We start from the raw sequence: 57671 nt of genomic DNA, 5'->3' as shown, positions 1-57671 counted from the left end.
CCCCGGTACCCGTCGGCGAGCAGCGCCGCGTACAGGGCGTCCACCCCCGCCGGACCGCCCTCGCAGTGGAAGGCGAGCCCCACCCGGCCCTCCGGCACGCCCCGCCAATCGGGCAGGAAGCTCCGGATGACCTCCTCGGTGTCGAGGGCGAACCGCAGGCCCCCGGGCAGTCCGGCCTCGGCGTGCGGGAGGCCCTCGGCGCCGTCCGGGAAGGCGAGGCCGAGCCGCCGGTAGAAGGCCACGGAGGCCGCCATGTCGGAGACGACCACGCTGACAAGATCGAATCGTGCGTTCATGGGGGGAGCGTAGGCGGGCGCGGCCCGCCCCGGCTTGAAGGAATCGGACGGCTCCCCGGCCCGTCCGCCCGGACGCCCCGTGACGGGACCCGGCCCGGACGACCGCGAGTGCCGCACCCCGGGCGGGTCCTCGTGCGCCGTACCCCGGGCGGGTCTTCGTGCGCCGCACCCCGGGCGGGTCCTCGTGCGGCGGGTGGTGCTCATGGGCCCGGCGGCGCTCACCGGACCGTCCCGGGCGGCCTCGGCGCCCCGGACCGTCCGCACGCGCTCCGTCCCGTCCCCGCGTACCCGGGGACGGGGCCCTGCGGTCCGGCCGGGACGGGGCCTCCGCCCGGACGGCCGCCGGACAGACAGCCGCCGGACAGACGGACGGCTGCCGGACGCATCCGGTCGCGGGCCCTCGGCGGCGTGCCCCGGGCGCGGTGCCCGTCCGCTGGTCCGTCCGGGTGGCCCGGACCGGGCTCCTGAGCCACCCTGGGAGGCGTCGCGGACGAGGCCGGGACGAGCGGCGGCGTGCACCAGACTGCCGAACGAGCGACGGTGTGGACGGAGCCGGGACGGAGAGGGGCGCGCATGACGTCGGGACCACGGGTGCGGACCGCGTACGGGGTGGTGCGCGGACGCCGTCAGGACGTGGACGGGCGGCGGATCGCCGTCTTCCGGGGCATCCCCTACGCGGCGCCCCCGCTGGGCGCCGACCGCTTCCGTCCACCCCGGCCCCCGGCCCGCTGGGACGGCGTCCGGGAGGCCGTCGCCTTCGGCCCCACCCCGCCCAGACCCCCCTACAGCGAGCCGTTCGCCCGGATCCTCTCCGACCCAGTCGTCCCCGGTGACGACTGGCTCACCGTCAACGTGTGGACCCCGGACCCGGATCCGGCCGCCCGGCTCCCGGTCGCGGTCTGGATCCACGGCGGTTCCCTGACCCGGGGCTCCTCCGCCGTCCCGGTGTACGACGGCGCCGCCTTCGCCCGCGACGGGGTGGTCCTGGTCTCGTTCAACTACCGGCTGGGCGTGGAGGGGTACGGCCTCTTCCCGGACGCCCCGCCCAACGCGGGACTGCGCGACCAGCTCGCCGCCCTGGAATGGGTCCGGGACAACGTCGGGGGCTTCGGCGGCGACCCCGGCCGGGTGACGGTCTTCGGGGAGTCGGCGGGTGCCATCAGCGCGGGGGTGCTGCTGGCCAGCCCCCGGGCCCGGGGACTGTTCCACCGGGCGGTGCTCCAGAGCGGTCCGCCGCAGACCGTGGAACGGGACAAGGCCCGCCGGATGGTCCGTCGGATGGCCGCCCGATTGAAGGTCCCCGCGACGGCCGGGGCGTTCGCGCGGGTGGCCCCCGCCGCCCTGCTGGACGCCCAGCAGGAGGCGGGCCGCTGGGCGAGCCCGCTGCTCGGCGGCCCCGCCTTCGGGGTGGTCGTGGACGGGGACCTGGTCCCCGAGGAGCCCATGGCCGCGCTGCTCCGGGGGGACGGCGCGCCGGAGGTCGCCCTGATGATGGGCTGGACCGCGCGGGAACACCTGCTGTGGCTCGCGCCGGGCGGTCTCACCGAGCGGATCGACCGGCTCGGCCCGCTCGCCCTGGCCTGGGCGCGGGCCCGCTGCCGCTGCGGCCCCGGGGTGGTGCGCGGCTACCGGGAACTGCTGCCCGGCGCCAGCACCACCGAGATCGTCGGCCAACTGGTCACCGACCATCTGCTGAGACGCCCCGTCCACCAGCTGAGTGAGGCGCGCAGGCTCTCCCCGCGCGGAGCGGCCCCCACCCACCTCTACGAGTTCGCCTGGCCGTCCGGCCTCCCCGGCCTCGGGGCCTGCCACGCGCTGGAACTGGGCTTCGTCTTCGACACGGCGGACACCCCGGAGGCGGCGATGCTGGCCGGACCCGGCGCCCCGCGCTGGCTCGCCCACGAGATGCACCGCGCCTGGGTGCGCTTCATCACCGACGGCGACCCCGGGTGGCCCGCCTGGGACGCCCGCCACCCGGTGCGCCGCTTCGGCCCCGGCCCGGGCGGCGCGGTGGAGCACGGCCCCCGGGACCGGGCCTTCGCCCTCTGGCCCGCCGGACCGGAGCCCGTCCGCCCCGCCGCACCCGCCCTGGCCCCCGTCCGCTGACCCCCGGCCCTGGGGACCCGCCGTCCCCGCGACGGGGACCGCTGCCGGGACGGCGGGGCACTGCGGGGGACGGCCCACGGTCCTACGGTCCTAGGTCCCCCGACCCCCCGGCCCCCGGTCGGAACGCCCCGGCCGGGGGCATACGGTGGAGGGCCGGACGCACACACCCTCCGCGGCCGGGGAACGAGGAGACAGACGATGGGCACCACGGACGGGACCGACACCCCGGACGGCGCGGTACGCCGTACCGAACTGGTCGAGGACCTGATGGAACGGTTCCCGCACGTACCGAGGGAAGCGGTCATCAAGGAGGACCTGCTGCGCGGCGGCATCGCCTTCGACGAGTCCGCCCTCAGCGACACCGCCAACGAGGCGTCCGGCGACGTCAAGCCCAAGTCGTACTTCATCTTCTCCTTCGACCACGGCACCCTGCCCGAGCTGGGCGCCGCCGCGCTGCGCCGTCCCCCGGAGGAGATCGTCCTCACCGGCGGCCCCTACGGGCTGCGCCGCACCGTGGTCTCCGTCCGGGTCAACCCCGCCTCCCCGTACCGGGTGGCCGCCGACGCGGACGGCATGCTGGCGCTCTTCCTCGATGGCGCCCGGATCGCGGACGTCGGTCTGCCGCCGATGCCGGACTACTACCGGCACAAGCTGGCCAACGGAAAGTCGGTGATGGAGGTCGCGCCGACGATCCAGTGGGGCTACCTCATCTATCTGACGGTCTTCCGGGTCTGCCAGTACTTCGGCGCCAAGGAGGAGTGCCAGTACTGCGACATCAACCACAACTGGCGCCAGCACAAGGCGGCGGGCCGCCCCTACACCGGCGTCAAGGACGTGGAGGAGGTGCTGGAGGCCCTGGAGATCATCGACAAGTACGACACCGCGCGCGCCTCCACCGCCTACACCCTCACCGGCGGTGCCGTCACCTCCAAGGTCGCGGGCCGCGACGAGGCCGACTTCTACGGCCACTACGCCAAGGCCATCGAGGAGCGCTTCCCGGGCCGCTGGATCGGCAAGGTCGTCGCCCAGGCGCTGCCCAAGGACGACGTCCAGCGCTTCAAGGACTACGGGGTGCGGATCTACCACCCCAACTACGAGGTGTGGGACCGTCGACTGTTCGAGCTGTACTGCCCCGGCAAGGAGCGCTACGTGGGCCGCGACGAGTGGCACCGCCGCATCCTCGACTCGGCGGACGTCTTCGGCGCGCGCAACGTCATCCCCAACTTCGTGGCGGGCGTCGAGATGGCGGAGCCCTTCGGCTTCACCACCGTGGACGAGGCCATCGCGTCCACCACCGAGGGCCTGCGGTTCTTCATGTCGCAGGGCATCACGCCCCGCTTCACCACCTGGTGCCCGGAGCCCACCACCCCGCTCGGCAAGGCCAATCCGCAGGGCGCGCCGCTGGAGTACCACATCCGGCTGCTGGAGTCCTACCGCGCGACGATGGACGAGTTCGGACTGACCTCGCCGCCCGGCTACGGACCCGCGGGCCCGGGACACGCGGTGTTCTCCGTCAGCTCCTTCATGGACAGCCTCGCCCCCCAGGACGCGGCCGACGAGGGCTGAGCCCCGCCCCCGTCCCGTTCGGCCCCGTCCCGTTCCGTTCCCCCGGCGTCCACGCGGGGGCAGGGGTGACGTCCCCGCTCCCGGTCCGACCACCCGGGAAAACCCTTTGACGCGGGTGCGGCCCCGGAGGCTACGGTGGGCGGGTCGCCGTGCCGGTGCTCCACCGGTGGCGGCCGGACCATGACCGTGAACCCAGGAGGTGTGACCGATGGCTGTCGTTTCGCAGGGCGCCGCCCTCTTCCCGAAGTCCGTGTCTCCCACTTCCGTGGTCCCCGGCTGACCCGCGCCGACCCAGATCCGGCGCTCCGCGCCGACGCGCGCCCGGGACCACCCGTGTGAAGGGTTCCCCCCGTTGTCCGCTTCCGCTCCTCTCTCCTCCTCCACCTCTTCTTCCTCCGCTTTCCCCCCGCCCGCCGACGGCACCCCGTCTCTGACGACCCCCGTCGGCCCGCTCGCCCCGCACCCCCTGGCCGCCTACGGCTGGGACGAGGGCTGGGCGGCCGCGTTCGCCCCGTACGCCGAGCGGGGACTGGTGCCCGGCCGGGTGGTCCGCGTCGACCGGGGCCAGTGCGACGTGGTGACGGCCGACGGACTCGTCCGCCCCGACACCGCGTACGTCACCCCGCACGATCCGCTCCGGGTGATCTGCACCGGGGACTGGGCGGCCGTCGACCCCGAGGGCGGTGACCCCCGCTACGTGCGGGCGTACCTGCCCCGCCGTCACTCGTTCGTCCGGTCCACCTCCTCCAAGCGGTCCGAGGGGCAGATCCTCGCCGCCAACGTCGACACCGTGCTGATCGCGGTGTCCCTCGCGGTCGAACTCGACCTCGGCCGGATCGAACGGTTCCTGGCCCTCGGCTGGGAGTCCGGCGCGCGGCCCGTCGTCGTCCTGACCAAGGCCGACCTCGTCCCCGACGCGACGGCGCTGTCGTACCTCGTCCAGGACGTGGAGACCAGCGCGCCCGGGGTGCCCGTGCTGCCGGTCAGCGCGACCACGGGGGAGGGGCTGGACGTCCTGGCCGCCGTGGTCGCCGGGGGCACCAGCGTGCTGCTCGGCCAGTCCGGCGCGGGCAAGTCCACCCTGGCGAACGCGTTGCTCGGTACCGAGGCCCAGACCGTCCAGGCGGCCCGGGACGTCGACGGCAAGGGCCGCCACACGACCACCACCCGCAATCTGCTGCCGCTGCCCGGCGGGGGCTCGCTCATCGACACGCCCGGACTGCGGGGCGTGGGGCTGTGGGACGCCGGGAACGGGGTCGGACGGGTCTTCTCCGAGATCGACGAACTGGCCCGGGAGTGCCGCTTCCACGACTGCGGTCACGACGCGGAACCCGGCTGCGCGGTCCGCGCCGCCGTCGCCGACGGAACGCTGCCCGAGCGCAGGCTGGACAGCTACCGCAAGCTGGAGCGCGAGAACCGCCGCATCGTCGCCAAGACCGACGCGAGGACCCGCGCCGAACTGCGGCGCGAGATCCGCCTCCGGGGCGTGACCGGCCGCGCCGCCCAACAGGCCAAGCGCAACGGCTGGCACTGACGGCCCCACCAGGGGCGAGCCGCCGCGCGGCTCGCCCCTTCCCGCCGCCCCACCCTGCCGCTCGGCTGGACGGGACGGCCCGGCGGCTTCATGACCTGGAGCCCACGCGCGCGGGGACCACCGCGTCAACTACCTCGGCGCCCCCGTCCAGCCGGGACCACCCCACGCGCGCGGGGACCACCCGGTGGCTTCGCCTTCCACGACGATCGCGTCGGGACCACCCCCGCACGCGCGGGGACCACGCCAAACCACCCACCCCAGCCACCGCCACCCAGGGACCACCCCCGCGTGCGCGGGGACCACCACTCCAGGGCTACGAGGTCGGCGGGGAGGTCGGGACCACCCCCGCGTGCGCGGGGACCACCGACTTCGGGGTGCCGCTCTCCCCGACGGCGAGGGACTACCCCCGCGTGCGCGGGGACCACCCGCGCACAGCAACCCGCCCGACCAGCGCGGCGGGGACTACCCCCGCGTGCGCGGGGACCACTCTTCCTGACCTGCGACGTTATCGGGCCGCAGCGCCGTTTTGGGCAAGAACTTGAAACTCCGGCATTTCCCTCATTCCGTCCAAGTGGCCTGTGGTTGCCCTCTTCGGAAGAGCCTCCACGGCCTTCGGGCCCAATGGGCCTGCGTCCGCCCCCGGCGGCCCCGCCAACGGGCAGCCTAAGCCGCGTGGCCCCTCCGGGGCGGGGTTTCCCGAGGCGCCCCCGGGGCGCCTCGGACCCGTACGCCCACCACCCCGCGCCCCTCAGGGGCGCGGGGAACTGCGCGAGCAACTCACCACGTACCGTGACCGGGCCGGGCGAGGGAGGTAGGGACTCACCGCCCCGGACGTCGCGTCCGATTCCCGCCAGTGGGGCGCCACCCACCGGGGGACAATCGAAGGGTGACCGACGAGGAGACCAGGTACGAGGCCGTGCGCGGCAGGGACGCCCGGTTCGACGGCGAATTCTTCTTCGCCGTCGAAACCACGGGCATCTACTGCCGCCCCAGCTGCCCCGCCCGCACCCCCCGACGGGAGAACGTCCGCTTCTACCCGAGCGCGGCGGCGGCCCAACTCGCCGGATACCGGGCCTGCCGCCGCTGCCGCCCCGACGCCGTCCCCGGCTCCGCCGCCTGGAACGTCCGGGCCGACGCCGTCGCCCGGGCGGTCCGCATGATCGGCGACGGGGTCGTGGACCGCGAGGGCGTCACCGGACTCGCCGCCCGCCTCGGCTACAGCACCCGCCAGGTACGGCGCCAACTCGTCGCCGAACTCGGCGCGGGCCCCGTCGCCCTGGCCCGCGCCCAGCGCACGCACACCGCCCGCACCCTCCTCCAGACCACCGCGCTGCCCGTGACGGAGATCGCCTTCGCGTCGGGCTTCGCCAGCGTCCGCCAGTTCAACGACACCCTGCGCGCCGGATACGGGATGACCCCCACCGAGGTGCGCGCCGCCGCGCCCCGCGCCGCCCGTCCCGCCGTCACCGGCCGCACCCGCACCCCGGACGTACCCCTGCGGCTGGCCCACCGGGGCCCCTATCCGGCCGGTCCCGTCTTCGACCTGCTCGCGGCGGCGGCCGTCCCCGGGATCGAGGAGGTCACCGGAGCGCCCGGCCGACGGACCTACCGGCGGACCCTGCGCCTGCCGTACGGCACCGCGCTGGTCACGGTGGCCGAACGCGTCGCCCCCGTGCGCCGCGCCCCCGGCGGCCAGCGGCCCGGCGGCTGGCTCGACGCGCGGCTGCGGCTCACCGACCCGCGCGACCTGACCACCGCCGTCCAGCGGCTGCGCGGGCTCTTCGACCTCGACGCCGACCCGTACGCCGTCGACGAGCGGCTCGGGGCCGACCCCCGGCTCGCCCCGCTGGTCACCGCCCGTCCCGGACTGCGCTCCCCGGGCAGTGCCGACCCGGCGGAGGCCGCGGTGCGCGCCCTGGTCGGCCCGGCGGGCGCGGAACGGCTGGTGGCGCGGTTCGGCACCCCGCTGGACACGCCCTGCGGCACCCTCACCCACCTCTTCCCCGAACCGGCCACGCTGGCCGCCGCCGTCCCCGACGGCCCGCTCGGCTCCCTGGCCCGCGCGCTCGCCGACGGCACCCTCCGCCTCGACGCGGGCGCCGACCGGGCCGCCGCGCACGAGGTGCTGCGGACCCTGCCGGGACTCGGCGCCCGTGCCGTCACCGAGATCCGTACGCGCGCCCTCGGCGACCCCGACGTCGCCCCGCCCGGCGTACGGCTGCCCGACAGCTGGCGGCCCTGGCGCTCCTACGCCCTGGCCCATCTGCGCGCGGCCCGCACCGGGGGCGACGACCCGCTCCCCGGCCTTCCGGCCGTTCCCGATCTCTCCGCCCCCTCTGATCTTCCCGTTCCCCTGGAAGCGAGTACCACCCCGTGAACACCATGAGCCCCGTACCGAACGCCGTTCTCCGGACGAGCCCCAACAGCGTCACCGGCCCCGCCGACCCGCTCGCCCCGGCGCCCGTCCGGGCGGGCGACCCGCTGTGGACGACGGTCGCCAGCCCCCTCGGCGAACTGCTGCTGACCGCCGACGAGGACGGCGCCCTCACCTCCCTCTCCGTCCCGGGGCAACGGGGCGGCCGTACCGCCGGGTCCGCGCGGCGCCGGGCCGCCGAACCCTTCCGGGCGGCCCGGGAGCAGCTCGACGCCTACTTCGCCGGGGAGCTGACCTCCTTCCGGCTCCCGCTGCGGCCCACGGGCACCGACTTCCGGCACCGCGTCTGGGACGCCCTCGACGCCGTCCCCCACGGCGCGACCACCACCTACGGCCGGATCGCCGCCGCGATCGGGGCCTCCCGGGCGGCCGTGCGCGCGGTGGGCGGCGCGATCGGCGCGAACCCGCTGCTCATCGTGCGCCCCTGCCACCGGGTCATCGGCGCCGACGGCTCCCTCACCGGATACGCGGGCGGCCTCGACCGCAAGACCTTCCTGCTCGCCCTGGAACGTGACACGGCCCACACCGCCCACTGACCCGTTCGGGTGGCCGCCGGGACCAGTGCCCGGTGCTCACCCCCACACCAGTGCCCCCGCCCACGCCCCGATGACCAGCAGACAGGCGAACCACTCCACCAGCACGCTCCACCCGCCCACCCGCAGCGCGGTCCGGGTGGACGCCCACGCCTGGCCGTGTCCGCCCAACCGCACCCGCTCGGCCAGATAGACGCCCCCGAGGAAACCGGGCACCGCCCCCACCACCGGCACCACCACGAACCCCAGCACCGAACCCAGTCCGGCGCAGAGGGCCATCCGCCGGGTGGTGCCGCTGTGCCGCAGCCGCCGGGGCGGCAACTGCCAGCGCACCGCCTGCGCCACCAGCAGCACCGCCGAAGCGCCGACCAGCACGCCCCAGGCCACCGTCCGGGTGTCCTGCACCGCCCACCAGGCCACCCCCGCCCAGACCAGCCAGGAACCCGGCACGCCCGGCACCATCACCCCGCACAGGCCGAGCAGCAGCACGAGGCCGACCAGCAGGAGATCCCACGCTCCCATCAGCCCAGCGTGCCGGAGCGCGCGCGGGGGCGCCCGTCAGCGGTCGCGCGCCACCCAGCCGCGTTCGTAGGCGTGCCAGCCGAGCTGGAGCCGGGTCGTCACGTCGGCCAGCTCCATCAGCCGCCGCACCCGCCGCTGGACGGTCCGCAGTCCGAGGTCGAGCTGCTTGGCCGCGCTGGCGTCGGTCAGCCCGGCGAGCAGCAGCGACAGGATCGCCAGGTCGGTGTCGTCCGGGTCGTCCTGGGCGCCGGGACCCTCGGGGTCCCCGGTCCGCTCGGCCCCGAGGACCCCGCCCCGGCCCAGCCGCAGCGGCAGCGCCCGCCGCCACACCTCCTCGAACAGTCCCGTCAGGGAGTCCAGCAGCTCACTGCCGTGCACCACCAGCGCCGAGTGCTCGGTGCCCCGGGTGGTCAGCGGCACCAGCGCCAGCGACCGGTCCGCGATCAGCAGCTTCGTCGGGACCCGGTCCGTGACCCGGATCTCCTCGCCCCGGCCCAGGGCCGTCGACAGGTCCCGCACCCCGGTCGGCTCGGTCAGCACCTCGTGCTCGACGACCACCCGGTACGCCACCCCCCGGCCCGCCGCCTCCGCCTCGGCCTCGTTGTCGGCCCAGGCGACGGCGACCGGATTGCTGGTGACCAGGGCCCGGATCTCCTTCGTGGCGCCCCACTGGAGCTGGAGGAACCGCTGGGCGATGGCGGCCCGGCCGGTGACCACCTCGACCAGGTCGTGCACGGCGGGCTCGCTGCCCCGGGCCCGGTACTCCCGGGCGAGCTGCGCGGCGGACAGCTCCGCGCGCTCCAGCTCCCGCCGCCGCCGGGCCATGAGCGCGCCGAGCGCGATCTCCGGGGGCGCGGCCACCCAGCGGCCCGGCAGCCCCGAGGCCCGTCCGGCGAGCCCGTCCCGCTCCAGCGCGTGCAGCGCCCGTTCGGTGGCGGGCTCGCCCAGGGCCAGTCTGCGGGCCAGCTCGGGGACGTCGGCGGCCCCCAGTGAGACGAGGGCCCGATAGGCCGCTTCGTGCACCTCGTCCAGACCCAGCGCGGACAGCATGTGACGGCTTTCCTCCCCGTACGTTCACCGTTGCCGCCCATCATCGCCGCATCCCCCGCCCCGACGGCAAGGCGGATCTCCGGGGACGACGGGTCCGGCGCGGTGCGCGCCCCCGGGAGCGGGTGCGCGGTGTACTCCCCACGGGTGGGCGCAGGGGCGGACTTCGGCCAACTTGTGAGGTCGGAGGGGGGCGCCTCCCCGCGCGCGGAGGGTGTCCGAACGGGTGCGGGGACGAGGTGTGCGAACCGGGCCGCGGATCCTTGACGCACGCTGTTGACGTGCGCGAACGTGCGTCCGGGCGACACCGGGACGAAGCCCGCCCCGCACCGCTCCTCGCTTTGTCGATTGATCGGCTTATGGATCGGCTGATTTTCGGAATGGCCGTTTTCGGGCGCCGGAGGCCGTGGAAAATACCCGCATGAGCCAGCAGGGGGAGCGGCCTTCGGCCCGCCAAGAGGACGACTGGTGGGGCGATTTGTACGCGGGTTGGCCCCAGGTGGACGCCCCGGAGAACCCGGACGCGCCGGCCGCCACGGACGCCCCGGGCATTCCGGATGCCCCGAACGCCTCAGGCGCACCGGGTGCACCGGGTGCACCGGACGTGCCGAACGCCTCAGGCGCATCGGGCACACCGAACGCACCGGACGTGCCGGACGCCGCCAAGAGCGGAGGCGCGTCCACCGCCGCCCCGACCGCTCCGGCGCCCGCTCCCGCCGAGGACGCTCCGGCGCCCACCACGCCCCCGCGCGCCCCCACCGCGTCCCGTGCTCCCACCGCGCCCGGCGACCGTGCCGCGCCTCGCGACCGCGCCGCCGGGGACGTCGTCCCCCCGTCGTCCTCTCCCGCTCCCGCCGGGCCCCGGCCGACGACCCCACCGGTACCGGCGAAGGCCCAGCCACCGGCACCCGCGCCCGCACCGGAAGCTCCCCGGCCGCCGGCCCCGCCGGCCCGGCCCTCGGCGTCCCCGTCCCGGTCCTCGTCGGCCCCTGCGCAGCCCCCGGAACGGACACCGGAACCGACACCGACACCGACCCCGTCCAGGCCCTCGGCCCCGGAGCAGTCCCCAAAACGGACACCGGAACCGTCCCCGACGGCGACCCCGTCCCCGACGGCGACCCCGTCCCCGTCCCCGTCGGAGGGCCCCCTGACCCCGTCGTCGCCCGCGCCCGCCCCGCGCCCGCCCTGGCGGCCCGAGGGCTCCGCCGCCGAGCCGCGCACCTTCCGGCTGGGCCGCTTCGGCCGGGGCGCCCGGTCCGGCGCGTCCGGTGAGTCCGGTGTGACGGACCGTGCCGAGGAGGCCGCCGAGACCGGCGAGGCCGCCGTCACCCCGGTGCCCCTCCCGCTGAGCGCGGGCCACGTGGGGGACCGGCCGCCCACCTACGAGGCCGAACCGACCGCCCTGCCCGTGGCCGACCCCGACGCGCTCGACGAACTCGTCCCGGACACCGTCCTGGAGGGCGCCCGGTACGGCGCGGGCACCCTGCGGGCCGTCTCCACCCGGGGCGACTCGGCCCGCTACCGGGGCGAACCCCGCCGTGACGTCCTCCTCACCGCCCGCTTCGGCACCGGCCCGGAAGCCCTCGTCCTGGTGGCGCTGGCGACCGGCGCCCGGGGCTCGGAGGGCGCGCACCTGACCGCCGCCCGGACGGCGCGGAGCATCGCCCGGGCCGTCGGCCGCAGCCACGTCCGGCTCTCCGAGGACATCCGCTCCGGCCGCCGGGGCGATCTCAAGTCCGGACTCCACCGCCTCACCGGCCGCAGCCTCGGCGGCCCCCGGACCCGTTCCGCCGACCCGGCCGCCAGGGGCGACGGGGACGGCGACGGAGGCGTGCCGCGCGCGGCGGGCCTGCGCTGTCTGCTGCTCCCCGCCGACCCCGCCTGCCGGGTGCGGGTGTTCTTCGGGGTCGGTGACGGTGGACTGTTCCGGCTGCGGGACGGCGTCTGGCAGGACATCGAGCCCCGGGTCACCGACACCGCAGGGGAACCGGTCGTCGGCTTCGGCTCGCCGCCGAGCGGCACCCCCGGCGCCGATCGCGACCGGACGCTCCCGGACCCGGACGGCGGACCGGCCGACGACGCCCCCCACGCCTCCCAGGACCTCCGCGCTTCCCACGACCCCCGGGACCCCCGGGAACCGTTCCGCTTCCGGGCCTCCGTCGCCCGTCCGGGTGACGCCCTGCTGCTCTGCTCGGCGGGGCTCGCGGAGCCGCTGCGCGGGGAGGAAGGGCTCGCCGCACACCTCGCGGGGCGCTGGGTGGACGGCCCGCCGGGCCTCGCCGCCTTCCTCGCGGACGCCACGGTCCGGGTCAAGGGCTACGCCGACGACCGCACCGCCGCCGCCGTCTGGGAGGCGTGAGCCCGCCGTCCGTGCCTTGATGGACGGGACGCGGCCCGGCCCGGGAACGGGCTCCGGGCGCCGACGACCGGAAGCACGGGACGTGCGGGACGCGCGGGTCCGCGTCGGCGCGCGACCGCGCCGGGCACGGACGAGGCACGGACGAGGTGCGTGGACCATGGCCAAGCAGAACGTCGCCGAACAGTTCGTCGACATCCTCACGCGGGCGGGCGTCAAACGCCTGTACGGGGTGGTGGGCGACAGCCTGAACCCGGTGGTCGACGCGATCCGCCGCAGCCCGGACATCGACTGGATCCACGTCCGGCACGAGGAGACCGCGGCCTTCGCGGCGGGCGCCGAGGCACAGATCACCGGACGGCTGGCGGCCTGCGCGGGCTCCTGCGGCCCCGGCAACCTCCATCTGATCAACGGACTGTACGACGCGCACCGCTCGATGGCGCCGGTCCTCGCCCTCGCCTCCCACATCCCGTCCAGCGAGATCGGCCTCGGCTACTTCCAGGAGACCCACCCCGACCAGCTGTTCCGCGAGTGCAGCCACTACAGCGAGCTGATCTCCAACCCGCGCCAGATGCCCCGGCTGCTGCACACCGCCATCCAGCACGCCGTCGGACAGGGCGGGGTGAGCGTGGTGTCGCTGCCCGGGGACATCGCGGACCAGCCCGCCCCCGACAAGTCGGCCCAGAGCGCGCTGGTCACCTCCCGGCCCACCGTCCGGCCCGGCGACGGGGAGATCGACGCCCTGGTGCGGATGGTCGACGCCGCCGACAAGGTCGCCCTCTTCTGCGGCAGCGGCACGGCGGGGGCGCACGCCGAGGTGATGGAGTTCGCCGGACGGATCAAGTCCCCGGTGGGGCACGCCCTGCGCGGCAAGGAGTGGATCCAGTACGATAACCCGTACGACGTGGGCATGAGCGGACTGCTCGGCTACGGGGCGGCGTACGAGGCGACCAACGAGTGCGATCTGCTGCTCCTGCTGGGCACCGACTTCCCGTACAACGCGTTCCTGCCGGACAAGGCGCGGATCGCGCAGGTGGACGTCCGCCCCGAGCGGCTCGGACGGCGTTCCACACTGGACCTGGCGGTCTGGGGGGACGTCCGGGAGACGCTGCGCTGTCTGATCCCGCGCGTCCGGGAGAAGACCGACCGCCGGTTCCTCGACAAGATGCTGCGCAAGCACGCCGACGCGCTGGAGGGCGTCATCAAGGCGTACACCCGGAAGGTGGACAAGCACGTCCCCATCCACCCCGAGTACGTGGCGTCCGTCCTCGACGAACTCGCCTCCGACGACGCGGTCTTCACCGTCGACACCGGGATGTGCAACGTGTGGGCGGCCCGCTACCTCTCGCCCAACGGCCGCCGCCGCATCATCGGTTCCTTCTCGCACGGCTCGATGGCGAACGCGCTGCCGCAGGCGATCGGCGCCCAGTTCACCGACCGGAACCGTCAGGTGGTGTCGATGTCGGGGGACGGCGGGTTCGCCATGCTGATGGGCGACTTCCTGACCCTGGTCCAGCACGACCTGCCGGTCAAGGTGGTGCTGTTCGACAACTCGTCACTCGGCATGGTCGAGTTGGAGATGCTGGTCGCCGGGCTGCCCTCGTACGGCACCGCCAACCACAACCCCGACTTCGCGGCCGTCGCCCGTGCCTGCGGCGCCTACGGGGTGCGGGTGGAGAAGCCCAAGGACCTGCCGGGCGCGCTCAAGGCGGCGTTCCGCCACCGGGGCCCCGCGCTGGTGGACGTGGTCACCGACCCCCACGCGCTCTCCATCCCGCCGAAGATCAGCGCCGAGATGGTGACCGGCTTCGCCCTCTCCGCCTCCAAGATCGTCCTGGACGGCGGGGTGGGCCGGATGATCCAGATGGCCCGCTCCAACCTCCGCAACGTGCCCCGCCCCTGAGCGCCCGTGTTCCTGCCGAGCCCCCCGGCCCGGCAGGAACACGGTCCCGCTCCCGGCGGAGGGGCCGGGCGCGGGGGCGGGACGCACGGGACCGGTCACGTCCCGTGAGGAGGGGTGGGCCCGTTCGGGGCCGGACCCACCCGTGGTCAGCCGCGCGGTTCGCCCGGCAGGGCCCCGTCGCGCAGGTCGAGCGCCACGTCCTGGGTGCCCCCGCCCACCGCGTACGATCCGCCGAACCCACCGGGCTTGTCGGTCGTCCGCGCCACCACGGTGATGACCCTCGACGCCCCGGGCTCCAGCGCGGGCAGCGTGTAGTTCAGCGCGGTGGGGGTGAACGACCCGCGGACGGCGTCAGCCACCCCCTTCACCAGCGTGACGTCCTCGGACTTGGGGTGCATGACGCCGGTGAGGGACAGCGGCTCGGTGGGCTCGTCACCGGTGTTGGTGAGGGTGACCCTGTGCAGATGCGGCCGTCCGACCCGCTGGGTGGCCTTGACCGTCCCCTTCATGCCGAGCCGGGGCCCCACGGTTCGCCCCGCCTTCTTGATGACGACGGTGGCCGTGTCGTTGTCCGGGTTGGTCTCCTTGTAGAGGGGGAAGTCGCTGTCGCCCTGGCTGATCCGGAAGCTGGCGGGGAACCGCTGGGCGCCCCCGTGGTCACCGAGCTTCGCCGTGATCCTGAGGGTGTCGGTCTGGTCCGGGGGCAGGTTGTTCACCAGGACCAGACCGCCCACCACGGGCCGGTCCTCGTACGTGGCGTCGGTGGTCCCGGTCGGCAGATCGAGCAGCACGAGCGCGGAGGCCGTCCGCTCGCCCCAGTTGGTGACCTTGAGGGTGTAGGTGACCGTGTCCCCCGGGGTCGCGGTGGCCGGGCCGACGGCCGCCACCCCGAGGTCGGTGCGGATGAGGGTGTCGGCGTGGGCGGCGGTGGCGGGGACCACCAGGGCGGTGGCGCCCAGGGCGGTCACGAGGGCGGTGGAGGTGAGGCGTCGCACGGTGTTCTCCAGGAGGAAGGACGCTCCCGGGCCCCTGGGGTGAGCCCGGGAGCGCGTCTCGGTGGCCCCGGAACGGGGCGGAGGGGAGGGGAAAGGTCAGCGGCGCAGGTCGAGTTCCAGGTCGCCCGCGTAGTACATGCCGCCGATCCCTCCGGAGCCGGGCGGCATGATCTTCGTGGTGATGGCGACCACGCGCGTCTTGCCCGGGTCGAGGCGCGGCACCGTGTACTGCAGCCCCCGCGTCGAGGCCAGCCCGGTGGCGTCCTCCAACCCCGTGACCTCGGTGATGTCGCCCGACCCCGGGTACACGTGGCCCATCAGATCGAAGGGCTCGGTCCGGTGGCGGCCGGTGTTGGTGAAGGTCAGCCGCTGGGTGACGAGGTCTCCGGCCTGGTTCCCGCCGGTGATCTCACCGGTGAGGCCGAGCCGGCTGTCCGGCCCCTGTAGGGGGTCGCCCTTCTCGTTGACGGTGTCGACCGAGGCGTGGTTGTTCCCGTTGTCCGAGTCCTGGTAGAGCGGGCGGTCCCGGAAGCCCCGGTTCGCCGTGAAGGACGCGGGCAGCGTCATCTCGTCGTTCTGGTTGCCGATCCTGGCCGCGATCCTCACCTCCCGGACCTCGCCCGGGTTGAAGGTGTTCAGCAGGACGCGCTGACTCGTCACGGGCCGCGAGGCGTAGGTGATCGCGCTGGTGCCCTTGGGCAACCACAGATTGACGACCGTGGCCGCCGCGGCGGGGCCCTTGTTGGTGACGGTGAGGACGTACTCGACGGTCTCGCCCGGGGTGGCGCGTTCCGGTCCGGTGGCCGTCAGGGCGAAGTCGGTGGTCGGCGCCCCGTTGGCGTGGGCGCCGGAGGCGGGCACCACCAGCAGGGCGGCACCGAGGGCGGTCGTGACGGCGGTGGGGACGAGACGCTTCACTGGGCTTCTCCCATGGGGCAGGTGCGCGGACGGCGGCGTGCGCTCCGGTCCTGCTCCGCGCGCTCCGTCCTGATGCCCGAAGTCTGTTCCACGCCCCCGGGACCTGGCGATTACCCAGCAGGTAATGCCCCTCCCGGGGCCGCCCCAGGTGTGCTGGGGACCGTGGCGGGCATGCATCCGGGTGTACACGTTCGGGCGATCGCGGAAGCGAGGCGGACACACCATGGGGGCGGGGGCCATGACGGGACGGGCGAGGGTGCGACGGCTGAAGCGGAGGTTCTCCCGGACGGACGGCCTGCGGGCGGTCCCGGAGTCGCGCCGCGCGGTACGGGAACTCCTCGGTCACTGGGGGCGCCCCGGTCAGGCGGAGACCGCCGAACTGCTCACCAGCGAACTGGTCACCAACGCGCTCGTCCACACGGACCGTCCGGCCGTGCTGCGGGTGGCCGCCGGACCCCGGCGGTTACGGGTCGAGGTGCGGGACTTCGTCCGCCACCGTCCGCGTCCCCGGGGGCCGGTGCCGCACGAGGCGACGGGCGGCCGGGGCCTCGCGCTGGTGGAATCGCTGTCCGACCGGTGGGGCGTCCGGGGCCTCGGCCTCGGCAAGACGGTCTGGTTCGAACTGGAGACCGGCGCCCACCCCTGAGCCGTCCCCGGCCCACCGCCGCCCACCGCCCGCCGTCCGGAAACGATGCCGGAGGGTCCCAGGGCGCTCCGGAGTTGACGCCAGGAGGACCCGGGAGTTCCCGAAGGGCTCCGGAACGCCGCCGGAAACGACGCCGGGGCGGTGGCCGCGGCTCGCGCCGTGTGCCACCGCCCCGGAAGGCGCCCGTTCCCGGACCGGCCGGGACCCGTGGAAGGGTCTCAGCCGAACTGCTGCTCTAGGTCCTTCAGCTTGCGCTCCAGCGAGTCGAGCCTCGGCAGGGCCTGGGTGTCGTCCTCGGCGGTCAGATCGACCGTGATGGGGTCACCGCTCCGGCGGACGGGGGTGAGGGAACGGGGGGACGCGGGTGAGGGCGGCTGTTCCTCCGGTATAGCGGGGTCCGCGCCAGAAGGGGCCGCTCCCCCCGCCATCGCGGGCTGCATCTCCACCTGACGGCCGCCCCGGGTCAGCATGCCCCGGTGGTGGCTGCGGCTTATCGCCTTGAGCTGAGCCTTCTTCAGCTTCTCCTGCTCACGGCGGATCTGACGGTTGTGCAGCTTCTGGCGGCGGTCCTCGCGCACCTCGTCCACGGCCTCGTCCAGGGTCCGCACGCCCTCCAGGAGCATCAGCGACCAGGCGGCGAAGGTCTCCCGGGGCGCGCGCAGCCAGCGGACCACCCGGATCTGCGGCAGCGGACGGGGCACCAGGCCCTGTTCGCGCAGCGCCGCCCGGCGGGTCTGCTTCAGCGCGCGGTCGAAGAGCACCGCCGCCGAGAGCGACATCCCGGCGAAGAAGTGCGGGGCGCCCGCGTGGTCGAGGCCGCGCGGCGCGTGCACCCAGTTGAACCAGGCCGCCGCACCGGCGAACGTCCACACGAGCAGCCGGGAACCGAGGGCGGCGTCACCGTGGCTGGCCTCGCGCACGGCGAGCACCGAGCAGAACATGGCCGCGCCGTCCAGCCCGAACGGGACCAGGTACTCCCAGCCTCCGGACAGGTTGAGGTTCTGGCGGCCGAAGCCGACCAGTCCGTGGAAGGACAGCGCCGCCGCGACCGCCGCGCAGCAGAACAGCAGCACGTAGGAGGCGGTCGCGTACATCGCCTCCTTGCGCCTGCGGCGCTCCTCGCTGCGTTCCCAGGAGTCGTCCGCGGCCTTCGAGGGCTGCTCCTTGGCCCGCTTGGAGCGCGCCATCACCGCAACCGCCGCCAGTATCCCCAGGAGCAGTACGGCGCCCGGAAGCAACCAGTCAAGCGATATGTCGGTCAATCTCATCACGCGTCCCTTGCGTCGCAGTAGGGCTGTTCGGGCGCCATCGTTCCTCAAACCCGAGGTCGCTCAGGAGGTTTCCGCGCAAGAGAACGCCAAGGGGGGTGTGGGGAGCCGCCGCGTGTCGCCGTCCGCTCGAACTTCCGCGCGAGTGGTGCGAGTTGAGTTCGCATCACATTACCGGTACGGGTGGTTCAGGAGGAAGCTGCCTCACTGAGCCTTGACACCCTATCCCCATCGCACGTCCGGGGGCACGTGACGCAGGTTTCCTCAGGCCGCAGCGTATAGAAGAGACAGCAGCTCGCGCGGTCGCGGGTTGGCAAAGAACGGCCCTGAGGGCTCGTCAGCGTCCGGAACCCGGCACCCCCCACGTACGGTCCCGTCGAACCGGGCAGCAGGGCCTCCAGTTCGCGGATGCCGCGCTCCTCCTCGCCGAGGAGGTGGGAGACGTACCAGAGCCCCTCGACCACCTCGTCGGTGGCCATGCCCCACAGCGCCCGCCCCCGGCGCCGCATCCGGGGGCCGAACCCGGCCAGCAGCGGCTCCAGGTGCTCGGCCACCGCCGCGCGCACCTCCGCGCGCAGCGCCTCGGCGTCGGGCACCACCCGGGCGTCCGGGTGCCCGGCCAGCGGGTCGTCGGGGAGGCAGGCGAACGTGCCGACCCGCACCGACATCCGGCCCAGCGCCCGCTGGAACGACACCCGGGAGGCCGGGAACCGGGGCACCCGGCGGTGCAGGAACCAGGGCACGGTGACGAGCAGACAGGCGGGCCAGGAGTAGCGGTGCAGTCCGAAGGTGGCGATGACGTCGGGACGCGCGCGCTGGCCGTAGTCCCGCAGCACCTGCGCCTCGTCCCAGGCGAGGAAGGCGTCCAGTTCCGGTCCGCCCCCGGCCAGCCGGGCCGCCGACACCCAGCCGCCGCCCTCCGGCTGCCGTTCGCCGGGGGTCAGCTCCTCGACCCTGAGACCCGGGAACACCTCGGTCAGCCGGGCGTAGGAGGCGGCGACGGGGGAGGGCGCGGCGACCGCGTGGACGCCGGACGGAACGTTCCCGAAGGGCCCGCGCCAGGACGCGTCATCCGCGGGGGATACCCCTGCGGGTGGGGCGGAAGCGCTCATCTGGGACCACCGAATCACGGATGCCGGCAAGTAAGGCTAACCTTACCCGATAAGATCGTGGTGTGGAGTCCGGGGCCCGCGCGCCCGTCGTTCTCCGGGGTGGCCGAGGGGCCGCCGTAGCGCTGAGTGCCGGAGGAGGCCACGATGACCCGTCCCGGACCGCTGCCCGCGCGCGACCCGGTCGGTCACGCCCCCGGCGACGACGACTCCCCCCGCCTTCCCGGACCCGCCCCGCGCCCGTTAGCGGATTCCGTGGACCTCCCGGCCCCCGCCGGCCGAGTGGCCCGTGCCGACCGCGCGGCCCGTGCCGTCGAGGGCCCGGGTCCCACCGGCCCGGCGGGTCCGGGTGCCCGGACGGTCCCGCCGGGTCCCGCCGAAGCGCCGGTCCGGGTGCCCGGACAGTCCCGCGCCACCGGACCCGCCCCGGCCGTCCGGGGCGAGCACACCCACGGTGAGCCGCCGCTGCCCCGCAGACCCCGTCCGCTGGTGCGGGCGAGCGTGCGCGGACAGGTGCTCGCCGCGCTGCGGGTCGCCCTGGTGGAGGGCGAGCTGGTGCCCGGCGAGGTGTACTCGGCGCCGGTGCTCGGGGAACGCCTCGGGGTCTCGGCCACCCCCGTGCGGGAGGCCATGCAGCAGCTCGCCGTCGAGGGCACCGTGGAAGTGGTGCCCAACCGGGGCTTCCGGGTCGTGGAACGCAGCGCCCGCCAGCTCGCGGAGCTGGCGGAGGTCCGGGCGCTGATCGAGGTCCCCGTGATGCTCCGGCTCGCCACCACCGTGCCCGCCGCCCGCTGGGCCGAACTGCGCCCGCTGGCGGCGGCGACGGAGGTGGCGGCGGCGAGCGGTGACCGCGCCGCCTACGCCGAGTCCGACCGGGCGTTCCACCGCGCGGTCCTCGCCCTCTCCGGCAACCAGCAGCTGGTGCGGGTCGCCGACGATCTGCACCGCCGCGCCCAGTGGCCGCTGATCAGCGGGCCGCTGTCGATGCGCCGGGCCGACCTGGTCGCCGACGCGGCCGACCACACGGCACTCCTCGACGCCCTCGACGCCCGTGACCTCGTCACGGTGGGGTCCCTGGTGCGCGCCCACTTCGCCGGAGCCTGACCCCGGGGCTCACCCCGGGGGTATCCGTCCCTGTGCCTCTGTGCCTCTGTGCCTCTGTGCCCCTGTGCCCCTGTGGCGCGGTGGCGCGTCGCAGGGGCACAGGCCGTCAGACCGTCTTCACCGCCGTGGCCGTCGCGGCCGCCTGGGCCGTGGCGAGCTGCTGGCCGAGCCAGGTGGGCACCCCGCCGAGCAGCCGCAGCAGCCGTCCGGCCTCCTGGCGCAGCCGGGTGGCCTCCGGTTCGCTCTCGGCCTCCGCGAGCGAGGCGAGGGCGGGAGCGGTGCCGACCAGGTAGCCCAGCTCCTCGCGGATGCGCAGCGACTCGGCGAAGCCGTGCCGGGCCTCGGCGAGTTCGCCGTCCTGGAGGGCCAGTCCGGCGAGCTGGCGCCAGGTGAACGAGAGCAGCAACGGGTCCCCGGCGGCGGCCGCCCCGGCGTGGGCGCGCCGGTAGGCGGCCCGCGCGGCCTCCGGGGAGTCCCCGAGGTTCTCCGCGAGCAGGCCCCGGCGGAAGTCGAGCACCGCCCGCGCGGGCGATCCGGGGGCGATCAGCGCGGCGGCCCGGCCCAGCGCCGAGCGGGCCTCGTCGGCGCGGTCCCGGACCCCGAGCAGCGTCGAGGCGTACGCGAGCTGGCCCCGTTCACAGGCGGCGGCCCCGCGTTCGGCGTCACCGCTGGCCAGCGCCTCGGCGGTGCGCAGCGCGTCCTCCGCCTCCGCCCACCCCTGTTCCGTGTAGAGGCAGCGCTCCACGAAGAGGGCCACCCGCTGGAGCGCGGCACCCGCGTCGGTCAGGGCCCGTCGCTCCAGCAGCGCCGCGGCGTCGCCCCAGCAGGCGCGCGAACGCAACCGCCATACCGCGGTCTGGAGCGGATCGTCACTTGAGGTCGTTCCTGAACCAGACACAGCGGTAAACGCCACATCGCCCTCCCCGAGCACACCCTCGTGTTCCTGAGCCGATGCGGAATCTCAGCACGGATCGGAGCGCCGGGCCAAGGGGGTGGGTGAAACTTTTCACAAAGTCTCGGGGTGCGAATCGAACACGACCGGGGTAGAAGCGACGCCCCGGGGGGCCCGGAACGAGCGGCGGGCCTTGGGGCGTCAGCTCATCCGCAGGGCGAGGAAGAAGTCGAGCTTGTCCTCCAGCCGGGACAGATCGCGACCCGTCAACTGCTCGATCCGGCCGACGCGGTAGCGCAGCGTGTTGACGTGGAGGTGCAGCCGGGCCGCGCACCGGGTCCAGGAGCCGTCCGAGTCGAGGAACGCCTCCAGCGTCTCGACCAGGTCCGCCCGGTGCCGCCGGTCGTAGGCGCGCAGCGGGTCGAGCAGCCGCGCGGTGAACGCCCGCCGCACGTCGTCCGGGACGAACGGCAGCAGCAGTACGTGGGACGCCAGCTCCTGGTGGCCCGCCGCGCTGACCGGTCCCGGGCGGGCCGCCGCGACCCGGCGGGCGTGCCGGGCCTCCTCCAGCGCCCCGCGCAGTCCGTCGGCGGAGGGCACGGCCGCGCTCACCCCGAGCGTCAGCCGCCCCTCGTCCCCGAGCCCCGCCGCCAGCGGCTCGCGCACCGAGCGCAGCAGCGCGTCCGCGACCAGTTCGCCGCCCGGCGGCGCCTCCTCGTCCCCGCTCCCGTGGCCCTCGGTGCCCGGCTCCCCGGCGGGCGTGATCAACGGCACCAGGGCGACGGCCTCGTCCCCGGCGTACGCGACGGCGATCCGGTCGGCGGGCTCGGTACCGGTCGCCAGCGGGTCCACGAGGACCTCCTCCAGCAGCGCCCGGGCCACCCGGCCGCGCTCCTCCGCGTCCCGGTCGCCCGAGGCGCGCCCGTCGGTTCCTCCGGTCCACTCGATCCGGGCCACCACCACCTGCCAGCGCGGCGGGGCGGCGGTGCCCGGCAGCAGGACCGGCGCGGCCACCCGCAGCCGGGCGGCGATCTCGGTGGGGGCGGAGTCCTGGCGCACCAGCTCCAGCACCTCGTGCGCCAGCCGCCGCCGGACGGTGCGCGCCGCGTCCCGGCGGTCCCGTTCCACGGCGATCAGCTGGGTCACCCCGTGCAGCAGGTCGAGGCGCTCCTCGGGCCAGTCGGCGGTGTCGGCCGCGACGGCGAGCACCCACTCGGACAGCGCCCCCTCGCGGGCCTCCCGGGACCCGCCCGCCCCGCCGCGTCCGCCGCGCACCGGGAACAGCGCGTACGGGGCGTCGCCCACGGAGGTCCGGCAGGGGCCGCGACGGCCGGTGCGCACGGCCGTCAAGTGCGCGGTGGCGAGCGCCGTGCACGCCTCCTCGGAGAGCGTGCGTCCGGCGGTGTGCGGTCCGGCGATCCGGCGTCCGGTCGGGGACAGCACCCAGGCGCGTAGGTCCAGGTCGGTGCCGAGCAGGTCCAGCACCGCGTCCGGGCCGCCGCCCGCCGGTCCCGGCGTCATCAGCCGGCGGTGGCGGTCCACCACGGCGGCGAGGTCGCCCGCGCGCTCGCCGGACACCTGTCGGACGACGTGCTCGGTGATGGTCGCGAAGGCCACCCGCTCGTTGACCGCGAACAGCGGGACGCGGTGCCGGGCGCAGGCCCGGACCAGGTCGTCGGGGACGTCCCCCAGCTCCGCCTCGCCCGCCGCCAGCGCGGTCACCCCGGCGGTGGCCAGGATGCGGACGAAGGGCTCGGAGTCCTCCGGGCCCCGGCGCCAGGCGAGTCCGGTGAGCACCAGTTCGCCGCCGGACAGATAGCGGCTGGGGTCCCGCAGATCGGTGGTCATCACCCCGCGCACCGCGCGGTCCAGTTCGTCCTCGCCGCCGAGCAGTCGCAGACCCAGCGCGTCCGTCTCCAGCAGTGCGCGCAGCCGCATGTGTGGTCGCCGCCGATCCGTCTCTGTCCTGAGGTGACCGTCACCCTCGTGGTCCCGGTCGAACGTCCCGGGGTCGCCGGACACCGTTCTTCATATGAATCTACAAGAACAGGGGCCTGGCCAGCCAACCCGCCGGGACGGCGGGGCGCTCAGCCGAGGAGCATGGCGGTGTAGAGGAGGACGAGGAACCCGACCGGGGACAGCGAGACCACCCCGATCAGCAGGGTCCGCACGAGGAAGCCGGGGGTGGGCGGGCGGCTGGCCCGGGTGGGCCGTTCCGGGTCGTAGCTGAGGACGACCGTGTCCGGGGCGGGGACCGGCACCCTCGCGGAGACGACGGAGGGCACGCCCGTCATCCGCCGTCCGTCGAGCGTGGTGAACGTCAGCAGGGAGAACTCCCACACCACCGGGCCCCTGGTCAGCCGCGCCCGGCCGAAGGCCCGGCCGACCACGCCGATGCCGCGCCGCCGCAGCAGCAGGAGGGAACGCAACCGGCGCCCCGTCCGCCACAGTCCGACCGCGCCCGCCAGCGCCGCGGAGCCCGGGAGGAGGGCGAGGAACAAGGCGACCCCCGCGTACATCGCCCCGAGGGTCAGCACGCCGGTCACCACCAGTGCCGTGTAGTACGCGACGACGAGGGAGCCGATGACGAGGCGCCGACGCGTCCGGGGCGAGGGGCCGCCGCGCGGGTCGGCCTCCCGCCGCTCCACCAGCGCGTGACCGTCGGGAACGGTCGGATGGGCGATGACGGCGGCCCTGAGCTGACCGAGGAACGCCTCGGTCGCCCGGTGGTTGGGGCCGCGCAGTTCGAACACCGTTCCCAGGCCGTGCCGGGCCGCCTCGCCGGGCAGCCCGGCGATCTCGACCCGGACCGTGCCGTCGGTGGTCCGTTCCGCCGTGCGCAGGGCCCGGACGGGCAGGTGCCAGCTGGTCCGGCCGCGCACCACGAGCAGCCGCCGCCCGTCGAAGCGGGCCGTGGTACCGCCGTCGACGAGGACGGTCTCCGGGGCGCCCCCGGGTACGGGGGACGAGGGGGAGGACATGCGGGGAGGGTACGCACCTGGTCGGGGCGGTCCCCGGCCGGTCTCCGTCAACTCCGCTTTTCCTCGCGGTCCGTCGGTGCCCGTCCGCTCCTACGGGCCAGCGGGCCGACTGTCTCTGCTGGCTCCGGTGGGCCAGCGGTCGGGCTGCCTCTGCTGGCTCCGGTGGGCCAGCTGCCCGGCTACCCCTCCCCGTTCCGGTGGGCCAGCAGTCCGTCGACGGTCCGGCCGAAGGCCAGGCGTCCGGCGGCGGCGAGCAGGGGGTCGGCCAGCGCGGGGACTCCGCGCACCCGGAGGTCCTCCCGCCACTCCACCCGGGCGCCGGTGGCTTCGGGCCGGACCCGGATCTCGGCCCAGCCGCGCACCAGCCGTCCCCGTTTCTCCAGTCGGCAGCGGCCCGCGCCGCCTCCGTGCGGCGGAACCCACTCGACGACCTCCATGGGGTCGTCGAAGCCGAACCGGCCGATCCCCGTCCGGGCCACCACCGTGGTCCCGGGGCCGACCGGCGGGGGAGGGGTCACCGTCAGCCGGGTGAGGGGGACGAAGGCGCCGTGGCGTTCCCAGTCGACCAGCCGCTCCCATGCCTCGGCGGGGTCGAGCGGGGTGCGGCGTTCCAGGACGACGAGGGCCATCCCCCGATGCTAGGCCGTCTCTCTCACGGATCTCGCCGGGTCGTCCGGGCGGTCCGGGTGGTCCGGGTGCCCCCCTGCGGTCCCGCCCCGCGACGGTCCGCGCCCGGCGCGGTCGGCTCGCGTGGCGTCGGGGCCGGGTGGACGGGTGTGGTGGCACGTGTCCGACGGACGGTGGCACGTGTCGTCTAGCGGTAGATCACCCCGGGCTCCGGGACGCCCGGCGCGAACAGCTGGGGGACGGTGACGAACGTGTACCCCTTGGCCTTCAGCTCGGTGATGATGCCCGGCACCGCGGGCACCGTGCCCCGGTAGATGTCGTGCAGCAGGATGATCCCGTCGCGGTCGGACTGCTCCAGCACCCGCTTCTTGATCAGTTCCGAGTCATTGGTCTTGTAGTCCTTCGCGGTGACCGTCCACAGCACCTCGGAGAGGCCGAGGTCGCGGGATATCTCGTTCACCTCGTCGTTGGTGCGGCCCTGCGGCGGGCGCATCAGGGTCGGCTTGCGGCCGGTCAGCCGCTCGATCGCGGTGTTGGTGCGCTCCAGTTCCTCGCGCACCTCGTCGGCCGACAGCTCGGTGAGGCGGCGGTGCGTCCAGGTGTGGCTGGCTATCTCGTGCCGCTCCCGGGCCATCCGCTTGACCAGCCCGGGATAGGTGTCGATGTGCTTGCGGCCCAGTAGGAAGAAGGTCGCGGGGACCTTCTCCTCCTTGAGGATGTCCAGCAGCTTCGGGGTGTACCGGCCGGGTCCCGCGTCGAAGGTCAGCGCGATGCACTTCGCCTCGCGGCAGTCGACGGAGCCGAACTCCCCCTTGCCGTCGTCCCCGGCGGCGGCGCGTACGTCGGCGGGCGCCTCCGTGTCCAGACGGAGCCAGTCGATCACCGCGTAGGCGCCGATCGCCGCCGCTGTGACCACCGCCACGGTGGCTATCAGGGTGCGCGGACGCAACCTCAGACGGCGTTTGCCCGTCTTGTTCGCCGTGGTGGTCCCCTGGGGTGCTTCTGGTGCGCTGAGCTGTGCGGTGTCTTGCATGGGCGTCACTATACGCACCGTGTATACACCCGATTCATAGGGGGGTGGGGTTAGCCGGAAACCCCGCTTTCCGGGACATCCTTCCGGGGTCTCCGCGTTCTGGAACCCGCTCCTTACCGGACCTCGGCTTTCCAGGGCCCCGCCCCCGGCCCCCCTTCCCGGGCCCGTTCCGCAGCCGTCGCCAGACCCGTTCCGCGGCCGTCGCCGCAGTCGGCCCGCACCCGTCACCGGAGGCCGGCCCCGGCGCCGCGTCAACGCGGTGTCAACGTCTCCGGCCCGGCCGCCAAGGAGCCGTCAAGAGCGCTCCGCGCGCCCGGCCGCCCGGGGTTCCTTGGGAGCACGCACCCCCGACAGCCGGACGCGCGGCAGGGCCGTCCGGCGCACCTGAGGAGCCGCTCCATGACCGTCGAGAACGTGGTGGGCCTGTTGGTCGCCCTGAGCCTGATCGGCTACCTCGTGATCGCGCTGATCTTCCCGGAACGGTTCTGAGCCCGGCGCCCCCCGTCGGCCCCGCCCATGACCCGCCCTTCCGCGTCCCCGGGCCGTGCCGGGCCGCCCGGCCGCACCGGGGCCCTCCTCGGGGCCGTGCGCCGTGCCGTCGCGGCCGTCGCGACGGTGTCCGGCGGGCGGTCCGCCACCGCCGCCGGGCGTCCCGTGGGCGGACCGCTCCGGCGAGCCGTCCGGTCCGCCGCCGGTCCCGCCGCCGGGCTGCTCCTTCCCGGACTGCTGGCCCTCCTCCTCGGCGCGGACGCCGTCCGTGCCGCCCTGGGCCCCGTCAGCGAGACGCTGCTGTTCCTGCTCACAGTGGTCGCCGTCGGCCGGGTGGGCGGGGTGGTCCCCGCCGTCCTCGCCTCGGTCACCGCCTCCCTGCTGCTCAACTACTGGTTCGTCCCGCCCGTCGGGCGGTTCACCCTGGACGCCAGGGCCCTGGTCGCGCTCGCCGTCTTCACGGTGACCGCCACGACCGTCGCGGCCGTCGCCGCCCGTCCGTCCCGGCGCTCCCGGCCCCCGGTCCGGGCCGCCCCCGAGGACGTCACCCTCCGGTCCGCCGACCCCGCCGACCGGACCCGCACCGCCCTGCTGCGCGCCGTCGGGCACGATCTGCGCACCCCGCTGACCGCGGGCTGGGCCGCCGTCGCCTCGCTGCGCAGCCGGGACGTCGAACTGAGCGCCGACGACCGGGAGGAACTGCTCGCCACCGCCGACGCGGCCCTCGCCCGGCTCAGCGCCCTGGTGGAGAACCTGCTCGACCTCGGGCAGCTCCAGGCTGGGGCGCTCACCCCCCGGCCGCGCGCCACCGCGCTGACGGAGGTCGTCGTCCCCGCCCTGGCGGCCCTGCCGCCCGGCGGCCCGGCGGTGGAGGTCCACGGTCTGGAGCGGATGCCCGAGGTGTTCGCGGACCCGCCGCTGCTGGCGCGCGCCCTCACCCAGCTCGTCGCCAACGCGGTGCGCCACTCTCCTCCGCCGCACCCGGTGCTGCTGACCGCGAGCGCCCCTGCGGACCGGGTGGAGCTGCGGGTCGCCGACCGGGGGCCCGGGCTGCCCGCCGCCGCCCGGGAGCGGGTCTTCGAGCCCTTCCAGCGCCTCGGGGACACGGACAACACCAGCGGCCTCGGGCTGGGTCTCGCCCTGTCCCGGGGGCTCACCGAGGCCATGGGCGGCACCCTCACCCCCGAGGACACCCCGGGTGGCGGACTGACCATGGTGCTCTCCCTGCCGGTCGCCGGGCCCGTCGGACCCGCCGCGCCCGTCCCGTCCTGAACTCCCGTCGCAGGTCGTGGCGTTCCTCCGGGGTTGGTGATCTTTCCGCAGGTCAGAGAGGGGTGATCGGAGGCGCGTAAGGGAGTCGTCAAGACGGCGGGTGGCGCCGTAAGAGGAGCGTCAACGACGGGCTGCGGCGGGCGTGGACCCGCTTTCCTCTAATCGTCCGATTGTCTGATTACCTCCGGTTGGCCGGGTGCCCACCGGACTTTCCCTCCCCAGGAGCTCACGATGGCCGACGTGGCCTTCGTCGTCACCACGATCGCGGTCTTCGCGCTGGTGGCACTCGTCGCCAAGGGGGTGACGAAGCTGTGACCGCCGAGCACCTCATCGGCCTCCTCGTGGCCGTCGCCCTGCTGGGCTACCTCGTCCTCGCCCTCATCTACCCGGAGAGGTTCTGAGCCCGGTCATGAGCCCCGAACTCGCTGGAGTGCTGCAACTCCTGGCGCTGATGGCCGCCCTCGCGCTGGCCTACCGCCCGCTGGGCGACCACATGGCCCGCGTCTACTCCTCCGACCGCCATCTGCGGGTCGAGAAGTGGATCTACCGGGGGATCGGCGCCCAGCCGGACGCCGGGATGCGCTGGCCCGCCTACCTGCGCGGCGTCCTCGCCTTCTCCGCCGTCGGCGTCCTCTTCCTCTACCTGCTGCAACGGCTCCAGGGCCACTTGCCCGGCTCCCTCGGCTTCGCCGCCATCGACCCGGACCAGGCGTTCAACACCGCCGCCTCGTTCGTCTCCAACACCAACTGGCAGTCGTACTACGGCGAGCAGGCCATGGGCCACGTGGTGCAGACCGGCGGCCTCGCGGTGCAGAACTTCGTCTCCGCCGCCGTCGGCATGGCCGTTGCGGTCGCCCTGGTCCGCGGCTTCGCCCGCTCCCGCACCGGTGAACTCGGCAACTTCTGGGCCGACCTGGTGCGCGGCGTCGTCCGGATCCTGGTGCCCATCGCGGCGGTCGGCGCGGTGGTGCTGGTGGCCTGCGGCGCCATCCAGAACTTCTCCGGCATCCACGAGGTCGGCCAGTTCACCGGCGGCACCCAGCAGTGGAACGGCGGCGCCGTCGCCTCCCAGGAGGCCATCAAGGAACTCGGCACCAACGGCGGCGGCTACTTCAACGCCAACTCCGCCCACCCCTTCGAGAACCCGAACGCCTTCACCAACCTCTTCGAGGTCTTCCTCATCCTGCTGATCCCGTTCGCCCTCACCCGCACCTTCGGCGTCATGGTCGGCTCGGTGCGCCAGGGCTACGCGATCCTCGGCACCATGGTCACCATCTGGGTCACCTTCATCGCCCTGATGTGGTGGACCGAGTTCGCCCACCGCTCGCCCGCCTACGAGATCGCGGGCGGCGCCATGGAGGGCAAGGAGGCCCGGTTCGGCGTCGGCGCCTCCGCGATCTTCGCGGTGTCCACCACCCTCACCTCCACCGGGGCCGTGGACTCCTTCCACTCCTCGTTCACCGGCTTCGGTGGCGGCCTCACCCTGCTCGGCATGATGCTCGGCGAGATCGCGCCCGGCGGCGTCGGCTCCGGCCTCTACGGAATGCTGGTCATGGCCGTCATCGCGGTCTTCCTCGCCGGACTCATGGTCGGCCGCACCCCCGAGTACCTCGGCAAGAAGATCGGCACCCGCGAGATCAAACTGGCGGCCTGCTACATCCTGGTCACCCCGACCCTCGTGCTGGTCTTCACCAGCGCCTCCATGGCGCTGCCGACCCCGCCGGACTCCATGCTCAACCCCGGCGCCCACGGCTTCACCGAAGTGCTCTACGCCTTCACCTCCGGCGCCAACAACAACGGCTCCGCCTTCGCCGGACTCAGCGCCGACACCCAGTGGTACAACACCACCATCGGCCTCGCGATGCTGCTCGGCCGCTTCCTGCCGATGGTGTTCGTGCTGGCGCTCGCCGGATCGCTGGCGTCCCAGCGGCCCGTCCCCGTCACCGCGGGCACCCTGCGCACCGACAAGCCCCTGTTCACCGGGCTGCTCACCGGAACCATCCTCATCATCACCGGGCTGACCTACTTCCCCGCCCTGGCCCTCGGCCCGCTCGCGGAAGGGCTGGCGTGATGACCCCGCGCACCGACGACACCACCGACGACACCACAGGTGACCCCATGACCGCTCCCGCGCCCCCCAGCACCACGCCGACCAGGGCGCCCCACCAGGACGCCCCGACCGGGCACCAGGACACCGGGCGGGTCGGCGCCGGGATCTTCGACCCCGCGCAACTGCTGCGCTCGCTGCCCGACGCCGTCCGCAAGCTCGACCCGCGCGTGATGGTCAAGTCCCCCGTCATGTTCGTGGTCCTGGTCGGCTCGGTGCTCACCACCGCGTTCTCCTTCACCGACCCCGGCGACTGGTTCGGCTGGACGATCTCCGCCTGGCTCTGGCTCACCGTCCTCTTCGCCAACCTCGCCGAGGCCGTCGCGGAGGGCCGGGGCAAGGCCCAGGCCGACACGCTCCGCAAGGCCAAGACCGACACCGTCGCCCGGCGGCTGACCGCCGACGGCGGCGAGGAGCGGGTGCCCGGCACCGAACTGCGCGTCGGGGACCGGGTGGTGTGCGAGGCGGGGGACGTCATCCCCGGCGACGGCGACGTCGTCGAGGGCGTGGCCTCCGTCGACGAGTCCGCCATCACCGGCGAGTCCGCGCCCGTCATCCGCGAGTCCGGCGGTGACCGCTCGGCCGTCACCGGCGGCACCCGGGTGCTGTCCGACCGGATCGTCGTCGCCATCACCACCAAGCCCGGCGAGACCTTCATCGACCGCATGATCGGCCTGGTCGAGGGCGCCGCCCGGCAGAAGACCCCCAACGAGGTCGCGCTCAACATCCTGCTCGCCTCGCTCACCATCGTCTTCCTGCTCGCGGTGGTCACCCTGCCGCCGTTCGCCGAGCACGCCGGGACCGAACTGTCCCTGGTGGTCCTGGTGGCGCTGCTGGTCTGCCTCATCCCGACCACCATCGGGGCGCTGCTCTCCGCCATCGGCATCGCGGGCATGGACCGGCTGGTGCAGCGCAACGTCCTCGCGATGTCCGGCCGCGCCGTCGAGGCCGCCGGTGACGTCTCCACCCTGCTGCTCGACAAGACCGGCACCATCACCTACGGCAACCGCCGGGCCGCCGCGTTCGTCCCCGTCGACGGGGCCACCGAGGAGGAACTCGCCGCCGCCGCCCAGCTGTCCTCGCTGGCCGACGAGACCCCCGAGGGCCGCTCGGTCGTCATCCTCGCCCAGGAGCGGTACGGACTGCGTCCCCGTGCCCGGGGCGACGTGAGCGGCGCCGACTGGATCCCGTTCACCGCCCAGACCCGGATGTCCGGCGTCGACACCGACGGCCGTCTGGTCCGCAAGGGCGCCACCTCCGCCGTCCTCGCCTGGGTCCGCGAGCGGGGCGGCACCCCCGCCCCGGACGCCACGGCCGCCACCGAGCGGATCTCCCAGGAGGGCGGCACCCCGCTGCTGGTCGCGGTCGAGGACCACGACGGCGCCCGCGTCCTCGGCGTCATCCACCTCAAGGACGTCGTCAAGGACGGCATGCGGGAACGGTTCGAGGAACTGCGCCGCATGGGCATCCGCACCGTGATGATCACCGGGGACAACCCGCTGACCGCGAAGGCCATCGCCGACGAGGCGGGCGTCGACGACTTCCTCGCCGAGGCCACCCCCGAGGACAAGATGGCCCTCATCAAGCGGGAGCAGGCGGGCGGCAAGCTCGTCGCGATGACCGGCGACGGGACGAACGACGCCCCGGCGCTGGCCCAGGCCGACGTGGGCGTCGCCATGAACACCGGCACCTCCGCCGCCAAGGAGGCCGGGAACATGGTCGACCTGGACTCCGACCCCACCAAGCTCATCGAGATCGTGGAGATCGGCAAACAGCTCCTCATCACCCGGGGCGCCCTCACCACCTTCTCCATCGCCAACGACGTCGCCAAGTACTTCGCGATCATCCCGGCGCTGTTCGCGGTGGTCCACCCGGGCCTCGACACCCTCAACGTGATGCGGCTGTCCTCGCCCGACTCGGCGATCCTCTCCGCGGTGATCTTCAACGCGCTGGTGATCGTGGCGCTGGTGCCGCTCGCCCTGCGCGGGGTGCGCTACCGGCCGGTGAGCGCCGACCGGCTGCTCCGCCGCAACCTCACGGTCTACGGGCTGGGCGGACTGATCGCGCCCTTCCTCGGCATCAAGGCCATCGACCTGCTCATCTCCCTCATCCCCGGGATCGGCTGACGCCATGAACAACTCCGTCACCAACACCGCGCGGCTGCTGGCCGCCGGACTGCGCGCCCTGCTGGTCCTCACCCTGGTGACCGGCGTGCTCTATCCGCTCGCCGTCACCGGGGTGGCCCAGGGGCTCTTCCGGGACAAGGCCAACGGCTCCGAGATCACCTCCGACGGCAAGGTCGTCGGCTCGTCCCTCATCGGCCAGTCCTACGACCTGCCGCTGAAGAAGGGCGAGGAGACCCCGGCCGCCGACCTCAAGTGGTTCCAGGGCCGCCCCAGCAACGGCCTCGGCACCAACTCCGTCAACACCCAGTACGACCTGCTGCTCTCCGGCGCGACCAACCTCGCCGGGGACAACCCGGAACTGATCAAGCAGGTCAAGGAGGCCAAGGCCGCCGTCATCAAGGACAACTCGGTGCCCGGCCACCGGATCGACCCGGACGACGTGCCCGCCGACGCGGTCACCTCCTCCGGATCCGGCCTCGACCCGGCGATCTCCCACGAGTACGCGGACATCCAGGTCCGCCGGATCGCCGCCCGCAACGGGCTCTCCGCCGACCGGGTCCAGGACCTGGTGGACGACCACAAGGAGGGACGGATCCTCGGCTTCCTGGGGGAGCCCACCGTCAACGTCCTGCGACTCAACATCGCGCTGCGGGAACTCACCCGGCGCTGAACGCGCGCTCCCCGGGGCCGGACCGTCCGGTCCGTCCCCGGGGAGCGTCGCCCTATCCGAGGAGGCGGCACACCGATGACCCGGGTCCTGGTGGTGGAGGACGATCCGCAACTCGTGCGGGCGCTGGTCATCACCCTCAGAGCCCGTGGCTACGAGACGGACACCGCGACCGGCGGCGCCGACGCCCTCGACCGGGCCGCCGACCATCCGCCGGACGCCGTCCTCCTCGACCTCGGGCTGCCCGACATGAGCGGGGTGGCGGTGCTGCGGGCGCTGCGCTCGCGCGGCCCGGTCCCGGTGGTCGTGGTGTCGGCGCGCCGCTCCCCGGGGGAGAAGGTCGCCGCCCTGGACGCGGGCGCCGACGACTACGTCACCAAACCGTTCAGCATGGACGAGCTGCTGGCCCGGCTGCGGGCCGCCGTCCGGCGCGGCGGCACCGTCGTCGGAGGGGGTCCGCCCCCGGTCGTCACCGAGGACTTCACCGTGGACCTCGTCGCCCGCCGGGTCGTCCGGGACGGCGCGGACGTCCGGCTCACCCCCACCGAGTGGCACGTCCTGGAGGTCCTGGTCACCAACGCGGGGCGGCTGGTGGGCCAGTCGGAGCTGCTGCGGGAGGTCTGGGGGCCGTCCCACGGCGGCCGCACCCACTATCTGCGGGTGTACCTCGCCCAGTTGCGCCGCAAGCTGGAGCCCGACCCCTCCCGCCCCCGCTATCTGATCACCGAACCCGGCATGGGCTACCGCTTCGAGAATTGAGGACCAGCGGAACATGGGACGAGGCAGGCTGCGGATTTATCTCGGTGCGGCGCCGGGTGTGGGGAAGACGTATGCGATGTTGTCGGAGGGGCATCGTCGGGTGGAGCGGGGGACGGATTGTGTGGTGGGTTTTGTTGAGCATCATGGGCGTCCTCGGACGGAGGTGATGTTGCGGGGTTTGGAGGTGGTGTCCCGGTTGGAGGTGGGGTATCGGGGTGGGGTGTTTGGTGAGATGGATGTGGAGGGGGTGTTGGCTCGGCGTCCTTCGGTGGTGTTGGTGGATGAGTTGGCGCATTCGAATGTGCCGGGGTCGCGGAATGGGAAGCGTTGGGAGGATGTGGAGGAGTTTCTGGCGGCGGGGATTGATGTGGTGTCGACGGTGAATATCCAGCATTTGGAGTCGCTGGGTGATGTGGTGGAGTCGATTACGGGGGTGCGGCAGCGGGAGACGGTGCCGGATGAGGTGGTGCGGCGGGCGGATCAGATTGAGTTGGTGGATATGTCGCCGGAGGCGTTGAGGCGGCGGATGGCGCATGGGAATGTGTATGGGGCGGATCGGGTGGATGCGGCGTTGTCGAATTATTTCCGTCCTGGGAATTTGATGGCGTTGCGGGAGTTGGCGTTGTTGTGGGTGGCGGATCGGGTGGATGGGTATTTGCGGCGGTATCGGGGTGAGCATGGGATTGTGGGGACGTGGCAGGCGCGTGAGCGGATTGTGGTGGGGGTGACGGGTGGTCCGGAGGGTCGGACGTTGATCCGTCGTGCGGCGCGGTTGGCGGAGAAGGGGGCGGGGGGTGAGGTGTTGGCTGTCTATATTTCGCGGAGTGATGGTTTGACGGCTGCGTCGCCGAAGGAGTTGGCGGTGCAGCGGCGGTTGGTGGAGGACTTGGGGGGCACGTTCCACCACGTCGTCGGGGACGACGTCTCCACTTCCGTCCTCGATTTCGCCCGGGGGGTGAACGCCACCCAGATAGTGCTGGGCGTCTCCCGCCGCCGGGCGTGGGAGTACGTCTTCGGCCCCGGGGTCAGCGCGACGGTGGCCCGGGAGTCGGGACCCGACATCGACGTCCATCTGGTCACCCACGACGAGATGGGCAAGGGCCGGGGACTGCCCGGCCCCCGGGGCGGACGCCTCGGCCGCGCCCGGGTGCTGCGGGGCTGGCTCGTCGGCACCCTCGGCCCGGCCCTGCTGACCCTGCTGCTGGCCGCCGCGGCCCCCGAGGTCGGCCTCGCCAACGACATGCTGCTCTACCTCTCGCTGACCGTGGGCGCCGCGCTGCTCGGCGGACTGTGGCCCGCGCTGGCCTCCGCCGTCCTCGGCTCCCTGCTGCTCAACTGGTTCTTCACCCCGCCCCTCCGCACCCTCACCATCGCCGATCCGAAGAACGCCGTGGCGATAGTGATCTTCGTGGGGGTGGCGGTGTCGGTGGCGTCGGTGGTGGATCTGGCGGCGCGGCGGACGCATCAGGCGGCGCGGTTGCGGGCGGAGTCGGAGATCCTGTCGTTCCTGGCGGGCAGTGTGCTGCGGGGGGAGACCTCGTTGGACGCGTTGCTGGACCGGGTCCGCGAGACCTTCGGGATGGAGTCCGTCGCGCTGCTGGAGCGGGCGGGAGACACCGCCCCCTGGACCCGCGCGGGCAGCGTCGGGCCGGCCCCGGTGAGCTGCCCCGAACAGGCCGATGTGGACATGCCGGTGGGGGACCACATGGCGCTGGCGCTGTCGGGGCGGGTGCTGCCCGCCGAGGACCGCCGGGTGCTCGCCGCCTTCGCCGCCCAGGCCGCCGTGGTCCTCGACCGCCAGCGACTGCGGGAGGAGGCCGACCAGGCGCACACCCTGGTGGAGGGCAACCGCATCCGCACCGCCCTGCTCGCCGCCGTCAGCCACGATCTGCGCACCCCGCTCGCCGGGATCAAGGCGTCGGTGTCCTCGCTGCGCTCCGACGACGTCGCCTGGACGGACGAGGACCAGGCCGAACTGCTCGCCGCCATCGAGGAGGGCGCCGACCGCCTCGACCAACTGGTCGGCAACCTGCTGGACATGTCCCGCCTCCAGACCGGCACCGTCCAGCCCCTGATCCGCGCGATCGACCTGGAGGAGGTGCTGCCGATGGCCCTCGGCGGACTGCCCGATCCCCGGACGGGCGTGGTGCTCGACATCCCCCCGAGACTGCCGATGGTCCTGGTCGACAAGGGGCTGCTGGAACGGGCGGTCGCCAACGTGGTGGAGAACGCCGCCAAGTACAGCCCGCCCGGCACCCCGGTCCTGGTCGCCGCCAGTGCCATGGCCGACCGGGTGGAGATCCGGGTGGTGGACCGGGGCCCCGGGGTCCCCGAGGAGGCCCGCGACCGCATCTTCGAACCGTTCCAGCGCTACGGCGACGCCCCGCGCGGCGCCGGGGTCGGCCTCGGCCTCGCAGTCGCCCGGGGGTTCACCGAGGCCGTCGGGGGCACCCTCGCCGCCGAGGACACCCCCGGCGGCGGACTCACCATGGTGCTGTCGCTGCGCGTGGCGCCGGTACCGCCCGCCGCCGGGTGAGGGCGACGCCGGGCGGTCCGGGTGACCGCCCGGCTCGGACGGACGCGCCCCCGGCCTCCCGCGCGGGCACCGGAGCGTGCCGCACCGTCGGAGCGCGTCCGTACCGGGTGGCGCCCGCGCGCGTCCCGGAGGCGCCCGGGCTCACGGGCCGCCCTGCGGGGCCTTCCGGCTGGTCGGGGCGGGACCGGCCGCCCCGGCCGGGAGGCGGTCGCGGCGGTTCCACGTCTGGCAAGACGGCGGCACCCGGTTACCCCGCATCGGGGACTTCCCAGCTAAACACGTGTCACCGTGGGCAACACCCCCACCGTGGGCGCTCCGTGAGGGAGCGTCCGGTTCCGCCGGTCGCGGGCCGTCGGCGGCGCGGACCGGTGGACGTCCAGCGAAAGGCGGGATCGATCCGTGAGCCTGATCCAGACCGGCAAGCTGCAACTCAGTTCCACCAGCGCCTCGGAGCTGCGGGGCGGGGACACCTCCACCTTCGTCCAGGTCACCTTCCCCTCGCCGTTCCCCGACAACGCGGCGGTGATCGTCGTTCCCTTCGTCCAGACGTTCAACGGCCCCGACACCCCGGGGCTGCGCGTCGACGACGTCACCACCACCGGATTCAAGATCCGTCTCAATGAACTCGTGGGAGGCGGGAAGCCGCGCTCCGACGGTCCCCACACCTCCGAGACGGTCGGCTGGATCGCCAGCACCGTCTGATCCCGTTGCCGTTCCGGCCGCGCTCCCTCAAACAATCAAAAGCGGCCTAAAAAGCTGATCAGGGCAGAGCAAAAGCTGGCAGAGCCAGTGGAGTTCCCACTCCCGATGAGTCAGCATCATTCGGGTGTCGAAGCCGGTCCGCGTCCGGCGAGGTGACCGCGCCCTCTGTGCGGGGGTGCGGTCACCGGCCGCGGGGTCCGCCCCGCGGTGACGGTGGCGGGCGCGGACCGGCGGCGCGCCGGACGGTCCGGGAGGCCGTCCGGCGCGCGGCACCTCCACGGCCCCTGGGCGGGAGGGTCCGCCTGGGGCGTTCGCGGTGCGCTGGTGCCGAGCGCCATGCGGTGGAGCGCGGAATCAATCGCCTTGAGCGGCATCGGGCCGTGGCCACCCGCTACGAGGAACACGCCGTCCGCTACGGGCTGCCGCCCCCCACCGCGGCCATCAACGAGTGGCGGTGACCGCCACCACGGCGGTCCGCCCGTGGCCCTTCACCGATCCTCCGCCTCGAATGCCCGAGCGACGGCGAGACTGTCCTCATAGACGTGGTGCCGGGTGACGAGGCCGTCTTCAACGGTGAGGTGCAGGGCGAACCGCGCCCGATACGCACGTCTGGTGGTCCGGGAGGTCTGGCGGATCTCGCCGAGCACGACCGCGTCGTTTCCGTCGATGAGGACGCGCTCGACCTCGGTCGCCACACGCTCCGGCAGGTGGTGCTCGGCGAGCTCGCGGTAATGAGCGGCCGCGTCGGCCCGGGTCGACCGGTGACGGATCCACGGCGTGGCGGCACGACCGTGCTCGGCCTCCGGCCAGCTCAGCTTCCAATCGCCGTGCTCGGCATACAACTCGGCGATGCGCTCGGGGTCACCCTCACCGATCCTGCGGAGCAGTTCTTCGACCACGGCGCGGGTGTTCGTAGGTGCGGCTATGGACACGGCTGCCCCCTCTGTCCTGACCCGCGTCCTGGCGACACGGGGAGATCGTCAATCCTGCCAGCGCGGACAGGTCGAGGCCGTTGCCTCTGGAGTAAGGCCAAGTCCATCACCGAGATCGACTTTCGTGGAACGCCCCGCCGCCGTCCGCACCCGGCCGGCGAGGCGATCCGAAGGGACGGCCTAGCTGTATTGACCCGCAGGGTTATTGACGCGGCTGATGGGTGGCCTGCCTCCGAGGGCGGTGTGGCTGCGGTGGTGGTTGTAGGTGTGGAGGAAGTCTGCCAGGGCCGCTGTGCGCTCGTCGTTGGAGTGGTAGGGCCGCTGGTAGGCCCATTCGTCCAGGAGGGTGCGGTTGAAGCGTTCGACCTTGCCATTGGTCTGCGGCCGGTAGGGCCGGGTCTTCTTGTGTGTGATGCCGGCGGCGGCCAGGGTCCGGGTGAACAGCCGGGCCTTGTAGCAGGAGCCGTTGTCGGTGAGGACCCGCTGGACGGTGATGCCGTGGGCGGCGAAGAACACGTTCGCCCGCTGCCAGAAGCCTGCGGCCGTGTGCTGGCGCTCGTCGGGCAGGACCTCGCTGCAGGCCAGGCGGGAGTGGTCGTCGACCCCGGAGTGGACGAAGGAGTAGCCGATCACCGGTTTGCAGCTCCTGCGCTCATCGGTGGTGGCCTGGCGGTTTGCTTCGCCGACGGCCCTGCCCACGGTTCGCCAGCCGCCGCCGTCGGGGATGTTGCCCAGTTTCTTGATGTCGACGTGGACCAGGTCGCCCGGCCGGGCGTGTTCGTAGCGGCGGATCACCTGGCCGGTGGGCCGGTCCAGGAAGGCGAGGCGGTTCAGGCCGTGGCGGACCAGGATCCGGTGCACGGTCGAGGCGGGCAGGCCCAGGACCGGGCCGATCCGCGCAGGGCCGCGCTTGCGTTCGGTCCGCAGCCGGCAGACCTCGGCCTCGACCGCGGACGGGGTGCGGTGCGGCGTCGTGCGGGGTCTGCTCGGGCGGTCGGCGAGGCCACTGTCGCCCTCGGCCCGCCAGCGCCGCACCCACTTGTGGGCGGTCGGCCGGGAGATGCCCATCTCGGCCGCCACATGCGCGACCGGACGTCCCTCGAGAACACGCTCGACCAGGATCCGCCTGCCATGAACGGTCAGACGGGCATTACGGTGGGACACGAAGACCTCCGTGTGCGGTGCAGCTTAGACACCTTCACCACACCGGAGGTCTTCGTCATGATCAAGACCCAACCAGCGTCAACAACGCTCGTGGTCAATACACCTAGCTGAACAACGTCCGCGCGGGGGAGCCCGGGTCGCCCAGTGGGCGGGTGGCGAGGCGGATCAGGGGCAGGGGGTTGTCGTCCCCGGCGATCCGGTTGGCGCTCAGCTCGCCGCAGGTCAGGCAGTGGTGGATGAGCAGCCACTCCCCGTCCTCGCGCGCCGACACCCCGAGCGGGGTCATCCGTCCCCGGCAGCGCGCCGCCCGGTCGCCCGGGACCCGGGCGTCCACGTGCAGACTCGTCAGACAGTGCGGGCAGTGGTTGCGGTGGCCGGTGCCGGGCGCGCGCAGCGGCACGTCCAGTCGGCAGCCCGCGCAGCGGAACGACTCCCCGCGCTCCCCGCCCGGACCGTGCAGCACGTCCTTGCGGCGCTGGGGTCGCGCGGCGCGGTGCCGTCCCGTGGTGGGCGGCGGTCCGTCGGCGCGTCTGGTCCGTCGTGGCATGTTTCCTCCTTCCGGTCGGGCCGTCACAGTCCGGCGAGGGCTTCGAGCGGGAACGGGGGCCGGGCCAGCGGCTGGACGGCCGTCCGCATCAGGACGAGCCGGTTGTCGTCGGGACCGACCGGGTGGGAGGCCAACTCGTCGCAGCGGACGCAGCGGTGGATGATCCGCCACTCCCCGGCGCGCGGTACGGCGACGGCGAGGGGGGTCATCCGGCCCCCGCAGTCGGATCGTCCGCCGTGCGCGTGGTCGGTGAGGTGCCGCGCGTGCAGACAGCCCGGGCAGTGCTGACGGACGGCGCCCGTCGGGTCGAGCGTGCCGACGGTCAGTCCGCAGTGGACGCAGTCGAAGGTGCCGTCGGTGGGCGGCACGTCGGCGGACGGTGGGAGGGGGCGGCGGCCGGACGGGCCGTGGTCCCCCTCGTCCTCGTACGCGTACTCATTCCATTGGTGCTGGTGCTGGTGCTGGTGGGTCGACACCCTGGGTTCTCCTGGCTGGGAAAGCGGTCGGGAAGCAGCCGGAGGCGCGAGCGGCGTCGGGGAAGGGCGGACGGGCCGGGAGACGGCCGTCGCCGCCCGGCCGGGCCCACGGGCGCGCGGGAGCACGGCACGACGGGGTGCCGCGCGTCAGGGCGCGGTGGGACGGACGGGGGCGGGACGGAGTCCCGGAACGAACGGGGGCGTACGGCAGGGGGACCCCGCGCACGGGTAACCGCCGGGGCCGGTGGAACGGCCCCGGGGCCCGGTGGAGGGCGGGGTCAGCGGCCGGACGCGCGCACGCTTCCACGAGGCGCGCTCGGCTGGGGCCGGGGCATACATCACCGCTTTCCAGGGCTGTCCAGCCCGCAGGGAGAACACGGCCCCCGAACGCGACGGGCCGTGGGACGCCCCGTCAGCCGGGGTCGTCCCGGGCACGCTAACAGCGGCGGCCGGACGGTCGCCAGCGGTTTTCCCGCGGGCGGCCGTCCGGCCCGGTGGGCGGCTCAGCCCGCCCAGACGTCCTCCACGTACCGCTCCTCGGTCATCAGCCCGGCGAGCCACTCCTCGGCGCCCGGGGCGGTCGACCCGGTGTACCGGCGGTGCAGGGAGCGCAGCGCGTCCCGGACGCCGGGGGCCATCGCGCGGCCGTCGCCGCAGACCCGGACGTGCGCCCCGGCCGTCAGCAGCGCCCACACCTCGTCGGCCTCCGCCAGCAGCCGGTCCTGGACGTAGCGCGCCCCGTTCTCCGGCGCCCGGGAGAACACCGGCCGCAGGCTGACGGCCCCGGTCGCCTCGGCGGCCTCCAGCTCGTCGCGGTGCAGATAGTCCACCTCGGGGTGGTCGCAGCCGAAGTAGCAGAGCAGCGGCGCGGCCCCGGCCGCCGGAGCGGTGGCGGCCCGGTCGGCGACGGCGGCCCGGAAGGGCGCCAGTCCGGTGCCCGCCGAGACGAGGACCACCGGGACCGAGGGGTCCGCCGGGAGCCGGAACGCCTCCCGGCAGGGGGCGATCCGGGCGTGGACGAGGTCCCCGGGCTCCAGCGAGGCCAGATGGGCGGCGCCGGTGCCCAGGAAGGTCCCCTCGCCGTCGCGGTGCGGCACCGGGTGCGCGGCGACCATCAGGTCCACCGTGCGGGGGCGCAGCGCGGGGGAGGAGGACACCGAGTAGTAGCGGGGGGCGGTCGGGGTGAGGACGTCGAGGAGGTCTCCGAGTCCGGGGCGGCAGGAGGCGTGCCGTTCCATCAGCTCCAGGACGGTGTCCCGGCCGGGCGCGGCGGCCAGCGCGAGCAGCGCGGCGCGCTCCGGCGGGCAGGGGGCGTGCCCGGCGAGGGCGGTGAGCTGGCGGGCGGTGGCGGGCCGTCCCAGTTCCACGAAGTGGGTGAGCAGGTCCCGCACCGTCACCGGGCGGTCCACCGGGAGCGCGGCCCGGCCGCCGGTGGTGGCGCGCAGCACGACCGCGCGGTCCGGGTCCAGGCAGAGCAGCGTCGTCGCCCGGGTCACCAGGGCGGCGGGCGCGGCGGGCCGCACCAGCAGGTGGTCGCCGGTGCGGTAGGTCGTCCCGGCGGGGAGTCCGAGCCGCAGGAACCGCTTGGAACGGCCCAGTTCGTGGCCGGTGTCCACGAGTTCGCGCCGCTCGGCGACGACCAGCGGGAGCAGTCCGTCGGCGTCGGGGAGGTCCGGGACGTCGGTGCCGGCGTCCTCGACGGTGTACCGGGCGGTGGGCGCGGCCCCGGTGGGGGCCTCGTCGGCGGGGACCCCGTACCGCTCCAGCAGGGCCGTCCAGACGCGGGCGGTCCAGACGCCGACCTCGGCGGGGACGTCGGCGGAGACGTCGACGGCGGCCCGCTCCAGCAGCCGGACCCCTCCGGCGTCGGCCAGCAGCCCGTCCACCAGGGTGGGTATCCGCTGGTAGGTGGCGGACCAGTTGCGGTCGCCGATGCCGAGGACCGCGTACGGCACTCCGGCCGGTGCGCCGCCCTCCTCCAGCCACTCCAGGAACCGGCCCGCGTCGTCGGTGGGGCGCCCGTTGTAGGAGGAGGCGACGACGAGAACGGGGCCGTCGGGGTCCAGGGCGTCCACGGCGTCGTCCAGGGGGGCCAGCGAGGTGGTGAAGCCGTGCCGGGCGCCCTCCTCCGCGAGGTCGGCGGCGATCCCCCGGGAGGTGCCGAGGTTGGAGCCGTAGAGCACGGTGAGGGTGGTGCCCGGGGCGCGCAGCCCGTCGGGCACGGCGGCCGGGGCGTCCGGGACGGCGGCCTCCGCGACGGCGACCGGGACCGTGTGGTGGCGGTCGGCGGTGGTGCGCCGCACGGGGGTGAGGGTGAGGCCGTCGGGCTTGAGGGTCAGGGTCTCCTTGACCTTCAGCTGGTAGTCGCCGTGGTCCAGCAGCCGGTAGCGGTGGACGATCAGCCCGAGCAGCAGGGTCGCCTCGTGCAGCGCGAACTGCCGTCCGATGCAGGACCGTTCGCCGTTGCCGAAGGGCTTGAAGAGATGGCCGGGGCGGCTGTCCACGGCCTCGGGGGCGAAGCGGGACGGGTCGAAGAGTTCGGGGTTGTCGCCCCAGCCCGGGTCCCGGTGCAGCGTCGGGATGATGACGGTGACGGGCTGGCCAGCGCGGACCGGGTAGCGGCCGCCGATGACGGTGTCCTCCAGGGGCGCCACCGCGAAGGCGGGCGCGGTGGGCCACAGCCGCAGGCTCTCGTTGAGGACCTGGCGGACGTACCGCAGCCGTCCCACGTCCTCGTAGGTGGGGTCGGGGTCGTCGGCGTCGCCCCACAGCGCGTCCGTCTCGGCCTGCGCGGCGGCGAGCACCGCCGGGTTCTTCAGCAGGTAGTGGAGGGCGAAGGACAGGGCGCCGCTGGTGGTCTCGTGGCCCGCGATGAGGAAGGTGAGCAGCTGGTAGCGGATGTTGGTGTCGTCCAGGGGCTCGCCGGTCTCCTTGTCCTTGGCGAGCAGCATCAGCGACAGCAGGTCGTCGGGGGCGCCGTCCGCGTCCCCCGGGGCCGCCGCGTCCAGCGGGCCGCCGCCGTCGGCGTGTTCGGCGCGCCGTCCGCGCACGATCTCGTCCGCGAGGCGGTTCATGGCCAGGATGTTGGCCTGCTGGCGCTTCTCGGCGCCCGCGTACAGCAGATCGAGGCCCGGGATGTGGCCCGCCTTCTTCTGGGCGTGGTCCAGAGCCCGGACCATCGCGGTGATGAACGGGTGCGGCTCGTCCCGTTCGAAGCAGCCGAAGTCGAAGCCGAAGCCGCACAGTCCGATGGTGTCGAGGGTGAGCCGGGTCATGTCCTCGGGGACGTCGACGGGCCGTCCCTCATGGGCGTCCCACTTGGCGAGCAGCCGCCGGGCCACCCGCGTCATCGTGGGGTGGTAGGCCCGCAGCGCGTTGAAGGAGAACGCGGGCAGCAGGATGTTGTGCGCCTTGCGCCAGTTGGGTTCGTCGCCGTGCGCGGTGAACAGGCCGTCGCCGCCGAACTCCCGCACGGCCTCCAGCCCCGCCAGCGTCTTGCGGAACCGGCTCTCGTCGCAGACCTCCGCGACCAGGTCGCCGCCCGAGACCATCAGGGTCTCCTGCCCGAAGGCCCGGAGGTTGAAGACCGGTCCCAGGTCCCGTGCCTCGCGCATCGCCCACTGGGTGAAGGTGTCGGTCGGGATGCTCAGGGCGTGCCCGAAGACGGGGAGCCCGGTGCGCTCGGGGACGGTGGCGGTGTGCTCGGCGCGGTGGAGTGCTGACGGGTTCATGGGCCCTGCCCCTCGGTCCTCGGTGGTCCTCGTCGGTCGGAGGAGGGGGAAGCCGTGACGCGCGGTCCACGGGACGCGGTCCGTGGCCCGTCGTTCCCGTCCCGGCTCCCCGGGCCGTGGCCCGGTCCGTGGCCCGGTCCGTGGGTTCCGGGTCCGTGACCCGTGGTTCATATGGGTCACACAGGCCACACGGGTCACGGGGTGGCGCGGTCAGCCGTGGTCGTGCGTGGCCGTCGCGGTCCGTGGCCCGGTGGTTCGGAGGCCCCCTCCTCGCTTCACCATACGCATGACTTTGTCAGGTGACAAAGTCGAGTGACGAAGGCGTCTGACTATGTCGCTATAGTGGCTTGTATGGCTCATGTGACCGCCGCCGAGCGCCGACCCCAGCTCATCGCCGCGGCCATCGAACTCATGGCCCGCGAAGGGGTGGCGGCCGGTTCCACCCGGGCGATCGCGGCCGAACTCGGGGTCGCCCAGGCGACCGTGCACTACACCTTCGGCACCAAGGCCGACCTCTACCGGGCGGTCCTGGAGGCGCTCTCCGGCGAACTGGTCGCCGGGGCGCAGCGGGCGGTCGCCCGCGCGACCAGCCTGGAGGAGGCGCTCCACGCCACCGCCGAGTCGGTCTGGACGCATCTGGGGGAGCGGCCCGAACTGAACCTCGTCTGGTTCGAGCTCGTCACCTTCTCGCTGCGCAGCCCGGAGCTGCGGGAGATGGTGGAGCGCCACTACCAGGACATCGCCGACATCGCGACGGAGGCGCTGATCGAGACCGGGCGCCGGACCGGCCGGGTCTACGCGGCACCGCCCGCCGAGCTGGCGGACTTCCTGGTCACCGGGTTGGACGGGGTCTGCACGGGTTGCCTGGTCCGGGGCGAGACGGTCCCCGGCCCGCAGACCCGGCGACTGCTGGACCAGGTGGTCAGGGCGACCCTGGCGCTCGCGGACGGGACCGCGCCCGCCGTCGGGACCGCGTCGACGGGGCCCTGAGCGGACCGCCCCCCGCGCGCGCACCGCGAGCCGGGCCGCGCGCCATCGCGCGGCCCGGCTCGCCCCGGCCCGGGATCACCTCATCCGGCGCACGGGTCGCAGCAGGACGGGGCCGGGGTCACGCAGACGGTGACGCCGTCGGTGTCGGGGGCGGGGCCGGGGTCCTTCTCGTTCCCGCTGACGGCGGCGGTGTTGACGACCGCGCCGGGCCGGGTGGCCTTGGCCCGCAGGACGAGGCTGGCGGTGGCGCCGACGGCCAGGTCGCCCACGCTCCAGCGGCCGGTGACCGGGTCGTGGCTTCCGGCGGTGGCTTCGGCGGACAGGAAGACCAGGCCCTCGGGGAGCGGATCGGTGACGGTGACGCCGGTGGCCGGGCTCGGGCCGTCGTTGCGCGCGGTGACGCGGTAGGTGACCGTCTGTCCGACGGTGACGGTGGTGGCGTCGGCGGCCTTCGCCACCGTCAGGTCCGCGGCCGGTGCGACCTGGGTGACCTCCTCGTCGGAGGTGGCCGTCAACTGCTCCGGCCGGTCGCCGAGCCGGTTCTCGTAGCCGGCGGTGGCGGTGTTGGCGATCCGCTGGCCGGCGCTGGCCCGGTCGATGGTGACCCGGTACTCCACCGTCGTCCCCGCGGGGAGGGTCTCGGTGTTGGGCAGGCCGCCGCCCTCGGTGGCAGTGGCGCCGTCGCCGAGGTGGAAGACGACCCGGTCGGCGGCGGCGTCGTAGTACGCCTGGTCGTCACCGCGCGCGTCGCTCTTCGGCCCCGCGTTCGGGCCGTCCACGACGCGCAGGGAACCGGGCAGATAGGTGGTGCCCGGGGGGACGGCGTCGGTGAGGACCAGCCGCTCGGCCCCGCCGCCGCCCTCGTTGCGGGCGGTGACGCGGTAGGTGATGACGTCGCCGATCTCCAGCGGCCCCACCGGGATCGCGGTCTTGTCGAGCGTGACCCGGGGCGCGGTGCCGAAGAAGACGCCGTCCAGGAAGTTGCCGATGCCCCGGTTGCCGCCCGCCGCAGAGATGGAGCGGAACGAGAAGCGCGTCAGCGTCTGGCCGGCCGGGACGGTGTAGGTGCCGGTGTAGCGCCCCCAGGCGGTGTTGCCGTCGGTGAAGCGCCGTTGCTCCACCGGGGAGCCGGGCGCCCCGATGTCCAGCGCCATGGTGTCGTCGCCCTGGCGGCCCCGGTGGTGCAGCCGCCAGTAGAGGGTGGTGCCGGGGGTGGTCGGCAGGTCCTGGTAGAGCGTGGAGACCTCGTTCGCGTTCAGCTCCGCGAACTGGTTCCCGTCGGCCGACGGCACCCCCTGGAAGCCCGACCGCCACAGTTCGATCCGGTGGTCCGAGGCGGTGGTGAGCCAGCCCGGGACCCGCTTGGGGGCCTGGGTCTGCGACGAGTCCGGCAGGATCTCCACGCCGGTCACCGTCGGCTGTTCGAAGCTGCCGTTGGCCAGGGCGACGCGGAGCGGGGTGGTGGGAGGTGTGGTCACAGTTCTTCCCCTCGACGAATCGACGAAGTCGGACACCGCTGAGCGCCCGCGCCACCGTTCGGCCGCGCGCCGTGGTGTGCGGTGGTGGAGCCGGGGCGCGCGGCAAGGGCATCGCACGCGGGGGGAGCGCGGGAAGGGGCGGACGGGCCGGTTCGGCCAATCACCCATGGAGGGGTTTGGGTGATCCGCTCCCCGGACCGTCCCCGCGCCGTCCCTGCCGCGTTGCCGTCCGGGGCGCCGGGGCGCGCCACCTCCGTCACGCGCGTCCCCCCAGCATCCCCCTTTCCTTCCGCCCGTCTCGTTCATGGCCGGAAGTGCGGGGGCGCGCCCCGTGGCTCATCCTCGGTCAGGGTGAATCGGGTGCTGTGGAGTTGACGCTTCCGGTGGCGCTCGGGCCCTTCCTCCGGGCCGCCGTCACCTCCGCGCGAGGGGGCCCGCCCGGCGCGCACCCCGGGTGCGCGGGCGCGGGCGGTGGGGGAGGGAGGGGTCCACGGGGCGGGACGGAAGGGGCACCCCCTGGTCAAGGCGGGGTAAAGAGGATCTAGACTTAGCCAAGCCTAACCAAACCTGCGCTCGGCGGATGTGCCGTCATGCCGTCATACCGCCATGCCCCCCGTACCCCGGAAAGCAGAGACAGAGACATGACCGCCAAGACCGCAGCCCGCCGCCGCGCGGCCCTCGCCCTCGCCTCCGCCCTCGCGGGTTCCCTCGCCCTGACCGCCTGCGGCTCGTCCGACTCGGACGGCGGGAAGAAGGAGACGGCCGGGGAGAAGGCCGGGTCCGCCGGGACCCGTGTGCTCAAGACGGTCATGGGCGACGTCAAGGTCAAGGCGAAGCCGCAGCGGGTCGTCACCCTCGACACCGCCGAGCTGGACTCGCTCATCACCCTCGGGGTCAAGCCCGTCGGCGCCACCCGCACCGACACCGCGACCGGCTTCCCCGCCCACGTCCCGGCCGGGAACGTCGAGGGCGTCAAGCTCGTCGGGGAGATGCCCACCCCGAACCTGGAGGCCATCGCGGCCCTCAAGCCGGACCTCATCCTCACCAGCAAGCTCCGTCACGGCGACAAGTACGACGAGCTGAAGGCCATCGCGCCGACCGTGATGACCGAGACCACGGGTCTGCCGTGGAAGGAGAACTTCCTCTTCCACGCCGACGCGCTGGGCAAGAAGCCGGAGGCCGAGAAGGCCGTCGCCGCGTACCAGGCGCGCAGCGCCGAGGTCACCACCGCGCTCGGCGGCAAGGAGAAGGCCGCCGCCATCGAGGTGAACATGGTCCGCTTCATCGAGGGCGCGGACATCCGGCTGTACGGCAAGGAGAACTTCATCGGGACCGTCTTCAAGGACGTGGGCCTCGGCCGCCCGGCCGTCACGGAGAAGGCGGAGGACGGCTTCATGCTGAACGTCAGCCCCGAGAAGATCGACATGGCCGACGCGGACGTCATCTTCCACTCCACCATCGGCGACCCCGACAAGGCCAAGGCCACCCAGGTGCTCCGCAGCCCGCTGTGGAAGAACATGGACGCGGTGAAGAAGGGCGACGTCCACGCCGTCAAGGACGAGCTGTGGATCCAGGCGATCGGCTACACCGGCGCCACCAAGATCCTGGACGAGCTGGAGGCCGCCCTCACCAAGTGAGGTGACCTGTACGGCCAGGGCGCCGGGCGGGGCACTCGCGCCACGCGGCGCGGCGCGGGGCGGGTCCGGAGGACTCCGCCCCGCCTGGTCCGGCTCGCGCCTGGTCCGGCTCGCGCCTGGTCCGGCTCGCGCCTGGTCCGGCTCGCGCCCGGTGCGGCTCGCGCCCGGTCCCGGTTCGTGCGAAGGGCCCCGGCCCGGGGAGTTCCCCCGGGCCGGGGCCCTTCGTCGTGCGCGGGTCCCGCAAGGGCGTCCGTGCCCCCGCCGGGGGCGGGTCAGGCGGCGGCCGTCTCGCGGACGTACGCGCCCGGGGTCCGTCCGAAGTGCCTGCGGAACGCCAGGATGTAGCCGTTGGTGGAGACGAAGCCCACCCGCGCGGCCACCGCGCTCACCAGCTGGCCCTGTGCCAGCAGCGGCAGCGAGTGGTTGAGCCGCAGCCGGGTCCGCCACTCCGAGAACGCCAGCCCGGTCTCCGCCCGGAACGCCCGCCGCAGACTCGTCGAGCTGGTGTACACCTCGTCCGCCCACTCGGTGGCCGTCCGGCCGTCGCCCGGGTCCCGCTCCAGCGCCAGCGCCACCCGGCGGGCCGCGTGACTCGTCGGCCGGGGCAGCGGCAGACAGTCCCGGTGCCCCTCCGACAGCGCCGCGAACACGGCGGGGTCGTTCTCCGACGGGTCCGAACTGCGCATCCGGCCGAGCAGCAGCCGCCGCTGGGCGTCGGTGACGTTGACGGGGGTCACCTCGGTGTAGGGGAGCCGGTGGTCGTCGGGGTCGAAGGTCTCCACCACGATCAGCGAGTCGTTGTCGAAGCGGGCGCTGTGCGGCAGCCACGCCGGGATCCACAGCGCCACCGACGAGGTCAGCTCGTGGTCCCGCCCCCGCGCGTGCACCACGATCCGGCCCACCGGCACGTACAGGAACTGGTGGAAGTCGTGGGCGTGCGTCGGATGGCCCCCGGCCGCGATGAAGTCGTCGTCCGCGAGGGGGACCTCCAGGAGGGCGGGGTCCGGGTGGGGGCCGTCCGCGCGCACGGGGGCCGGGTGAACGGCGTCCGTGCGGACGGGGTCCAGGGCCGGAGCCGCTCCCCGGTCGTCACCGGCCCGCCCGAAGGGGCTGTTTCCGGCCATCTCCATGGTCGTCGTCCTGGTGCTGTTCCCGATCACTCTGTGGTCCTCTCCCCCTGCGGCGGGCCCCGCGCCACGGGTCCGGCTGACCCCTGGTTGTGAGCGGTGTGCCCCCGGCATTGGACCGCCCCCTGGATCGGTAAGGGTAGCCTAAGTCGACGCTTGCCCAGGTGAGAAGGCCCGAGGAACACCATGACAGAGACCCTCCCGAGGGCGACGACACCACCGTCACCGGCGAGGACACGTTCCTCACGCGGTACCGCGGTGCTGCTCTTCGCCGTCCTCGCCCTGGTCGCCGTGACCGTGGCCAGCATCGGGCTCGGCGCCCGTTCGATCTCGCCCCCGGAGGTCGTCCGCATCCTGCTGGATCCGGACAGCGGCGCCTACAACGCGCACGTCCTGTGGACCGAACGCATCCCCCGCACCTTCCTCGGTCTCGCCGTCGGTGCCGCGCTCGGCGCCTCCGGGATGATCATGCAGGCGCTCACCCTCAACCCGCTCGCCGACCCCGGCGTCCTCGGGGTGGAGCAGGGCGCCGCGATGACCGTCGTGCTCGGCATCCTCTTCCTCGACGTCACCGGGGTCACCGGCTACTTCTGGCTGGCGCTCGCCGGGGCCGCGGTCACCGCCGCCCTCGTCTACCTCATCGGCGTCCGCACCAACACCGGCGGCACCACCCTGGGGCTCGTCCTCGCGGGCGTCGCCGTCGCCGCCGTGATGTCCTCGCTGATCACCCTGCTCGTCGTCCGCGACGAGGCGGTCTTCGCCCATCTGCGGTTCTGGTCCGTCGGCCAGCTCACCGGACGCGCCAAGGTCCTCGACGAGATCGTGCCGTTCGCCGTCGTGGGGCTGCTGCTCGCACTGCCCTTCGGCCGCACCCTCAACATCCTCGGCATGGGCGACGACGCGGCCCGCGGCCTCGGCGTCCGCGTCGAACGCGCCCGGCTGGCCGCGGCCGCCGTCGCCGTCCTGCTGTGCGCCGCCGCCACCGCCGCCGTCGGGCCGGTCGCCTTCGTCGGGCTGGTCGCGGCGCACTGCGCCCGGCTGCTGGTGGGCGCCGACCACCGCTGGTCGCTCCCGCTGTCGATGGCGCTCGGCGCGGTCCTGCTGCTCTCCGCCGACACCGTCGGACGGCTCGTCCTCGACCACGGGGAGGTCCAGGTCGCCGTGATGACCGCCGTGGTCGGCACCCCGTTCTTCATCTGGCTGGCCCGCCGCCGCGACCTGGTCAGGGTGTGACACCGATGACGACCTCCGCCACCGCCCCCCGCCCGGCCGCCGCCCCCGTCCCCGTCACCGCCGGGAAGGACGCCGGAACCTCCGCGACCGTCGCCGCGCTCCGCGCCGCCCACCGGCGGCTGGGACGACGGCTCACCACGGTCTCGGCCGTGCTCGTCGCCTCGGTGCTCGCCCTGGTCACCGCCTCCGTGCTGCTCGGCGGGCTCGGCCGGATCGCCACCGCCGACGTGCTGCCCGCCGCCTTCGGACTGCGCACCGGACTCGCCGACTACACGATCTTCCAGAACCGGGTGCCCCGGGCCCTCGCCGCCGCGCTCTCCGGCGCGCTGTTCGGACTCTCCGGCGCCCTGTACCAGCGGCTCGTCCGCAATCCGCTCGCCACCCCCGACATCGTCGGCATCTCGGCGGGCGCCGGGGCCGGGGCCACCACCGTGCTGGTGCTCGCCCCGACCCTGCCCCACGGCACCTCGTTCGCCGCCGTCCTCGGCTCGTTCGCCATCGTCGGACTGGTCCACCTGCTCAGCTGGCGCGGCGGCGTCGACACCTACCGGCTGGTCCTCGTCGGCATCGGCCTCAGCGGGGTCTGCACCGCCTACACCAACTACCTGTTCACCGTTGCCGACCAGCACAGCACCGCCATGGCGATGCGCTGGCTGATCGGCAGCGTCAACGACGTCACCTGGGACGGCGTCGGCACCCTCGCCGCCGCGTTCGCGGCCTGCGCCCTGTGCGCCGCCGCGCTCTCCCGCCCGCTGCACGCCATGGACCTCGGCGACGGACTCGCCACCGGACTCGGCGCCCGGGTTCCCGGCGCCCGGATCGCGGCCCTGCTGCTCGGCGCCGCCGCCGCGGCCCTCGCCACCAGCGTCGTCGGGCCGATCGGCTTCGTCTCCCTGATCAGCGGGCCCATCGCGGTCCGGCTGGTCGGCGCCGACCGCTCACTGGGGCTCGCCCCGCTGGTCGGCGCGGTCATCGTGCTCGCCGCCGACGTCCTCGCGCGCAACGCGCCCCTCATCAGCCCGGTGCCCACCGGGGCCCTCACCGCGCTGCTCGGCGCGCCCTACTTCGTCTGGCTGATCCTTCGGCGCAGGCAGGGAGCCACCACGTGACCAACGATCCCGCCGCCCCGGCGCCCCGACTCGAAGCCCGCGCCCTCAGCGCCGGTTACGGGAAGTCCCTGATCGTCGAGGAACTGTCGCTGCGGATCGACGAGGGCCGGATCACCGCCCTCGTCGGCCCCAACGCCTGCGGCAAGTCCACCCTGCTGAAGTCGATCGCCCGGCTGATGCCGCTGGCCGCCGGATCGGTCCTCCTCGACGGCACGGACCTGCACACCCTCTCCACCCGGGACGTCGCCCGCGGCCTCGGCATCCTGCCGCAGTCCCCGATCGCCCCGGAGAGCATCACCGTCGGCGACCTGGTCTGGCGCGGCAGGCATCCGCACCGCCGGTTCGGCCAGCGGCGCACCGCCGCCGACGAGACCGTCATCGCCGAGGCCCTGGCCGCCACCGGGACCGCCGGACTGATCGACCGCCCGGTGGACGAACTCTCCGGCGGCCAGCGCCAGCGGGTCTGGATCGCCCTGGCACTCGCCCAGGACACCCCGACCCTGCTGCTGGACGAACCCACCACCTACCTCGACATCGCCCACCAGATCGAGGTGATGGACCTGCTGGCCGACCTCAACGAACGGACCGGCAAGACCATCGTCCTCGTCTCCCACGACCTCAACCAGGCCGCCCTGTACGCCTCGACCATCGTCGCCATGCGCGACGGCCGGATCGTCCGCCAGGGCCCTCCGGAGGACGTCCTCACCGAGGAGACCGTCGCCGAGGTCTTCGGCCTCGACTGCCTCGTCGTCCCCCATCCCCGCTCCGCCCGGCCGCAGATCTTCCCGCTCGGCCGCCACATCGGAGCCCCCCTCCCCGGCCCCGCCGGGAACGGCACCACCGCACCCACTCTCCAGGAGACCCCATGAACCGCCCGACCAGCTCCCCGCGCCGCCGTGGCGCCGTCCGGCTGCTGCTCGCCACCGCGACCGCCGTCGCCCTCGTCACCGGCTGCGGCGGTGGCGGCGACACCGGCGCCGCCGACGACGCGAAGGGGACCGGGGCGGACACCAAGGGCTACCCGGTGAAGCTCACCAGCGCCTGGGGCGACGACGAGCTGAAGAAGAAGCCGCTGCGGGTCGCGACCGTCTCCGACGGCGACACCTCCATCGCCCTCGCGCTCGGCATCACCCCGGTGATCACCCCGGACGTCGAGGACGGGGACCCGGTCGCGCCCTACAAGAAGCGGGCGATGGAGAAGCTCGGCATCGACAAGCTGCCGACGTTCGACGACACCGACGGCACCGACTACGAGGCCATCGCCGCCGCCGAGCCCGACGTCATCCTCGGGGTGAACGCCTGGAGCATGGACTCCGACTACGCCAAGCTCAAGCCCATCGCCCCGGTCGTCACCTTCGACGACAAGAAGCACGCCGACACCCTCACCTGGCAGGAGCGGCTCACCCGGGCGGCGAAGGCGCTCGGCGTCCCCGCCGAGGCGAAGGAGGTCATCGCCGCCAACCGCGCCACGGTCGAGGCGGCCGCCAAGGCCAACCCGGAGCTGAAGGGCAAGACCTACACCTACGCCGTGGTCCACCCCGAGCAGGTCAGCTTCATGTCCTACGGGGAGCAGGACCCCGGGATCTTCGAGGAGCTGGGTCTGAGCAAGACCGACAAGGCGAAGAACTACACCGCCAACAAGAACGGCGTCAGCCTGGAGAACCTCGACCAGCTCGACGCGGACATCCTGCTCGTCACCTACCCGTTCGGTGACGAGGGTCTGCTCAGCGCCTCCGAACTGGAGGGCAACAAGCTGTTCAAGTCGCTCGGCGCGGTGCGCCGCGGCAACTTCGCGGTGGTCCCGTCCGAGAACACCCTCTCCTCGACCATCGCCTTCCCGGACGCGCTCAGCGCCTCCTGGGTGGTCGAGGAGCTGACCCCGATCCTGGCGAAGGCCGCCAAGGGCGACTGATCCGGTACCGGGGTGCTTCCCCGGAGGGCCGGACACCACCAAGGGGCCGGGCGGGTTCACACGAACCCGCCCGGCCCCTTGGTACGCGCGCCTCGGCCCCTCCGGTCGCCGGGCACTCCGCCGTACGCGCGTCGACGGGCGTCCGGGCCCCGGCCCGGCCCCTCCCGTACGGGCCGGGGTGCCGCCTCACCCGCGCGGACCGGCCCCGGCCCGTACGTGCCGTACCCCGTGCTGTCCGGCTGTCCGGCTGTCCGGCTGTCCGGCTGTCCGCGCTGTCCGGCTGACCAGGCTGTCCTGGCCGTCTGAGCCGTCTGAGCCGTCTGAGCCGTCTGAGCCGTCTGAGCCGTCCGGGCCGTCCGGGTCCCGTCACCAGGACCCGGACGACCCCGGGTCAGGGGCCCGTCACCGTCCCGGCGGGCATCCTCAGCACCCGGTGGCCCCGGGCGATCGTCTCCGCGCGGTGCGCGATCACCACCAGCGCCCGGTCGCCCGAGACCGCGTCCAGCGCCGACTCGATCCGCGCGGCGGTCTCCCGGTCCACTCCGGCGGTGGCCTCGTCCAGCACCAGCACCGCCGGATCCGCCAGCACCGCCCGCGCCAGCGCCACCAGCTGCCGCTCCCCGCCCGACAGCGAGTCCGGGCCGACCGGGGTGTCCAGCCCCTCCGGCAGCCCGGCCGCCCACCGGTCCAGCCCCAGCTCCCGCAGCACCTCCGCCACCCGCTCCGGCCCCGGCCGCCCCGCCACCATCGCCAGGTTCCCGCCGACCGTCCCCGTCACCAGTGCCACGTCCTGCGGGACGAGCGCGATCCGGGCCCGCAGCCCTTCCGGGTCCCACCCGGACAGCTCCCGTCCGGCGAACGTCACCGAGCCCCGGTCCGGCGGGTACAGCCCGGCGAGCAGCTTGCCCACCGTCGACTTCCCCGCGCCGGTCGGCCCGGCCACCACCAGCCGGTCCCCGGGCCGCACGGTCAGCGACAGCCCGTCCACCACCGGGGTCCCGGCGCGGTAGCCGAAGCCCACGTCCGTCAGCACCAGCGGGCCCCGCGCGGGCGGCTCCCCGGCCCCGGCGACGTCGTCCACCGCACCCGCCGCACGGGCCCGTCCGGGGAGCGGCCCGGACCGTCCGGAACGCGTCCGGGGCGCGGGCACTGCCGCCCCCGTCGCCCGCACCAGGTCCAGCAGCCGCGCCAGCCGTACGTGTGCCTGGCGCCCCTCGCCCACCGCGCCCGCCAGGTCCTCGAACCGCCCCAGCAGCTCCCGGGTGGCGAGCACGAACACCACCGCGACCCCCACCCCCAGCTCGCCCCGGCCCACCAGCGCGGCGCCCGCCACCAGCAGGCCCGCCAGACACCCGGCCTGGAGCAGCGCCAGCCGGTTCAGCACCAGCTCGGTGCGGACCTCCCGTTCCCGGGCCGCCCGCAGCCGGGCGTTGTCCCCCCGGAACAGCTCCAGCCACCGGGGCACCGCACCGGTCACCCGTAGCTGCTCCTGCGCGGGCAGCGACTCCGAGAACCGCGCCGAGACCTCCGACTCCGCCGCGGCCACCGCCGCGTAGGCGGGGCCCGCCCGGTCGTGGAACCGCCGGACGATCAGCACCGCGGGCGGCAGGAACGCCAGCAGCAGCGCCCCCGTCAGCACCAGCGAGTGCGCGGCCAGCATCACCACCGTGAACACCAGCACCAGCGCGGCGGAGACCAGATCGGGCAGGGTCCCCCCGGCGAACGAGGCCAGTCCGTTCAGCTCCCCGGTGAGCCGCCGCAGCAGCTCGCCCCCGCGGTGCGCCTCCACGAACCGCAGCGGCGCCCCGCCGACGGCGGCCGTGGCGTGCTCCCGCAGCCCGGCCAGCACCCCCTCCCCGACCCGGATCAGCCAGAGGCGGGACGCCCAGGTCAGCACCCCGGTCGCGGCGACGGTCCCGAGCAGCGCCCCGGCCCAGGCGGTGAGCGCCGCCCGGTCGCCGGACCCGGCGGCGTCCACCACCCGGCCGGTCAGCGCGGTCACCGCCACCGCCAGCGCGGCACCGGCGAGGTTGAGGACGACGGCGAGCGCCAGCGCCCGCCGGTGCCCCCGCAGGAAGGGCGCGGCCCGGCGGAAGACCCGCCGCTGGTCGGGGAGTTCGGCCAGCAGGAAGGGGTCAGCGGACACGGGGCGCCTCCTCGGCGTCGGGCTCGTCGATGGGCGCGGGCGGGCGCGTGGGCGCGGGGCGCCGGCCTGGTGTGGGGGCGGGCCCGGGTACGGACGCGGGCTCGGGCGGGCGTCCGTCAGCGTCGGGTGCCGGTGCCGGTGACGGTGCCGGTGTCCGGGGCTGGGCCGGTGCGGGAGTCTGGGTTCGGGCACGGGCTGGTGTGTCCGAACGTGCCGGTGCCGGTGTCGGTGTCGGTACGGGAGCCTGGTCCGGCGCCCGCGTCGGTGCCGGAACGGGGGTTTGTACGGGAGCCGGGGCGGGAGCGGGAGCGCCGGGGCCCGGTGGCAGCCGGACCTCCCGGTCGGCGAGGGCCCGCACGGCGGGGGAGTGGGTGGCGAACACCACCGCCACCCCACGGGTGGCCCGGCGCAACCGGGCCAGCACCTCCGCCTCGGTGGCCCCGTCCAGCGCGGACGTCACATCGTCCAGCAGCAGCACCGGACTCCCGCGCAACAGCGCCCGGGCCAGCGCCACCAGCTGTCGCTGCCCTCCGGACAGTGCCCGCCCGCGTTCGCCGACCCCGGTGTCCCAGCCGTCGGCGAGCCCGGCCAGCGCCAGGTCCAGCCCGGCGGCCGTCGCCGCCGCGTCCAGGGCCGCCCGGTCGCGGTCACCGCCCAGCAGCAGGTTCTCCAGGACGGTCCCGTGCACCAGCAGCGGGCCCTCCGGGACGAGACCGACCGTGGCGCACCGGTCGTCCGGGCCCGCGTCGTCCAGGGACACCCCCGCCAGGGTCACCGTGCCCTCGGCGGGCACCAACCGGGCCAGCGCCCGCAGCAGGGTGCTCTTGCCGGAACCGGTCGGCCCGGTCAGCGCCACCCATTCGCCGGGCGCCGCCGTCAGATCCAGCGGTCCGATGGGCGCCCGGCCCGGACTCCGCACGGTCAGTCCGCGCGCCCGCAGCTCACCGGCGCGGGGCAGCGGGACCCGTTCCCCGTCCTCCGGCACCAGCGCGAGGACCTCCCCGACGCGTTCCGCCGCGACGAGCGCCTCCGCCCGTTCCCCGAGCCGGGCCGTCAGCACGGTCACGGCCAGGGACACCGTTCCCATCCACAGCACGAACGTCGTCAGCGCGCCCACGGTCAGGGTGCCGTCCAGCACGGCGAGCCCGCCGGTGAACAGTCCGACCGTCACCGCGAGAAGCGGCACCACGGCGGACGCCGCCTCCCACAGCGCCCCGACCGACGCCAGCCGCCGGGTGCGGTGGGTGACCTCGGCGCTGTGCCGGTGGTGCCGTTCCACCAGCCGCCGCTCGGCGCCGACCCCGCGCAACGGCAGCAGCGCCGACAGCAGTTCCCCGGCCACCGCCGAACGCGCCCCGTGCGCCTCGGCGAGGTCCCGCGCCCGCCGCCCGAAGCGCGGCGGGAACACCCGGTTGAGCACCAGCAGCACCGGTACGGTCAGCGCCGCCACCAGCAGCAGCCCCGGATCGAGCACGGCGATGGCCGGGACCAGCACCACCCCGGTGATCCCGATCACCACCCAGCTGGTCAGCCCGTGCACCCACACCAGGACGGTGTCCACGTCCCGGGTGGCGCGGTCGGTCAGTTCCCCGGCGCCGCCGGTGCGCCGCCGCGCGGTGTCGGTGTCGAGGGAGAGGATCGCCGTCAGCAGCCTGACCCGCAGCCAGGCCCCGGCGTCCGCCTCGGCGAGGTTGGTCCACAGCTGCCAGCCGCGCATCCCCGCGTACTCGACGGCGGCGGCCCCGAGAAACGCCAGCGCCCAGCCCACGGCGGCCCGGGTGTCGCCCGTCGTCCCGGCGTCCAGGGACCTGCCCAGCAGCCAGGGCAGGGCGAGGAACGCGCACTGGCGCAGGACCGCCCAGCCGACGGACCGCGCGAGGGACCCACGGACCCGGGACAGGCACCGCCGGAGCAGTCGGTGCGCGGGCGGCCGGTGCGGGGGCACGGCTGGACGGGGTGTCACGGGCGGTCCTCGGGATGGGGGACGGGGACGGGCGCCGCCGTGCGCGCGGCACCGGCCGGGCTCCCGGTGTCACCGTAGGAGCGCGGGGCGGGGCGTGGTCCAAGGGACAGCGCGGACCCGTCGAAGCGGGCGGTCCGGTGTCCTCCGCTGTCCTCCGCGGGTCGGGACGGCGCGGTGACCTCGGGGTTCCGTGGTCGAGTGCCTCGGTGCCTCGGTGCCTCGGTGCCTCGGTGGCCCGGTGGCCCGGTGGCCCGGTGGCCCGGTGGCCCGGTGGTCGAGTGGTCGAGTGGTCGAGTGGCCGAGCCATCTGGGTGCCCCCGGGGAACCTGATGGCCCGGGAAGCCCGGGAGGCTCGGGAGCCCGGGTGTCCCGGCCCTGAGGTCCCGATGCCCGAGGGGACGGGCCGCGCCGGGGAGTCGAGCCAGTGGTGGCCCCGTCAGGTCCGGAGCCCGGGCGGTTCTCACGGTGTGCCCGGCGGCTCCGTCCCCTCGGACCGCCAGCCGTCGGACCGCCACGGGCCACCGGTTCCCGTCCCACCGCCCGCAGGGGCACCGCCCCGCCGTCCACAGGGTCACCACCCCGTCGGGTCCCAGGCCGCCGTCCCACAAGGTCACCGTCGCGGTCGGGCCACCGTCCGATCAGGCCATCAGACCGCCGGGCCACCGTCCCGTCAGACGCCGGGCCGGCGGGACGCGCGC

The 57671-nt window shown here is 74.3% G+C and carries 44 protein-coding genes, 1 pseudogene and 1 CRISPR repeat array (1 of these 46 cut by a window edge); of the genes and pseudogenes, 24 read left to right on the top strand and 21 right to left on the bottom strand.

What is annotated here, in order from left to right:
- A protein-coding gene (locus ACVWNX_RS05935; protein ID WP_454412816.1) for a VOC family protein crosses the window boundary here: on the bottom strand, positions 1–296 show its 5' portion. It extends 100 nt beyond the left edge of the window; 296 of the gene's 396 nt are visible here — the first part of the coding sequence; its start codon is at positions 294–296; its stop codon lies off the left edge, out of view.
- Between the two features lie 573 nt (positions 297–869).
- Here ACVWNX_RS05935 and ACVWNX_RS05930 point away from each other — a divergent pair.
- The 5 genes from ACVWNX_RS05930 to ACVWNX_RS05910 all read left to right on the top strand — a co-directional run bounded on the left by ACVWNX_RS05930 (position 870) and on the right by ACVWNX_RS05910 (position 8472).
- Positions 870–2402 (top strand): carboxylesterase/lipase family protein, encoded by a 1533-nt coding sequence (locus tag ACVWNX_RS05930; RefSeq protein WP_454412815.1) that lies wholly within the window; start codon positions 870–872, stop codon positions 2400–2402.
- 198 nt (positions 2403–2600) lie between these two features.
- On the top strand, positions 2601–3968 hold the full coding sequence (locus ACVWNX_RS05925; RefSeq protein WP_454412814.1) for a radical SAM protein: 1368 nt from the start codon (positions 2601–2603) through the stop codon (positions 3966–3968).
- Positions 3969–4398: 430 nt separating this feature from the next.
- Positions 4399–5502, top strand: a complete 1104-nt coding sequence (gene rsgA / locus ACVWNX_RS05920; protein ID WP_454414646.1) for a ribosome small subunit-dependent GTPase A — start codon at positions 4399–4401, stop codon at positions 5500–5502.
- Between the two features lie 213 nt (positions 5503–5715).
- A CRISPR array of direct repeats spans positions 5716–5989; the repeat unit is 29 nt; unit sequence GGGACTACCCCCGCGTGCGCGGGGACCAC.
- 399 nt (positions 5990–6388) lie between these two features.
- The gene (locus ACVWNX_RS05915) at positions 6389–7879 is read left to right on the top strand and encodes a DNA-3-methyladenine glycosylase 2 family protein (protein ID WP_454412813.1); all 1491 of its coding nucleotides are present in this window, start codon (positions 6389–6391) and stop codon (positions 7877–7879) included.
- A gap of 5 nt (positions 7880–7884) precedes the next feature.
- Entirely contained in the window at positions 7885–8472 is a 588-nt protein-coding gene (locus tag ACVWNX_RS05910; protein WP_454412812.1) for a methylated-DNA--[protein]-cysteine S-methyltransferase, read from the top strand.
- Positions 8473–8508: 36 nt separating this feature from the next.
- On the opposite strand, the gene ACVWNX_RS05905 is transcribed toward ACVWNX_RS05910, so the two are convergent.
- Together ACVWNX_RS05905 and ACVWNX_RS05900 are read right to left on the bottom strand one after the other, a co-directional pair.
- Positions 8509–8991, bottom strand: a complete 483-nt coding sequence (locus ACVWNX_RS05905) for a DUF456 domain-containing protein (protein WP_454412811.1) — start codon at positions 8989–8991, stop codon at positions 8509–8511.
- 36 nt (positions 8992–9027) lie between these two features.
- Positions 9028–10041: a helix-turn-helix domain-containing protein gene (locus ACVWNX_RS05900; RefSeq protein WP_454412810.1), complete on the bottom strand. Its 1014-nt coding sequence runs from the start codon at positions 10039–10041 to the stop codon at positions 9028–9030.
- Positions 10042–10459: 418 nt separating this feature from the next.
- On the opposite strand from ACVWNX_RS05900, the gene ACVWNX_RS05895 reads away from it, so the two are divergent.
- Together ACVWNX_RS05895 and ACVWNX_RS05890 are read left to right on the top strand one after the other, a co-directional pair.
- Positions 10460–12397: a protein phosphatase 2C domain-containing protein gene (locus tag ACVWNX_RS05895; RefSeq protein WP_454412809.1), complete on the top strand. Its 1938-nt coding sequence runs from the start codon at positions 10460–10462 to the stop codon at positions 12395–12397.
- Positions 12398–12554: 157 nt separating this feature from the next.
- A complete protein-coding gene (locus tag ACVWNX_RS05890; RefSeq protein ID WP_454412808.1) occupies positions 12555–14297 on the top strand; it encodes a pyruvate dehydrogenase in 1743 nt (580 codons plus the stop codon).
- Between the two features lie 146 nt (positions 14298–14443).
- Here the strand turns inward: ACVWNX_RS05890 and ACVWNX_RS05885 are convergent, their stop codons facing one another.
- Positions 14444–15292 carry a hypothetical protein gene (locus tag ACVWNX_RS05885; protein ID WP_454412807.1) on the bottom strand — a complete coding sequence of 283 codons (849 nt, stop codon included), beginning with the start codon at positions 15290–15292 and terminating at the stop codon, positions 14444–14446.
- A gap of 96 nt (positions 15293–15388) precedes the next feature.
- Positions 15389–16210 carry a COG1361 family protein gene (locus ACVWNX_RS05880; protein ID WP_454412806.1) on the bottom strand — a complete coding sequence of 274 codons (822 nt, stop codon included), beginning with the start codon at positions 16208–16210 and terminating at the stop codon, positions 15389–15391.
- A 238-nt stretch (positions 16211–16448) separates the two neighbouring features.
- On the opposite strand from ACVWNX_RS05880, the gene ACVWNX_RS05875 reads away from it, so the two are divergent.
- Positions 16449–16856 (top strand): ATP-binding protein, encoded by a 408-nt coding sequence (locus ACVWNX_RS05875; RefSeq protein ID WP_454412805.1) that lies wholly within the window; start codon positions 16449–16451, stop codon positions 16854–16856.
- Between the two features lie 218 nt (positions 16857–17074).
- On the opposite strand, the gene ACVWNX_RS05870 is transcribed toward ACVWNX_RS05875, so the two are convergent.
- Together ACVWNX_RS05870 and ACVWNX_RS05865 are read right to left on the bottom strand one after the other, a co-directional pair.
- Positions 17075–18124: a DUF2637 domain-containing protein gene (locus tag ACVWNX_RS05870; protein ID WP_454412804.1), complete on the bottom strand. Its 1050-nt coding sequence runs from the start codon at positions 18122–18124 to the stop codon at positions 17075–17077.
- Between the two features lie 188 nt (positions 18125–18312).
- Positions 18313–19236 carry a (2Fe-2S)-binding protein gene (locus tag ACVWNX_RS05865; RefSeq protein ID WP_454412803.1) on the bottom strand — a complete coding sequence of 308 codons (924 nt, stop codon included), beginning with the start codon at positions 19234–19236 and terminating at the stop codon, positions 18313–18315.
- A 144-nt stretch (positions 19237–19380) separates the two neighbouring features.
- On the opposite strand from ACVWNX_RS05865, the gene ACVWNX_RS05860 reads away from it, so the two are divergent.
- Complete coding sequence (locus ACVWNX_RS05860) at positions 19381–20337, top strand: GntR family transcriptional regulator (RefSeq protein ID WP_454412802.1); 957 nt, start codon at positions 19381–19383, stop codon at positions 20335–20337.
- 106 nt (positions 20338–20443) lie between these two features.
- Here ACVWNX_RS05860 and ACVWNX_RS05855 read toward each other — a convergent pair whose 3' ends face one another.
- From ACVWNX_RS05855 to ACVWNX_RS05835, 5 genes are all read right to left on the bottom strand, one after another.
- Positions 20444–21250 carry a hypothetical protein gene (locus ACVWNX_RS05855; RefSeq protein ID WP_454412801.1) on the bottom strand — a complete coding sequence of 269 codons (807 nt, stop codon included), beginning with the start codon at positions 21248–21250 and terminating at the stop codon, positions 20444–20446.
- Between the two features lie 180 nt (positions 21251–21430).
- Entirely contained in the window at positions 21431–23167 is a 1737-nt protein-coding gene (locus ACVWNX_RS05850; RefSeq protein WP_454412800.1) for a PucR family transcriptional regulator, read from the bottom strand.
- Positions 23168–23316: 149 nt separating this feature from the next.
- Positions 23317–24210, bottom strand: coding sequence for a hypothetical protein (locus tag ACVWNX_RS05845; RefSeq protein WP_454412799.1), 894 nt, complete (start codon positions 24208–24210; stop codon positions 23317–23319).
- 179 nt (positions 24211–24389) lie between these two features.
- Entirely contained in the window at positions 24390–24839 is a 450-nt protein-coding gene (locus ACVWNX_RS05840) for an SRPBCC family protein (protein WP_454412798.1), read from the bottom strand.
- A gap of 185 nt (positions 24840–25024) precedes the next feature.
- On the bottom strand, positions 25025–25870 hold the full coding sequence (locus ACVWNX_RS05835) for a polysaccharide deacetylase family protein (protein ID WP_454412797.1): 846 nt from the start codon (positions 25868–25870) through the stop codon (positions 25025–25027).
- 399 nt (positions 25871–26269) lie between these two features.
- Between ACVWNX_RS05835 and kdpF (ACVWNX_RS05830) the strand changes: the two genes are divergently transcribed.
- The 9 genes and pseudogenes from kdpF (ACVWNX_RS05830) (at position 26270) to ACVWNX_RS05790 (ending at position 36528) form a co-directional block, all read left to right on the top strand.
- Entirely contained in the window at positions 26270–26359 is a 90-nt protein-coding gene (gene kdpF / locus ACVWNX_RS05830) for a K(+)-transporting ATPase subunit F (RefSeq protein WP_385493321.1), read from the top strand.
- Between the two features lie 153 nt (positions 26360–26512).
- A pseudogene (locus ACVWNX_RS05825) lies at positions 26513–27631 on the top strand (sensor histidine kinase); the annotation flags it as partial.
- Between the two features lie 311 nt (positions 27632–27942).
- Positions 27943–28032, top strand: a complete 90-nt coding sequence (gene kdpF / locus ACVWNX_RS05820) for a K(+)-transporting ATPase subunit F (protein WP_454412796.1) — start codon at positions 27943–27945, stop codon at positions 28030–28032.
- A gap of 8 nt (positions 28033–28040) precedes the next feature.
- Positions 28041–29702, top strand: coding sequence for a potassium-transporting ATPase subunit KdpA (gene kdpA, locus ACVWNX_RS05815; RefSeq protein ID WP_454412795.1), 1662 nt, complete (start codon positions 28041–28043; stop codon positions 29700–29702).
- Positions 29702–31864, top strand: coding sequence for a potassium-transporting ATPase subunit KdpB (kdpB, locus tag ACVWNX_RS05810; RefSeq protein WP_454412794.1), 2163 nt, complete (start codon positions 29702–29704; stop codon positions 31862–31864). The genes kdpA and kdpB overlap by 1 nt, the downstream gene beginning before the upstream one ends.
- Before the next feature lie 4 nt (positions 31865–31868).
- Complete coding sequence (locus ACVWNX_RS05805; protein ID WP_454412793.1) at positions 31869–32534, top strand: potassium-transporting ATPase subunit C; 666 nt, start codon at positions 31869–31871, stop codon at positions 32532–32534.
- Between the two features lie 75 nt (positions 32535–32609).
- Entirely contained in the window at positions 32610–33290 is a 681-nt protein-coding gene (locus ACVWNX_RS05800) for a response regulator (RefSeq protein ID WP_454412792.1), read from the top strand.
- Positions 33291–33303: 13 nt separating this feature from the next.
- A complete protein-coding gene (locus tag ACVWNX_RS05795) occupies positions 33304–35826 on the top strand; it encodes a DUF4118 domain-containing protein (protein ID WP_454412791.1) in 2523 nt (840 codons plus the stop codon).
- 399 nt (positions 35827–36225) lie between these two features.
- On the top strand, positions 36226–36528 hold the full coding sequence (locus ACVWNX_RS05790; RefSeq protein ID WP_454412790.1) for a hypothetical protein: 303 nt from the start codon (positions 36226–36228) through the stop codon (positions 36526–36528).
- Between the two features lie 488 nt (positions 36529–37016).
- Here the strand turns inward: ACVWNX_RS05790 and ACVWNX_RS05785 are convergent, their stop codons facing one another.
- The 5 genes from ACVWNX_RS05785 to ACVWNX_RS05765 all read right to left on the bottom strand — a co-directional run bounded on the left by ACVWNX_RS05785 (position 37017) and on the right by ACVWNX_RS05765 (position 43378).
- A complete protein-coding gene (locus tag ACVWNX_RS05785) occupies positions 37017–37460 on the bottom strand; it encodes a nuclear transport factor 2 family protein (RefSeq protein WP_454412789.1) in 444 nt (147 codons plus the stop codon).
- Between the two features lie 180 nt (positions 37461–37640).
- On the bottom strand, positions 37641–38624 hold the full coding sequence (locus ACVWNX_RS05780; RefSeq protein WP_454412788.1) for an IS481 family transposase: 984 nt from the start codon (positions 38622–38624) through the stop codon (positions 37641–37643).
- A 103-nt stretch (positions 38625–38727) separates the two neighbouring features.
- Positions 38728–39171: an RNHCP domain-containing protein gene (locus tag ACVWNX_RS05775; protein ID WP_454412787.1), complete on the bottom strand. Its 444-nt coding sequence runs from the start codon at positions 39169–39171 to the stop codon at positions 38728–38730.
- Positions 39172–39194: 23 nt separating this feature from the next.
- A complete protein-coding gene (locus ACVWNX_RS05770; protein ID WP_454414645.1) occupies positions 39195–39539 on the bottom strand; it encodes an RNHCP domain-containing protein in 345 nt (114 codons plus the stop codon).
- Positions 39540–40150: 611 nt separating this feature from the next.
- Positions 40151–43378 (bottom strand): cytochrome P450, encoded by a 3228-nt coding sequence (locus ACVWNX_RS05765; RefSeq protein WP_454412786.1) that lies wholly within the window; start codon positions 43376–43378, stop codon positions 40151–40153.
- Between the two features lie 351 nt (positions 43379–43729).
- Here ACVWNX_RS05765 and ACVWNX_RS05760 point away from each other — a divergent pair, with 351 nt between their 5' ends.
- Positions 43730–44368 carry a TetR/AcrR family transcriptional regulator gene (locus ACVWNX_RS05760; protein ID WP_454412785.1) on the top strand — a complete coding sequence of 213 codons (639 nt, stop codon included), beginning with the start codon at positions 43730–43732 and terminating at the stop codon, positions 44366–44368.
- Positions 44369–44448: 80 nt separating this feature from the next.
- Here ACVWNX_RS05760 and ACVWNX_RS05755 read toward each other — a convergent pair whose 3' ends face one another.
- Complete coding sequence (locus ACVWNX_RS05755) at positions 44449–45846, bottom strand: DUF7507 domain-containing protein (RefSeq protein WP_454412784.1); 1398 nt, start codon at positions 45844–45846, stop codon at positions 44449–44451.
- A gap of 641 nt (positions 45847–46487) precedes the next feature.
- On the opposite strand from ACVWNX_RS05755, the gene ACVWNX_RS05750 reads away from it, so the two are divergent.
- On the top strand, positions 46488–47483 hold the full coding sequence (locus ACVWNX_RS05750) for an ABC transporter substrate-binding protein (RefSeq protein ID WP_454412783.1): 996 nt from the start codon (positions 46488–46490) through the stop codon (positions 47481–47483).
- A gap of 272 nt (positions 47484–47755) precedes the next feature.
- On the opposite strand, the gene ACVWNX_RS05745 is transcribed toward ACVWNX_RS05750, so the two are convergent.
- The gene (locus tag ACVWNX_RS05745; RefSeq protein WP_454412782.1) at positions 47756–48643 is read right to left on the bottom strand and encodes a helix-turn-helix transcriptional regulator; all 888 of its coding nucleotides are present in this window, start codon (positions 48641–48643) and stop codon (positions 47756–47758) included.
- A 153-nt stretch (positions 48644–48796) separates the two neighbouring features.
- Between ACVWNX_RS05745 and ACVWNX_RS05740 the strand changes: the two genes are divergently transcribed.
- Genes ACVWNX_RS05740 through ACVWNX_RS05725 form a run of 4 tightly spaced genes read left to right on the top strand, consistent with a single transcriptional unit; the run spans position 48797 to position 52864 of the window.
- Positions 48797–49843 (top strand): FecCD family ABC transporter permease, encoded by a 1047-nt coding sequence (locus ACVWNX_RS05740; RefSeq protein ID WP_454412781.1) that lies wholly within the window; start codon positions 48797–48799, stop codon positions 49841–49843.
- A gap of 5 nt (positions 49844–49848) precedes the next feature.
- A complete protein-coding gene (locus tag ACVWNX_RS05735) occupies positions 49849–50952 on the top strand; it encodes a FecCD family ABC transporter permease (protein WP_454412780.1) in 1104 nt (367 codons plus the stop codon).
- Positions 50949–51821, top strand: coding sequence for an ABC transporter ATP-binding protein (locus tag ACVWNX_RS05730; protein WP_454412779.1), 873 nt, complete (start codon positions 50949–50951; stop codon positions 51819–51821). Before ACVWNX_RS05735 ends, ACVWNX_RS05730 begins: the two co-directional genes overlap by 4 nt.
- Positions 51818–52864 carry an ABC transporter substrate-binding protein gene (locus ACVWNX_RS05725; protein ID WP_454412778.1) on the top strand — a complete coding sequence of 349 codons (1047 nt, stop codon included), beginning with the start codon at positions 51818–51820 and terminating at the stop codon, positions 52862–52864. Before ACVWNX_RS05730 ends, ACVWNX_RS05725 begins: the two co-directional genes overlap by 4 nt.
- 391 nt (positions 52865–53255) lie before the next feature.
- Here the strand turns inward: ACVWNX_RS05725 and ACVWNX_RS05720 are convergent, their stop codons facing one another.
- Both ACVWNX_RS05720 and ACVWNX_RS05715 read right to left on the bottom strand, forming a co-directional pair.
- Positions 53256–55010, bottom strand: a complete 1755-nt coding sequence (locus ACVWNX_RS05720) for an ABC transporter ATP-binding protein (protein WP_454412777.1) — start codon at positions 55008–55010, stop codon at positions 53256–53258.
- Entirely contained in the window at positions 55000–56973 is a 1974-nt protein-coding gene (locus ACVWNX_RS05715) for an ABC transporter ATP-binding protein (RefSeq protein ID WP_454412776.1), read from the bottom strand. Before ACVWNX_RS05715 ends, ACVWNX_RS05720 begins: the two co-directional genes overlap by 11 nt.
- Positions 56974–57671 lie beyond the last annotated feature (698 nt).

Source organism: Streptomyces sp. JNUCC 64 (genome assembly GCF_054484115.1).
This window is presented reverse-complemented; position numbering and strand designations above follow the sequence as displayed.

What these genes read in the sequence shown, in the direction of transcription:
- ACVWNX_RS05750 (WP_454412783.1), top strand. Translation starts at nt 46,488, where the DNA reads ATGACCGCCAAGACCGCAGCCCGCCGCCGCGCGGCCCTCGCCCTCGCC.
- ACVWNX_RS05840 (WP_454412798.1), bottom strand. Translation starts at nt 24,839, where the DNA reads ATGGCCCTCGTCGTCCTGGAACGCCGCACCCCGCTCGACCCCGCCGAG.
- ACVWNX_RS05740 (WP_454412781.1), top strand. Translation starts at nt 48,797, where the DNA reads ATGACAGAGACCCTCCCGAGGGCGACGACACCACCGTCACCGGCGAGG.
- kdpF (WP_385493321.1), top strand. Translation starts at nt 26,270, where the DNA reads ATGACCGTCGAGAACGTGGTGGGCCTGTTGGTCGCCCTGAGCCTGATC.
- ACVWNX_RS05910 (WP_454412812.1), top strand. Translation starts at nt 7,885, where the DNA reads ATGAGCCCCGTACCGAACGCCGTTCTCCGGACGAGCCCCAACAGCGTC.
- ACVWNX_RS05800 (WP_454412792.1), top strand. Translation starts at nt 32,610, where the DNA reads ATGACCCGGGTCCTGGTGGTGGAGGACGATCCGCAACTCGTGCGGGCG.
- ACVWNX_RS05905 (WP_454412811.1), bottom strand. Translation starts at nt 8,991, where the DNA reads ATGGGAGCGTGGGATCTCCTGCTGGTCGGCCTCGTGCTGCTGCTCGGC.
- ACVWNX_RS05760 (WP_454412785.1), top strand. Translation starts at nt 43,730, where the DNA reads ATGGCTCATGTGACCGCCGCCGAGCGCCGACCCCAGCTCATCGCCGCG.
- kdpB (WP_454412794.1), top strand. Translation starts at nt 29,702, where the DNA reads ATGACCCCGCGCACCGACGACACCACCGACGACACCACAGGTGACCCC.
- ACVWNX_RS05735 (WP_454412780.1), top strand. Translation starts at nt 49,849, where the DNA reads ATGACGACCTCCGCCACCGCCCCCCGCCCGGCCGCCGCCCCCGTCCCC.
- ACVWNX_RS05860 (WP_454412802.1), top strand. Translation starts at nt 19,381, where the DNA reads ATGACCCGTCCCGGACCGCTGCCCGCGCGCGACCCGGTCGGTCACGCC.
- ACVWNX_RS05850 (WP_454412800.1), bottom strand. Translation starts at nt 23,167, where the DNA reads ATGCGGCTGCGCGCACTGCTGGAGACGGACGCGCTGGGTCTGCGACTG.
- kdpA (WP_454412795.1), top strand. Translation starts at nt 28,041, where the DNA reads ATGAGCCCCGAACTCGCTGGAGTGCTGCAACTCCTGGCGCTGATGGCC.
- ACVWNX_RS05925 (WP_454412814.1), top strand. Translation starts at nt 2,601, where the DNA reads ATGGGCACCACGGACGGGACCGACACCCCGGACGGCGCGGTACGCCGT.
- ACVWNX_RS05805 (WP_454412793.1), top strand. Translation starts at nt 31,869, where the DNA reads ATGAACAACTCCGTCACCAACACCGCGCGGCTGCTGGCCGCCGGACTG.
- ACVWNX_RS05845 (WP_454412799.1), bottom strand. Translation starts at nt 24,210, where the DNA reads ATGTCCTCCCCCTCGTCCCCCGTACCCGGGGGCGCCCCGGAGACCGTC.
- ACVWNX_RS05870 (WP_454412804.1), bottom strand. Translation starts at nt 18,124, where the DNA reads ATGAGATTGACCGACATATCGCTTGACTGGTTGCTTCCGGGCGCCGTA.
- ACVWNX_RS05890 (WP_454412808.1), top strand. Translation starts at nt 12,555, where the DNA reads ATGGCCAAGCAGAACGTCGCCGAACAGTTCGTCGACATCCTCACGCGG.
- ACVWNX_RS05795 (WP_454412791.1), top strand. Translation starts at nt 33,304, where the DNA reads ATGGGACGAGGCAGGCTGCGGATTTATCTCGGTGCGGCGCCGGGTGTG.
- ACVWNX_RS05895 (WP_454412809.1), top strand. Translation starts at nt 10,460, where the DNA reads ATGAGCCAGCAGGGGGAGCGGCCTTCGGCCCGCCAAGAGGACGACTGG.
- ACVWNX_RS05875 (WP_454412805.1), top strand. Translation starts at nt 16,449, where the DNA reads ATGACGGGACGGGCGAGGGTGCGACGGCTGAAGCGGAGGTTCTCCCGG.
- ACVWNX_RS05725 (WP_454412778.1), top strand. Translation starts at nt 51,818, where the DNA reads ATGAACCGCCCGACCAGCTCCCCGCGCCGCCGTGGCGCCGTCCGGCTG.
- ACVWNX_RS05900 (WP_454412810.1), bottom strand. Translation starts at nt 10,041, where the DNA reads ATGCTGTCCGCGCTGGGTCTGGACGAGGTGCACGAAGCGGCCTATCGG.
- ACVWNX_RS05930 (WP_454412815.1), top strand. Translation starts at nt 870, where the DNA reads ATGACGTCGGGACCACGGGTGCGGACCGCGTACGGGGTGGTGCGCGGA.
- ACVWNX_RS05775 (WP_454412787.1), bottom strand. Translation starts at nt 39,171, where the DNA reads ATGCCACGACGGACCAGACGCGCCGACGGACCGCCGCCCACCACGGGA.
- ACVWNX_RS05835 (WP_454412797.1), bottom strand. Translation starts at nt 25,870, where the DNA reads ATGCAAGACACCGCACAGCTCAGCGCACCAGAAGCACCCCAGGGGACC.
- ACVWNX_RS05865 (WP_454412803.1), bottom strand. Translation starts at nt 19,236, where the DNA reads ATGAGCGCTTCCGCCCCACCCGCAGGGGTATCCCCCGCGGATGACGCG.
- ACVWNX_RS05765 (WP_454412786.1), bottom strand. Translation starts at nt 43,378, where the DNA reads ATGAACCCGTCAGCACTCCACCGCGCCGAGCACACCGCCACCGTCCCC.